Below are 55,919 nucleotides of genomic sequence, written 5' to 3' on the forward strand. Positions count from 1 at the left end.
ATCAAGGATCCGCGCGAGGTGGTGAAGCCCGGCGACATCGTCAAGGTCAAGGTGTTGGACTTCGAGGTCGCCCGCAAGCGCATCTCGCTGACCCTGCGCCTTGACGACGAGGTCGGCGCCAAGAAGGACGCCCCCGGCATGCAGCGCGACAACGGCGCGCGCAATCCGGCGCGTATGACCTCCTCGGCCCCGCGCAAGCAAGAATCCTCCGACGGTGGCGGCGCGCTCGCCGAGGCGATGCGCCGCGCCGCGGAGAAGAATAACGGCAAGCGGGCGTAACTCCTTAACCTCTCCCCGCTCTTTGCGGGGAGAGGGCATGCATCCTGACTTCGGCGTCAGAATCTGGCGCCTTTGTAAGTTGAAGGAGCCTGTCGCTTCCTTTCATCTGAGCATCCTTGTGCGGCGCGGTCACCGCCGCACTGCAAGGAGGATGCTTCGATGAACAACAGGATTCTCAAAGGCCTCACTGCGGCGGCGATCGCCGCAGCGATGGCACTGGCTTCACCGGTGCTGGCCCGAGGCGGCGGCGGAGGCGGCGGTCACGGCGGCTTCGGTGGTGGTGGTGGCCACTTCACTGGCGGCGGCATGCACGCCGGCGGCTTCGGCGGCATGCATGTCGGCGGCATGGGCGGTGCGCACTTCGCCCATGTTGGTGGACCGGGCTTCGGCGGGGCTCGCTTTGCCCATGTCGGCGGACCTGGCTTCGGTGGCGTGCGCTTTGCGCATGCGGCGATCGGGCCGCGCTTCGTCGGCGGCGGCTGGCATGGGCGGCCCTTCATCGGCCGTCACGCCTTCTTCCACCATCACCATTTCCGCCGTTTCGCCGTGTTCGGCGCGCCCTATTACTATTCAAATTATTACGACGACGGCTGTTGGCGCAGGAATTGGACGCCCTATGGGTGGCAATGGGTCAATGTGTGCGGGGACAATTGGTACTAGCATCGCCGGACCGCACCATTGTCGCGATCGCCACCGGGTGGTTCCGCTCAGCCCCGGAACGGGATAATCTGGTGGCGATCGTCGCGCGGAGTTCGTCATGACCGGAGGCCATCGCCGTATCCTCGTCGTTGAAGACGATCCGGAAACCGCAGGCCAGCTCGTCGAGGAGTTGACGACATCAGGTTATGAGGTCGATCTCGCCGCTACGGGACGTGAAGCCCTCAACCACGGCGCTGCGCGCGACTATGCCGTGATCACCATCGACCGTATGCTGCCCGACATCGACGGCATCGCCGTGATGCGGCAGATGCGCGACGACGGCGTTGCCTCGCCGTTCCTCATCATCTCCGCGCTCGGCGAGGTCGACGACCGCGTGCGCGGCTTGCGCGCCGGCGGCGACGATTACCTCGTCAAGCCGTTTTCCTTCGTCGAGCTGCTCGCGCGCCTCGAGGCGCTCGGGCGCCGCAGCGAGACCATCGCCAAGGAGACTATCCTGCGCGTCGGCGATCTCGCCGTCGACCTGATCGCGCGCAATGCCAGCCGCCGCGGCCGCAAGATCCCGCTGTTGCCGCGCGAATTTCAATTGCTCGAATATCTCGTGCGCAATGAGGGGCGCGTCGTCTCCCGCGCGATGCTGCTCCAGCACGTCTGGGACCTGCATTTCGATCCCTCCACCAACATCATCGACGTCTATGTCGGACGCGTCCGCCGCAAGGTCGACGATGCCCAGGCCTATCCATTGATCCACACCATCCGCGGCATCGGATATTGCCTCCGTGCTCCTGGTTAATACGCTCCGTTCCTCGACCTTCCGCCTGGCGCTGATCGCGATCGCGATCTTCGGCCTGATCGTCGCGGCGATCATGGCCTATGTCTATTTCGGCACGCTTGCTTATGTGCGCAGTCGCGTCGGCGATATTGGCGACCACTCTGGCTTCGTCGCGATGCTCGAGTTGGCGATGATCGCGGTCGCCGTGCTGCTGGTCGTGCTGTCGGGCGTCGCGGCAGTGCTGGTGACCCGGCGCACGGTCGGGCGGATCGAGGAGATCAATGCCACCAGCCGCGCCATCATGCTCTCGGGCCTCGACCGGCGCATTCCCCTGCGCGGCAGCCATGACGAATGGGACCGCGTCGCCGAAAACCTCAACCAGATGCTCGATCGCATCGAGACGCTGATGGGCGAGGTCAAGCAGGTCAGCGACAATGTCGCCCACGATCTGCGCACGCCGCTGACGCGGATGCGCGGCCGGCTGGAAAAGGCCTATCATGCCCCGCGCAACGATGAGGCCGATGCCGCCCTGATCGGCGACACCATCGCAGACCTTGATGCCGTGCTCGGCATGTTCGCCTCGATCACGCGGATCTCGGAGATCGAAACCCGCGCCCGCCGCAGCGCGTTTCGCCCACTCAATCTGGCCGAGATCGCCGGCGAGGTCGTCGAGCTCTACGATGCTGCCGCCGAGCAGGTCGCAACGCGCCTGAGCCTTACTGGTGATCGCGAGGTCGCCGTGACAGGCGACCGCGACCTGCTGTTCGATGCCATCGCCAATCTCGTCGACAACGCCATCAAGCACGGCCGCCCTGGCGGAAAGGTGACGGTGATCTGCCATGGCGCCGACAGCGGCGCCTCGATTACGATCGCGGACGATGGCGAGGGCATTCCGGCCGACCAGCGCGATCATGTGTTCAAGCGCTTCTACCGCCTCGAGCAGAGCCGCTACACCCCGGGCAACGGCCTGGGTCTGAGCCTGGTCGCGGCCGTGGCCCGCCTCCATGGTGCCGAGATCGTATTGCATGACAATGATCCGGGCTTGAAGGTCCGGCTCGACTTTCCTCCGCATCGGTCCGGCACCCAACTTGCATGATCGCAAATGGATCGAGTGAAAGTTTTGCCATGTCCCGCCCGCCAGATCTCGTCATTGCCAACGCCCGCCTGCGCAGCCGCGAGGTCGTCGACATCGCGATCACCGACGGCGTGATCACGGCGATCGGCGACCGGCTCGATCAGGCCGCGCAATCCGTCATCGATGCCAGAGGCGGCCTGGTGACGCCGGCATTCGTCAATCCGCATTTGCACCTCTGCAAAGTTTGGACCTTGCCGATGATGTCGGAGGCGGCGCTCGAGGCCTATCAGGGTGGCGGCATGAGCGAGGCGGCGAAGGCAATCGAGCTCGCGGCAGCGGTCAAGAGCAAGTACGACGCGTCCTGGATCATTCCGAACGCACGGCGCGCGGTGGCGCTTGCGGCCCTCCACGGCAATCTCCACATACGTGCCTTCGCCGATGTCGATGCCAAGGCAAGGCTCGAGGGCGTCAAGGCGCTGCTCGCCATCCGGGAGGAGTTTCGTGACATCGTCGAGATCCAGGTGGTCGCGTTTCCACAGGATGGCCTGTTGCGCGAGCCCGGTGCCGACAGCCTGATGCGCGAGGCGATGGCATCAGGGGCCGATGTCGTCGGCGGCATCCCCTGGATCGAAGCGAATGAAACGGACATGCGTCGCCATATCGATTTCTGCTTCGACCTTGCCGCCGAGCATGGCGCCGGCATCTCGATGCTGCTCGACGACGTCGGCGATGCCGATATGCGCACGCTCGACATGATGGCGCGTGCCATGATCGCGCGTGGCATGGAGGGCCGGGCGCTCGCCCATCATTGCCGCGCCATGGCGCTCTATCCCGAGAGCTATCTTCGCGAACTGATACCCCTGCTTGAGAAGGCGCGCGTCAGCGTCATCAGTGATCCCCACACCGCGCCGCTGCATGCGCGGGTCAAGGAGCTGCTGGGCGCCGGGATCAATGTGGGCCTCGGCCAGGATGATATTTCCGACGCCTATTATCCGCTCGGCCGCAACAACATGCTGGAGGTGGCGTTCCTGGCCTCGCACCTGCTGTGGATGACGAAGAAGAGCGAGTTCGAGACGCTCTACGACATGATCACGACGCGCGCCGCTATGGCGATTGGCCTCGAGCGTTACGGCCTCGGCCTCGGTTGCGCCGCCAATCTCGTCGTTCTCGACCAGGGCGACGTCACTGAGGCATTGCGCTTTCATGCGCCGCCGCGCGTCGTCATCAGCCACGGCCGCGTTGTCGATACCGACCGCATGCGCGCGCTGGCGGAGGCGGCCGTTGTCCCCTGAGGCGCGCTGCTCACAGCTCGATCACGCCGCGGCGCGCCGCATGCGCCACCGCATCGGTACGGCCGGTCGCATCCAGCTTGTCGAGCAGCGAGCCGACGTGGAATTTCACGGTATGCACGGAAATATTGAGTTGACGTGCGATCATCTTGTTGGAGGCGCCTTCGGCCATCAGCGCCAGCACGTCGAGCTCGCGCTGCGTCAGCGCGATGTCCTCGGGCATGACGCGCGGATCGCGGGCGACGATCGTCGCAATGGCGGTCTCGCCGGGCGCAGCAAGACGAAGCCCCGCGACACTGCCGAGCAGCGTCGCGAGGCGGTCGGCCAGGGCTGGATCGTCGATCTCGAGCGACAGCACGATGTCAGGCGTGGTGTCCGCGCTCACGCCTCGGGCCTCTCGCCGATCGTGACCCTGAAGCTCGCCGGTTCGCCGCCACGGCGGACCGCGACGTCGACCACCCGGCCGACGCTGGCAGGTCCCAGTGTCCGCAACAGCGCGCGCACGCCGGAAAGCTTCTGGTCGTTGACCGCCACGATCACGTCGCCCTGGCGGATGCCGGCCGTGGCGGCGGGACCTGTCTTGTCGACATTCATCACCATCGCACCGATGCCGTCATCGAGCCGCAGCGGCTGCAGGCCAAGCCCGAGATATCCCCGCGCGATGCGGCCACGCGTCTCGAGCTGGGCTGCGACGCGCTCGATCGTCACGGTCGGGATCACCAGCACGCGCCGCGGTCCGAGCACGGCCATGCCGAAAGGCTCGCCCGAAGCATCGACAGCAAGGCCGCCCTCCTGGCTGGGCCGCAGGCGAACATCGAGCTCGATCCGCGCATCGATCTCGCCACCGCGCAAGGAGCGCCAGGCCTGGCCTGAGACGGACACCATGCCCAGCGCCGCACTCGGCGCATCCCTGTTGGTGGCGACCACGACGGACAGCGCACCGGAAGCAGGCACGGTCGTGGCCAGCTTGACCGGAGCGACGCTGGTATCAGCGCGCAGCAGGGCGATATCGGTCGTATGGTCGCGGCCGACGATCGAGGCGGAAACAGTGCTGCCGTCGGGAAGGCCGATCTGGACGTCGCCCTCGTCCGCCAGCGCCTCGTCGGCGGTGACGATCAAACCGGGCTTCCAGACGAAGCCGGTCGATCGGGAGCGATGCGAATGGACTGACACGACGGACGGCGCGATGCGGGCCACGACATCGGCGAGCGCTGATGACAGCGAGGTGAGAGGGGTGAGGTCGGTCATGGAAGGCTCCTTAAGCTGTCCTCAATCTGGTACCTCGCGAGCAATTGCGAAACTGGCCGGGTGGCCAGTCCTTATCTCGCCACGGCCGACGAACATGTGATTGGGAGCCCCTCACGGGAACGTGTAGCAATCTCCCAATTGCGCCTGACGGCCCCAAACGATTTTCAGCGAGCTCCGACCGATGACCATCGACCTCACCCGCCGCACCCTGCTTCGACTCGCCGGCGCCAGCTCGCTCGCGATGGCTGCGGCCGGCGCGGCGCGCGCCGAGGGCAATCCGCAAGGCGGTGGGCCGACCTATGCCAGCCGCACGCCGATGCGGATCGGCATGGTGACGCTGCGGGTGAAGAATCTCGACAAGGTGGCCGATTACTACCGCGACGTGATCGGGCTCACCGTGATGGAGCGCTCCGGCAGCGCCGCGAAGCTCGGTACGGCCGGTATCACGCTGCTGATGCTGGAAGCCCGTCCCGACGCCGCGATCGAGCCGCGCAATGCCGCCGGCCTCTATCACACCGCCTTCCTGATGCCGACGCGAAAAGACCTCGCGCGCTGGTTGGTCCACGCCGCCTCGCATCGCGTGAAACTGTCGGGCTTTGCCGATCATCTCGTCAGCGAGTCCGTTTACCTCGACGACCCCGAAGGCAACGGCATTGAGGTCTATGCCGACCGCGATCCCTCGCAATGGCAGTGGAGCGAGGGCAGTGTGAAGATGGCGACCGACGAGCTCAATATTCCGGACCTGCTGTCGCTGACCAACACGCGCGTCAGTGATTATGCCAAGGCGCCGGACGGCCTGCGCGTCGGCCATATGCATTTGCGCGTCGGCGATCTCGCGCAGGCGCAGGGCTTTTACCACGGCGCTGTCGGCCTCGACCCGACCCGCAGCCGTGGCGGCGCCGCGTTCCTGTCGTCGGGCCGCTATCATCACCATCTCGGCATGAATGTCTGGCAGAGCGAGGGCGCCGGCCAACGCGACGACGCCATGACGGGGCTCGACTGGTTCTCGCTGGTGACGGAGAAGCAGGACATCCTCGCCGCGCAGGAAGAGCGCCTGCGCAAGGGTGGTGCGCGCGTCGCGCAGCTGCCCGACGGCGTCGAGGCGATCGATCCCTGGGGCACACGGGTGCGGCTGCTGAAGGTGTAAGCGGCCTGCTCAGAGCTCGCGATAGGCTCGCTCGCCGGTTTTTGGGCGCATGAACACGGCGATGAGCAGTTTCGGTTCATGGTCGCTGCGAAGAGGTGGACGGCGCGGGGGCGAACGACCCCCGCATCGTTAGTGATGCACGTTCAGCCGCGTGCCACCGGGTTGATCGAGACGTCGGCGCCGGCGTGCTTCTGTGCGGCCTGGAAACCGGCTGTGATGCCTTGCTCGACGGATTTGCGCACGTTTTCGTCGGTGATCTGTTTCGCCACGTTCGACACCGCCGCCAGGATCATCGCATCCTGGAACAGGGCCGGGTAGTTGTGGGGATCGGGGCCTGGCTTGCCCCAGTTGATCGGGATCTGATAGATCGGCAGGAAGAAGCAATGCCGGTGGCCACCGAAGTTGATGCAAATTTCCATGGCTTGACTCCTCGCTAAGGGATCGCTGCGCTCTCTGTCCGCAGCGTCCGCGACGCTAGACCCGCCTGCCGGAGTCCGATGTGAAGTCGTTCACACCGAAAGGATGCATAAGATCGCGTCAATTATTTTTGATTGTGAGCGCCGAGACGTCAGTCTGACTGACGTACGCAGTCGTCAATGATTGATCAATGCCAAAGCCGCGGTCGCGCCGCCGTGCCAATGATGTTGTCCCAGCGGTAGGAATAGCCGATGCCGACGATGTAATCCGGCGAGTTTCGGTTGAGACCGAAGGCGAGATGAAAATCGATTTGCTCGGTCCGGTCTAGGAGATAGCCACCGCCGACATTGAGCAGCGCCGTGCTTGCGCCGCGCGTCGGGCTGTCGCTGACATATTCGGCGAACAGCGCCAGCTTCTCGCTAACCTTCCGCTCGACCACGAAGGTCGCTTCGGTGGTCTGGCGGTTGGTCAGATCCGATGGCCGGAAGAAGCTGGTGAACATGCCGCTGATGCCCCAGCCGCTGCCGAGCTCGTAGGACCAGGGGACTTGCAGATAGGGCTGAAAGCCTGCGCCTGTGATCGCGGGTGTGCCGGTCGGCAGGCCGACGCCTGCTACCATCGAAAGGTTCGCCGGCAATCCGCTGACCTGCCATTTCACAGCGGGGGTGACATTGGTAAAGCCGGTGTCGACCGAGCCGGTCAGCCGTCCGACATGGCTCGGAATATCAACCAGCACTTCGAGGCAGGGCGCGATACCAAAACGGAGACGGCTGTTGCTGCCGTCAAAGCCTTTGCCGGCGCTCTGGCCTGATGTGTTGAGGCCATTCTCGATCTGGATACTGCCATCAGGCACGACCAGGCTGGAATTGGTCACATCAGGACGGTCAGTCGCGATCTCGGATTGCGGCGAGGGGCATTCACCGGCTTCGGCCATGCACGGGCCCAGCGCGACGACGAGGAGGCCGACGCAGCACAACGAAAACCGCCAACGCTGCAGGACAAATCCCAAAACCACAAATACGCTCTTCGAACGCCGATCGCTTGCTGGCAATAAGACCCCATGCTAGCACGCGATGGACCGCGCGCCTGCCAGACTGGACTGAGCTTCCCCCGGATTTATTCCCGACATGACCGATTTTCGCGGCGTCTTCCCCTATCTCGTCTCGCCCGTTAGCGCTGACGGCACGGTGAGGACTGCTGTGCTCGCAAGGCTCTGCGACGACCTGATCGGCGCCGGGGTGCACGGGCTGACGCCGCTGGGCTCGACCGGCGAGTTCGCCTATCTCAATGCCGCGCAGCGGATGGCAGTGGTGCAGACCACGATCGAGGCTGCAAAGGGCCGCGTGCCCGTAGTGGCAGGCGTCGCTTCCACTTCGACAGCCGATGCTGTGGCGCAGGCGCAGGCCTATCAAAAGCTTGGTGTCGACGGCATCCTGGCGATCCTCGAGGCGTATTTCCCGCTCAATGATGCCCAGGTCGAATCCTATTTCCGCAGCATCGCTGATGCCGTGGACATTCCCGTCGTCATCTACACCAATCCGCAATTCCAGCGCTCGGACCTGACCCTGGACGTCATCGCGCGCCTCGCCGAGCATCCGCGCATCGGCTACATCAAGGACGCCTCGACCAACACCGGACGGCTGCTCTCGATCATGAATCGCTGCGGCGATTCCCTGCGCGTGTTCTCGGCCTCCGCCCATATTCCGGCCGCGGTGATGCTGATCGGCGGGCTCGGCTGGATGGCGGGACCTGCCTGCATCATCCCGCGCCAGAGCGTTGCGCTCTACGATCTCTGCCAGGCGGGCCGCTGGGACGAGGCCATGGCACTGCAGCGCCGGCTGTGGCGCATCAACGAGGCCTTCGCCCGCTTCAATCTTGCGGCCTGCATCAAGGCTGGCCTTGCGATCCAGGGCTACGATGTCGGCGATCCCGTTCCGCCGCAGGCCTCGCTCACGGCCGATGCGCGCAAGGTGGTGGAGGCGGCGTTGCGAGAGCTGACCTGATCGTCATTCCGGGCATGACGAAATCGAAGACACCCAGGACGAAACCGCCGCTGGTCTGACCTCAATTGGTCCGCTAAAAGGCAGCCCGCATTTAAGATCTCGAGGACCCTACGGAATGAACATTCTTCCCGGCAATTTGCGTTTCGGAGCGGGCCAGCCCGTCAAGCGTTTGGAAGACCAGCGATTGCTCACCGGGAAGGGGCAATTCATCGACGACAAGCCGGAAGACGGCGCGCTGTGGTTGCACGTGCTGCGATCGCCGCATGCGCATGCGAAGATCGTCGCGATCGACACCAGCGCAGCCGCATCGATGCCCGGCGTCACCGCGATCTACACCGGCGCCGATCTGATCAAGGACGACGTCGGCACTATTCCGACGCTGAGCATCTTCAAGCGCCCGGACGGCAAGCCGATGACCGTGCCGCCGCGGCGACTGCTCGCTCATGACGTCGTGCGTTACACCGGCGAGGCGGTAGCGGCAGTGGTGGCTTCGTCGCGTGCGGAAGCCCAGAGCGCGGCCGAGGCGATCGTGGTCGAATACGATGTGCAGCCGGCCGTGGTCGATCCGGTCGAAGCCGTCAAACCCGGCGCGCCCGTGGTGTGGCCGGAGGCGCCCGACAACATCGTCGGCGCGATGAGCTATGGCGATGCCGCCAAGGTCGACGAAGCCTTCGCCAAGGCCGCTCACACGGTCGAGCTCGATCTCGTCAGCCAGCGTCTGGTGCCGTCGGCAATGGAGCCGCGCTCGACCATTGCCGAGATCGACAAGAAGTCCGGCCGCCTGCTGCTGCATGTGCAGTCGCAGACCCCGGCCTCGACCCGCGACGTGCTCGCCGAAGCCGTGCTGAAGCGTCCCAAGGACAGCGTGCGCGTGCTGGTCGGCGATATCGGCGGCGGCTTTGGCCAGAAGACAAACGTCTATCCCGAGGACGGCATCGTCGCCTATGTCGCGACCAAACTGAACAAGAAGATCCGCTGGCGCGGCGACCGCACCGACGAATTCGTCGGCGGTACCCACGGTCGCGATCTCACCTCGACCGCCTCCTTTGCACTGGACGATAAGGGTAAGGTGCTAGCGTATCGTGTCACCTCGATCGGCTGCACCGGCGCCTATTCTTCCGGCGCGGCCAATATCATTCCGCTGGTGCTCGGGCCGTTCGTGCAGACCGGCGTCTATGATTTGCCGCTGGTGCATTTCGAGGTCAAGTCGGTGATGACCCACACCGCGCCGGTCGGCGCCTATCGTGGCGCGGGTCGACCTGAAGCCGTTTTCATCGTCGAGCGCCTGTTTGACGCTGCCGCGCGAAAAATCGGCATGGATCCGCGTGCGATCCGGAAAGTGAACTACATCAAGCCGGCGCAGCTGCCCTACACCAATGCCGCCGGTCAGGTTTACGATTCCGGCGCCTTCGCACACATGCTCGATCGCGCCGTGAAGCTTGCGGACTGGGACGGATTTGCCGCGCGCAAGAAGGCCGCGAAGAAGAAGGGCCTGCTCTACGGCCGTGGCCTCACCTCGTACATCGAATGGACCGGGGGCCGCGCTCACACCGAGAAGGTCACGCTGCAAGCGACCTCGCAGGGCCGCGTCGTGCTGCATTCCGGCACCATGGCGATGGGGCAGGGCTTGCAGACCACCTACACCCAGATGATCTCCGACACGCTCGGCATCGCCATGGACAAGATCGACGTCGTGCAGGGCGACACGGATCTCGCGATGGGTTTTGGCAGCGTTGGTTCGCGCTCGCTGTTCGTCGGCGGCACGGCCGTGGCGGTCTCCTCCAACGATCTGATCCAGAAGGCGCGCGAGAAGGCGGCCAACGTGCTGGAGACCTCGGTCGAGGACATCGAATACCAGGGCGGCATGCTCACCGTGGTCGGCACCGACCGCCGCATCAGCCTGTTCGATCTCGCCGAAAAGGAAACCGGCGCGAAGCTCAGCGTCGATTCCGAGGGTGAGGTCGACGGGCCGAGCTGGCCGAACGGCACCCATATCTGCGAGGTCGAGATCGATCCTGAGACCGGCGTCTCCAAGGTCGTGCGCTACACCACCGTCGACGATGTTGGCGTTGCCGTGAATCCGATGCTGGTGACGGGGCAGATCCATGGCGGCGTCGCGCAAGGCATCGGCCAGGCCTTGTACGAAGGCGTGTCGTACGATGCCGATGGTCAGCTGCTCACCGCGAGCTATCAGGACTATTGCATTCCGCGCGCCGACGACGTTCCGCCGATCGTGGTGACGCTGGATGATTCCGCGCCCTGCCGCACCAATCCGCTCGGTGCCAAGGGCTGCGGCGAATCCGGCGCCATCGGCGGCCCGCCCTGCGTCACCAACGGCGTGATGGACGCGCTCGCTGAACTCGGCATCACTCAGCTGAATACTCCGCTGACGCCGCAGAAGATCTGGAAGGCGATCAAGGACGCGAAGACGAGTTAGTCGCGTCCGGCCGCTGCCGCATACTCAGTGTCGTCCCGGCGAAGGAGATTGCAGCGATAGTTCGGGCTAAATCCCCAGCATCATCTTCGCGATGATATCGCGCTGGATCTCCGAGGTGCCGCCGAAGATCGTATAGGCGCGGCCATTGAGATATTCGGGCACCGCCGTCAGCATGTCCTCGGGCAGCGCAGGCTCGTGGTTGAGCTTGTAGAGCGGGCGCATCGGCTCGACGGCGAGTGCGTCATGGCCGATCACGTCGACCCCTAACCGCGTTACGGCCTGCCGGATCTCGCTGTTGCGCAGCTTCAGGATGGATGACACCGCGCCGGGATTCTGCCCGGTCTGTAGCGCCGAAAGCACGCGCAGCTCCGTCATTTCAAGCGCGTCAATATCGACCTCGACCTCGGAGATGCGCGTCGCGATGTCGGGGCTGTCGATGGCGCGTCCTGTGAGATCGGACTCCGCAAGCTCGGTGATCGCACGCAGCCCTTCACGCAGTTTGGCCGAGGCAATGCCCGAGCCGCGCTCGAACTCGAGCAGATATTTGCCGTAGGTCCAGCCCTTGCCTTCCTCGCCGACGCGGTTGGCGACGGGCACGCGCACGTCGTCGAAGAACACCTGGTTGACCTCGTGGTCGCCGCCGATGGTGAGAATGGGGCGCGTCGTGATGCCAGGCGTCTTCATGTCGATCAGAACAAAACTGATGCCGTCCTGCTGCCGCGGGCCATCGCTGGTACGCACCAGCGCGAACATGCGGTTGGCATGGTGGGCGTGCGTGGTCCAGATCTTGGTGCCGTTGATGATGTAGTCGTCACCGTCGCGCACCGCCCGTGTCTTCAGCGAGGAGAGGTCGGAGCCGGAGCCCGGCTCCGAATAGCCCTGGCACCAATAATCCTCGCCGGAGAGAATCCGCGGCAGATAGAAATTCTTCTGCTCAGGGCTGCCGAATCCGATGATGACGGGGCCGACCATCTTCACTCCCATCACATTCACATTCGGCACGCCGGCCCGCGCGCATTCGCTCTCGAAGATCCAGCGCTGCGCCGGCGTCCAGTCGGGGCCGCCGTGGTCGACCGGCCAGCCCGGGGCGCCCCAGCCGCGGCTGTGCAGCGCGCGCTGCCAGGCCATGCCGATGTCGGGGTCGGAGAACACCGACGGCGTCAGCGCGGTGGCGCGCTTCATCTCCTCGGTGAGATTCTTCGCGATGAAGCTGCGCACCTCGCTCTGGAAGGCGCGCTCTTCGGCATTGAACGACAGGTCCATGATGCCCTCCTCTCAAGCTGAAACGGTGCCGCGTCCAAGCTGGGCGTGGCGGGCATAGTGGTGCGCGCTGCCGCCGAACAGCGTGTCGAATGCGACAAGCCGCTTGAAATAGGCGCCGACCTCAAGCTCGTCTGTGACGCCCATGCCCCCGTGGAGCTGGATCGACTGCTCGCCGACGAAGCGGCCGCATTTGCCGATCTTCGCCTTCGCGGCTGAAGCTGCGCGGGCCCGCTCGACTGGTGCGCTATCGGCCTTCAACGCGGCCCGCAGCGCCATCGAGCGGGCTTCGTCGACCTGGATCGCCATGTCGGCGAGGCGATGGCGGATCACCTGATTGGCGGACAGCGGCCGGCCGAATTGCTTCCTGATCCTGGTGTACTCGAGCGTGGTGTCGAGCAGCGTCTGCATGATGCCGACGGCTTCCGCACCAAGCGCAGCCATGGCGCGATCTACGGCCCATTCGATCGCGGGCAGCGCGTCCTTGCCGTCACCGAGCAACGTGTCCTCCGGCAAATGCAGGTCGGACAGCTCGATGTTGCAGGCGCGCCCGCCGCCGAGGCGCGGATAGTCGGAGATCGCAAGGCCCTGCGCCGTTGCCGGCACCAGAAACAGGCCGATGCGCCCCGACGGTCCGTGATGATCGTGCAGATGCGCGGAGACGATGATCTCGTCGGCGGCATGGCCGTCGAGCACGGCGATCTTGCTGCCGGCGAGGCGCCAGCCCTGCGCCGTCTTGGTGGCTGATGTCGCGACCTTGGCGAGATCGAACCGCGCGGCGCGCTCGGAATGCGCGAAGGCGAGCTTCATCGAGCCGTCCGCGATCTTGGGCAGGCTCGCCTGCTTCTGCGCCGTGCTGCCGCATCGCTCGATCAGCGCGGCGCCAAGCACGACCGTCGCGATATAGGGCTCGGACACCAGCCCGCGACCAAACGCTTCCATCAAGATGCCGATCTCGACCGGCCCGCCGCCGAGCCCGTCAAACTCTTCCGGGATCGGCAGCGCCAGCCAGCCCAGCTCGGCGAACTGCTTCCACACCGCAGGGCTGAAGCCGAGCGGATCGCTCGCCATCTTGCGACGATGGTCGGCATCGTAACTTTCGGTCACGAAACGATCGGCGCTCTCGCGCAGCAGCCGTTGCTCGTCACTGAGATTGAGATCCATGGCGTCTACTCCGCGGCTGCCGGCTTGCGCACGGAGGGATGCAGTCCGGATGGATCGACCACCATGCCGAACTCCTGTAGATTGTGGGCGTGACAGAGCTGATGCAGCGCAAAGGCCTGGTCGATCGCAGCCGGCTGGCCCATCACATCGACGGAGCGGTTCACGGCTTCCTTGGTCAGCTTCAGCGCAAAGGACGGCTTTGACGCGATCCGCCGCGCCAGCTCCTGCACGCGCGTAGACAGTTCTGCGCGCGGCACGACCTGATTGACCATGCCGAGCTGATGCGCCTCCTGCGCGCTCCAGCTGTCGGCTGTGAACAGGAATTCCTTGGCCTTGCGCGGGCCGAGCTCCCAGGGATGCACGAACCATTCGACGCCGCAGACGCCCATCGTCACGACGGGGTCGCAAAACTGCGCATCGTCGCTCGCAACGATGAGGTCGCAAGCCCAGGCCAGCATGAGGCCGCCGGCGATGCATTTGCCGTGCACTTCCGCGATGGTCGGCTTGGCGAGATTGCGCCAGCGCCGCGTGATCTGGAGATATATTTCCTGCTCGCGCGCAAAACGGCCGTGAGCGTTTGGTTCGGCAAAGCCGCCCCAATTTCCTATCGGCGGAAAATCGATGCCGGCGGCATTCTTGGCCCCGGAGCGCAGATCGTGGCCGGACGAGAAATGCGGCCCATTGCCGGCAAGGATGATCACCTTGACCGCATCGTCCTGTACCGCGGCGTCGAAGGCGGCGTTGAGGTCGTAGGTCATTTGCAGGTTCTGCGCATTGCGCGCGTCCGGCCGGTTCATCACGATCCGGGCGATCGCCGGCTCCGGCCGCTCCACCAGGATGGTCTCGAACGAGGACATGGCGCGCCTCCCTGTATTCTTCGTCTTGTTGGCCAAGACGTCTTGCTTGCCAAGAGTTGACTATGTCGCGTGGTGATAGGCAAGGGGCTTGCGTCAGCCGGCTGCTTGTCGCGCCGTCCGCTGGGACATCTGGCGTTGTATGCGCTCGATCTGATAGTTTGCAGGCCGATTCCACCGGGAGAAATTTGATGCGCAAGATCCTGACCGTGCTGGCGGCGCTGGCCTCGCTCAGCCTCACCAATTGCGGCTACAACGCGATCCAGAGCCAGGATGAGCAGATCAAGGCCAACTGGTCCGAGGTGGTGAACCAGTATCAGCGCCGCGCCGATCTCGTGCCCAACCTCGTCAACTCGGTGAAGGGCTTCGCGCAGCAGGAGAAGGACGTGCTGCTTGGCGTCACCAACGCCCGCGCAAAGGTCGGCAGCATCCAGGCCACGCCCGAGGTCCTGAACGATCCCGCCGCCTTGCAGAAATTCCAGGCAGCACAAGGCGAGCTCTCCAGCGCGTTGTCGCGCCTCCTCGTGGTGACGGAGAATTACCCGCAGCTGAAGTCGGATGCGCTGTTCAAGGATCTGATGTCGCAGCTCGAGGGCACCGAAAACCGTATCACGGTCGCGCGCAACCGCTACATCAAGTCGGTGCAGGACTATAATGTCACCATTCGCTCCTTCCCGAGCAATCTCACGGCGATGATGTTCGGCTATAAGGAGAAGGCCAACTTCACGGTCGAGAACGAAAAGGAGATCTCGACCGCGCCGAAGGTCGATTTCAACGCGCCCGCGCCGTCGAAGTAAGCGCGTTCGGCTCCGATGCGCGCAACTAGGGCCATCCTGCTTGCACTGCTGCTTGGCTGGGCTTTGCCCGCCCTCGCCGACGTCGCTGTCCCCCAGCTCACCGGCCGCGTGGTCGACCGAACCGGCACGCTGTCGGGCAGCGACATCGCCGCACTGTCGCAAAAGCTCGGCGATTTCGAAAAGCGCAAGGGCAGCCAGATCGCGGTGCTGATCGTGCCGACGACGGACCCGGAGACGATCGAGCAGTTCTCGATCCGTGTCGCGGAAGCGTGGAAGATCGGCCGCAAGAAGGTCGACGACGGCGCGATCCTGGTGGTCGCCAAGAACGACCGGCACTTGCGCATCGAGGTCGGTTACGGCCTGGAAGGTGCGCTCACCGACGTCACGTCGCGTCGGATCATCGACGAGGTCATCACGCCGAAATTCCGCGAGGGCGATTTCGCCGGCGGCATCTCCGCGGGTGCCGAGCGGATGATGCGCGTCGTCGATGGCGAACCGCTGCCGGCTCCCTCGCGCAGCGTGAACTTTGCCAATCTGGACGACATCGGGCCGGCGGTCCCGTTCGTCCTGTTTGCCTCGCTCGTCGTCGGCGGATTTTTGCGCACGCTGCTGGGACGATTGCTGGGCTCGGTCGCGACCGGGAGCGTGATCGGAATCCTGGCGCTGCTCATTCTCGGATCCGGGGCGTTGGCCTTGCTCGCCGGGATCATCGGCTTCGTCTTGTCCTTCATTGCCGATCTGTTTCCGGCATCCACAGGGCCCTCGCGCGGCGGGTCGTGGTCGAGCGGCTCCTCGTCCGGAGGCTGGAGCAGCGGTTCATCATCCAGTGACAGCGGCAGCTTCAGCGGAGGCGGCGGCAGCTTTGGTGGCGGCGGCGCCTCGGGGAGCTGGTAGTCATGGGCATCGGGCGTATCACCAGGCATCTCCTTCAGCACCATTGGCGCGCGAAGCAAGTGTTTCCGTACGATGTGCTCGACCGCATCGAGCATGCAATCAAGCAAAGCGAAACGACGCATTCCGGCCAGGTCCGCTTCGTCGTCGAAGGCGCGCTCGACGGCCGGCCGCTGTTCCGCAATCAGCACGCCCGCGAGCGCGCGCTCGATATGTTCTCGCATTTGCGCATCTGGGACACCGCGCATAACAACGGCATTCTGATCTACCTGCTGCTTGCCGACCGCGACGTCGAGATCATCGCCGACCGCGGCATCGACGCGAAGGTGGGCGCCGCCGGCTGGGAGGCGATCTGCCGAGCGATGGAGGCGGAGTTCAGGTCGGGCCGGTTCGAGCAGGGCGTGATCCATGGCGTTGCGGCGGTGTCACGGGAGCTGGCGAAGTATTTTCCGCCGCGAGGGCCGCATCCGAACGAGTTGCCGGATAAGCCGGTGGTGATGTAGCCCCGATGTCGTCCTGGCGTTCGCCAGGACGACACCGTGTATCAATCATCCAGCTTGTTCAGATCCCTTACCGACTGCATGATCGGCTCGAAATTCGAGCGCGCGTCCAGTGCGTCGAATAATTGCGCGGTATCTTCCAATAACCCGTGCGAGCGTGCGATGGCAATGCGCACGTCGTCCTGCGGCGTGTCCGACAGCCGTCCGTGCCCCGATAGCAGGATCTTGGTGTTCAGCCCCTTGATGCGTTCCAGCGACTGGATGTAGTCGGCGATGCTGCCCGAGCCAAACACGCCGCCCATCACGCCGCCAGGCATCAAGGTGTCGGCGGCGAACAAGAGGCCCTTGTCCTGCTCGAACAGGGTGATGCAGGCCGATGTATGGCCCGGCGTGTACATCACGTTGAGCCGGAAATTACCGAGGTCGATCAGATTGCCTTCCTCGAGCCAGATGTCGATATTAACAGGCACGTCCGGCTCGTTGAACATCTTGCGCAGCATCGAGAAGTCGTCGCGCAGCATGATCTTGTTGGCGGCGAGCCTGTGGGCGGCGACATAGGTGCGGCGCTCGTTGAAATGCCAGGCCGCGCCGATATGGTCGAGATGCTCGTGGCTCAGCACCACCATGTCGATCTTTTCGGGCGGGCATCCGGCGAAGGTCAGGCACTCCACCATCGCCGGATAGTTCGAGGACAGGCCGACATCGATCAGGATGGTGCGCGCCGAACCGCGTATGAGATAGGCGTTGGCCGCGCGGTTGGAGAAGCGGATCTGATAGACGTCATCGGCGGCCTGGATCAGCGAGCAAATGTCGTTCTTCATCAGGATCGGGAATGCGGTCGGCTTGCGTTCGCTCATGATTGCGCCGCCCGGTAGGTGACTGCGTTGGAGGCGCGCAGGCGTTTCGACAGCGCATCCATCACCATCAGTGCGAATGCCGGCTGCTGGCTGACAAGATAGACGAAGCGTGCGTGGTTGATCCGCATCACGCGCGTGTTGGGCGCCGACGCGATCGCGGTCGCCGAGCGCGCCGAACCATCGATCACGGCCATCTCGCCGAAGAACTCGCCCTTGCCGAGCTTGATGATGCTGGTCTTGCTGGCGCCGTTCATCTTGGCGATCTCGACCTCGCCGTCGAGCACCACGAACAGCTCGCGACCGGTCGAGCCCTCCTCGAAGATGACGTCATCCACATCAAACGCGTTGATGCACTTTTCGATTGTCATGGCACCCCCAAACGCCCTTCTGGCTGACGGGATGCGCCATGTTAGCCGCGGAACCGCGACGGGCAAACAACGCCTTCGGCTAAGCAGGCAGCCTGCCGCAGGGCAGCATCGGTTGACGATTTGTTGCACGCCGCCACGCCGGTTCCACTTTCCCGACCCAATTCGGCCTCGGACGAGTTCCTAAAATTTCGGTAAGCGGGTCCCGAGGTAAGGAATTCGCAAGCAATGAAAGTTACCAAAAGGTCAATCCAGACTGGAGTATTTGAGCCGTGAGCGAACCAATGTCCGACCTGGCCGGCCAAGAGACCAATGACCGAGCGAACGACCGGACTGGCGCCGTTGACGCCGCCGCCGGCATCGAGGCCCCCTCGATCGCCCCCGACCATGAGACGCCGCCCAAGCCTGATCCGGTCAAGGCGGATGCCCCAAAGGTCGAGCCGCCAAAGATCGAGTCTTCGGGGATCGTGGTCCCCAAGTTCGAGGCGAAGGCCGAACCCAAGCCCGAGGCCAAAGCCGAGGCAAAGCCCGGTAAGCTCATCGTCATGGCGCCCTCGGAGCGGTCCTGGGACCGGGAAGAGTTCGCCCCGCATGTCAAGCCAGACGAGGTGCGTGACACCGACAACAAGCGCCTCCTGTCGGCGATGGCCGCGGTCGTCGCGATTGCGGCTTGCGTCGGCGCCATCAGCGGCGCGCTTGCGACCGCCGGCATGATGCACTTCGCAGCCAGCCCGACGCCAGCTTCGGCGCAGGTCGCCGATACCAGCGCGCTGGACGCCTCCGTCGCGCGGATCGATGCCGACATGGTTGCGCTCAAGGCCAATGTCGAGCACACCTCGAAGACCGGCCTCAGCCAGTTCAACCGCGCCAACGACCGCCTCGACAAGCTCGAGAAAGCGCAGGCCGAACCGTTGGCCAAGCTGGCAAAACTGTCCGAGACCGTCGACAAGCTCCGCGCCACACCGCCTGCTGCCGCCCCCGCGCCGGCCGCCGCCGCGGCGCCTGCGAAGGAGACCACTGGCACGATCGCGCCGGCCCCGACCCAGGTCGCGACGGCTGCGCCGGCTCCCGTGCCCCCCACGCCCGCCGCGCCCAAGACCGAAGTCGGCCGCCTGCCGACGATCGACGGCTGGAGGCTTCGCGACGTCGCCAATGGCGGTGCGCTGATCGAAGGCCGGGGCGGCCTGTACGAAGTCTATGCCGGCGATCCCATCCCCGGTCTCGGCCGCGTCGATGCGATCCGGCGCCAGGACGGTCGCTGGGTGGTGGTCACACCCAAGGGCCTGATCGTCGCGCGCTAAGCGTCCGATAAACGACTTGCGAAAAGGCGCTTCACCACCGCGTGAAGCGCCTTTTTACTTGAATAGGCTGTCAGGCGCGGTGTTATTGGAGGCATGAGCCGCGCGCTGCGAATTCTCCCGGCTGCCATATTGTTATTGGGCGGCGTCCTATCGCTCTCGGCAGCGGAGAATGCGCCGCTCGCGCGCGGCACCGCGATCATCGACCCCGATCTCCTGAAGAAGCTCGACCAGAGCGATGCGCTGTCAATCTCGCGCCTGTTAGAGCCGGAGCGGAACGCGACTGTTCCCCTGACCAGCGACCAGCTGTTCGCGTCGCTGCCGCAGCTCAAGGAGATTCTCCCCGCAATCGATACGGAGTTCGATCGCTACATCGCGCAGCACAAGCAGTCGGTGCCGAGCGAGACCATCGGCGTCGGCGACGGTTTCGACGTCCAGCTGTTCGATCGTTTCAGTCTGAAATCCGCCAGCACGCGCTTCGTGCTGGCCGGCATCGTTAACCGCATGGACCGCGCCTACGTGTCTGAGGAGTCCTGCGGCGAGATTCGGCTGATCTATCGTCTGGCGCGGTTCGGTCCCGGGCCGGATGGCGGCAGCACCGCGACGCGCCTGCCGATGACGTTCAACCTGGTGATGAAGGCGCGCGATGCGCGCCAGACCGACGCGAGCGGCAAGGCCATCACCTGCGCCGAGGTGGCGCGGCGCTGGCTCGACAATGGCGACTGGCAAGGACTGATCGGCAGCCGCACTGGGCCTTACGATGCGATGATCGACCGCATCGAGACCAATATCCAGATCTCGATCGCGCCGAAATCAGCGCTGCACGATTTCCGCTCCGACTATCTGCTCAAGGTGTTCAAATACGACGCCGCCACCAAGACCTTCGTGGAATCGACGCTGGAGAACCAGATCGACCGCGAACGCATCCTCGCAGATGACGCGCTCCGGCACGACTTCAAGGCCTGGCTGCTCGAGCCCGCGAATCTGCGCGAGTTCGATCGCGGCACTGTGCTGATCCCACAGAAATATCTCGCCAAGGCGGCCGTGGCGCTGACACCTGCGGGGCTCGATGCCTCGACGTTGCAGCCTGAGTTCGGCTTGGTTGAAGGCGAGGGCAACAGCGACCCTGTCTTCACCGACAACGACGTCGTCGGCGCGCTGAAGCAGGCGGCCGCGCGCGGCATCGCCATGGAGAACATCCGCTCGGTCGCGGGCTTCCAGCGCCGCCTCAACGATGTCACCTGCTCCGGCTGCCACCAGACCCGCGGCATCGGCGGCTTCCATTTTCCCGGCGTGGATTGGCTGACGGAGGGGGCATCGAACGCCACCATCGTGCCGGCCTCGCCGCATTTCTTTGGTGACCAGCTCCGCCGCCGTGACATCCTGACCGCCTTTGCTAGCGGCAAACGTCCTGATTTTTCACGCGGATTTGCCAGCCGGCCGCAGACACGCGGCAGCGCGGAGCTTGCCGGCACCGAATATCAGGACGGCTGGGGCGCGCATTGTTCCCTGCAAAACGAGGGATCGGGAACGGCCGACAAGAGTTTTACGTCATGGACCTGTGCTAAAGGTCTCACCTGTCAGGCTGCGGCGGCTTCGAGCCGCATTGGCATGTGCTTCATCAAGACGCGTTAGCGCATGATCCCAAGGTCATGCGTCAGCCAACAAGCGATTTGGATGATTCATGACGGATACCAGCGACGCCAACAAGGAGCGCAATCGCGAGATCGCGCAGAATGAGGAAGCCAAGCAAGTCGCCGGCAGCATCCGCGTCAGCACCACGGCGGTCGCGGTGGTCGTCATCATCGGCGGCATCCTGTTCACGCTCGGCTGGCTGGCGCTGAGGTAAGCGGCGCCCTCACTTCGCGTAATTCGTCATCCGTTTGCCGGGCAAGAGCTCATACGCCGGCTTCCAGCCGGGCAGCGTGGCCATTCGCCCGAGCCAGGCGTGGATGGCGGGATGGCTCGCGGCGAAATCGAAGCCGTGCTCGTCGCTGGGATAGTGCAGATAGGCCATCATCGAGATGTCGGCGACGGTTGGCTTGGTGCCGATCGCAAACGCGTTGTGTTGCAGATGACCGTCGAGAATGCCGAGGAAGTCGTCGAGCCGCCGGCGAAAATGCTTCAGCACGTGCGGATCGTTCTTTTCGGTGAAGGCCCGCATGAAGCGGTAGGTTGCCATGTAGCCGGTGAGCTTGTGGTTGTCCCAGAACAGCCAACGCAGCAGCTCGAATTTTTCGGCTTCGGTCTCGGCACCGAAACGCCCATACTGTTCGGCAAGCTTGAGCAGGAGAGGGGCGGTCTGCGTCATCTTCACGCCGTCGACCTCGAGCACGGGAATTTCGCCCATCTCGTTGACGGTCTTGCGCCAATCCGCCGTGCGCGTGACGCCGCCGCCGAAATCGGTCCAGACCGGCTCGAACGTCTCGCCGCAAAGCGTCAGCATCAGCGCCAGCTTGTAGCTATTGCCGGATTCAGGGAAGTAGTGCAGGCGATAAATGGGCATGGGACCTCGCGCGCGAATGTGGTCGTGAGATTATATCGAGATCGTCGGATCGTTACCCCACAGCCCCCTTCGCGCGCAGCTCTTTGATCGCGGCCTCGTCGTATCCCGCGCCACGCAAAATCTCGTCACTGTGCTCGCCGACGCCGGGCGGCTTGCGCGGCTGCACCTTCTTGGTACCGTCGATCCAGATCGGAGAGTTGATGGTGAGCATGGTGTCGTTCTCGAACGGCACCAGCACCTCGTTGTCGAGCATCTGCTTGTCGTTCGGGATGTCGTCCAGAATGCCGACGATGCCGAACACCAGTCCGTTGCCATCGAGGATCTTGCGCCATTCGGCGAGGTCCCTGGTGGCGAAGGTTTCGTCAAAAATCTTGATGAGCTCGACCGAGCGGGCGTGACGGTCGGGCTTGGTGGCGAAGCGCGGATCGTTGATCAGGTCCTCGCGTCCGAGGCATTTGGCCAGCGTCGGCCACTGCTTCTCCTCGCTGAGCAGCGACAGGATCAGCCAGCGGCCGTCCTTGCACTGATAATGGTTGGCGACCGCATTGAGCGCACGCTCGCGCGGGCGCCGCTCGCCGAACTTGGCGCCGCAGAGTTTTGCCTGCGCCAGCACGCTGGCCGCCCACACGCCATTAGCCATCAAATTGGAGGCGACATGCGAGCCCTTGCCGGTCTTCTCGCGCTGATAGAGCGCGGTGACGATCGCGCTGTACAGCGCCATGGCGCAGGGATGGTCGCCCATGCCGGCGACCGAACGGGCCGGCGTCGTGTCGGTGTCGGCGCGGACAAGATCCATCAGGCCGGAGCGCGCCCAATAGGCGTTGCTGTCGAAACCGGGCTTGTTGGCCTCCTCGCCCTTCTCGCCATAGCCGGTGAAGGAGGCATAGATCAGCCGGTCGTTGAGATGGGCGAGATGGTCATAGGTGATGCCGAGCTTGGTCCGTACCGGCGGCGGCATGTTGGTGATGAAGACGTCGGCCTCTTCAACCAGCTTGTAAAGCACGGCCTGCGCCTCGGGCTTGGAGAGGTCGAGCGCCAGGCTCTTCTTGTTGCGGGCCTCGAGAAGCCAGGCGAAATTGTGCTCGCCGGTGGGATAGCCGGGCAGGTTGGGCAGATTGCGGTAGGGATCGCCGGCGCCGGGCGGCTCTATCTTGATGACATCGGCGCCGAAATCGGACAGCACGGTGGCCGCCGCGGGCGCTGCGATGAAGCTCGCGCAGTCCAGAACCTTGAGCCCTGCAAAAATGCCTTTTTCCATCGCGGCGTTGCTCCCTCGCTCTTGTTGTTTCCCGCCGGCTGGAATTGGCGCGGGCAAGTCTGGGAGCCATTAGACCGATGTCTTGCCCGGATGCAACGGCGCCCGGTGCAAGGCCTTACTCCTCTCCCGCAAGCAACGCGGCGTTGCCGCCGGCCGCGGCCGTGTTGATCGTCACGGTCTGCTCGGTGGCGAAGCGCGTCAGATAATGCGGACCCCCGGCCTTGGGGCCGGTTCCGGACAGGCCGTTGCCGCCAAAGGGCTGCACGCCGACCACGGCGCCGATCATGTTGCGGTTGACGTAGATGTTGCCGACCTGAACGCGGTCGATGATGGCCTCGACCGTGTCGTCGATGCGGGAGTGGATGCCGAGCGTCAACCCGTAGCCGGTGCGCGCGATCGCCTGCAGGACGCGTTCGAGGGTTTCGGCCCGATAGCGCACCACATGCAGGATCGGGCCGAACACCTCCTCAGTGAGCTGGCTGGCATCCCGGAGCTCAAAGATGTGCGGCGCGACGAAGCAGCCCTCTGGCGCTGTGCCTGCAAAATGCAGCCGCGCCTCCGTCTTCATCCGTGCGATGTGGGTGTCGAGGCGTTGCTTGGCTTCGGCATCGATGACAGGACCGACTTGGGTCGCGATATCTGTGGGATCGCCGATCCTAAGTTCGCGCGCCGCGCCCGCGATCATCTCGATCATGCGGTCGGCGACGTCCTCCTGTACGAACATCAGCCGCAGCGCCGAGCAACGCTGGCCGGCGGAGCGGAACGCCGAGGTGACGACATCGTCGGCGACCTGCTCGGGCAGCGCAGTCGCATCCGCAATCATGGCATTGATGCCGCCGGTCTCCGCGATCAGCGGCACGATCGGCCCGTCCTTGGCGGCGAGCGTCCGGTTGATGTGACGTGCGACTTCGGTCGAACCGGTGAAGACGACGCCGGCAATATCAGCGTGCGCGGTCAGCGCCGCGCCGATGCGGCCGTCGCCGGTGACGAGATGCAGTGCGTTTGCGGGGATGCCAGCCTCGTGCAGCAAGGCGACGGCCTCGCGCGCGATACGTGGCGTCTGCTCGGCGGGCTTTGCCACGACGCTGTTGCCGGCCATCAAGGCCGCGGTGACCTGGCCAAGGAAGATCGCCAGCGGAAAATTCCACGGCGAGATCGCGACGAACACGCCACGGCCGCGCATGGCCAGCGCGTTGCTCTCGCCGGTCGGTCCTGGCATCGCCGTCTCGCAGCCGAACAGTTTTCGGCCCTGCGCGGCGTAGTAGCGGCAGAAATCGGCGGCCTCGCGCAGCTCGGAGAGCGCGTCATCGAGCGTCTTGCCGCCTTCCGCTTGCAGCAGCGCGATAAAATGCGCACCGCGGCTCTCCAGCAGATGGGCAGCCTGCTCCAGCGCCGCCGCGCGTGTCGCCGCCGGCGTCCGGCTCCATCCGGCAAAGCCCGTGCTGGCAGTGGCAATTGCGGCGCCCGCCTGCTCGGGCGTTGCGTCAGCGACAGGCTTGAGATCAGGCGTCACGTCCGTGACGTCCGCGACCAGCCGATCGAGCGCCGCGCGCTCGCCGAATTCGATGCCCCTTGAATTACGCCGCTCCGGCGCAAACAGGTCGCCCGGCAGCGGGATCTTGGCATGGTGGGCGTGATCGGGCCGCATGATGAGATCGACCGGGCGCTTCAACAGCGCCGGGACCGGCACGCGATAGTCGGCGGCCTGCGCCACGAAGGACGAGTTGGCGCCGTTCTCCAAAAGACGCCGCACCAGATAGGCGAGCAAATCGCGATGGCTGCCGACCGGCGCATAGGTGCGGTAGGCGATCTCGGGGTGATCCTTGGCGAGCTGCTCGTAGAGCGCTTCGCCCATGCCGTGCAGGCGCTGGAATTCGAAGCCGGAGCTAGCGCCGGCGAGCTCCAGCACGGTCGCGACGGTGAGGGCGTTATGGGTCGCAAATTGCGGGAAGATGCGTGGCCGCAAGGCAAGAAGCTTTGCTGCACAGGCGACGTAGTTCAGATCCGTCATCGCCTTGCGTGTGAATACCGGGTAGCCGTCGAGCCCGCGCTCCTGCGCGCGCTTGATCTCGGTGTCCCAATAGGCGCCCTTGACCAGCCGCACCATCAGCATGCGGTCATGGGCGCGCGCGAGCTCGTGGATGTAGTCGATCACCGCGCTGGCGCGCTTCTGGTAGGCCTGGATCGCGAGCCCGAAGCCGTCCCAGCCAGCCAGCGACGGATCGGCGAGCGTGGCCGCGGTTACGTCGAGCGACAGCTCCAGCCGGTCGGCCTCCTCGGCATCGACGGTGAAGTTGAGGTCATACGCCTTGGCGCGCCGGGCGAGATCCAGCAGTTGCGGCACCAGTTCGCGCATCACACGGTCGCGGCTGATCGCCTCGAAGCGCGGATGCAGCGCCGAGAGCTTGACGGAGATGCCGGGCCGGTCGGGCAGAGGATGGTTGCCTGCCGCCTTGCCGATGGTCTCGATGGCGCTCGCATAGGCGTCGAAATAGCGCTTGGCGTCTTCAGCCGTGCGTGCCCCTTCGCCGAGCATGTCGAATGAATAGCGGGGCTTCTGGCCGGAGCGCGGCTTGCCGCGTTCGAGCGCCTGCTCGATGGTCTCGCCCAGTACAAAGTGATTGCCCATCAGTCGCATCGCCTGGCGCGTCGCGGTACGCACCGCCGGCGCACCGAGCCGCTTCACGAGGCGGCCGATGGTGCCGTCGGGCGTCTCGCCGGGCTGGATCACGCGCGCCGACAGGCCGAGCGCCCAGGCGGAGGCGTTGACCAGGAACGCCGTGGACTTGGTCTCGTGGTGGATGAAGTCGCCCTCGCCGAGCTTGTCCTCGATGAACTGGTCGGCGGTGCGGGCATCCGGCACGCGCAGCAACGCCTCGGCCAGCACCATCAGCGCGAGACCTTCCTTGGTCGAGAGCGCGAACTCCCGCAGCATGTCCTCGACGCCGCCGATCCGGTCGTCGCGCTTGCGGATCGCCTCGATCAGCCTTGTCGCCGTGCGGTCGACCCGCACTTCCTGCGGCGGGGCGAGATGCGCCGATGGAAACAGCCGCGCGGCGATGTCGGCATCATCAGGGGCGTAGGGCGCGGAAAAGGGCGGCGGGATATTCGGCATGGCGTGTCCTGTGGCTGGAGCTCAGGATAAGGCCCACATGACCGTAGTTCGATAGACAAGATAGCCATTTTGCCTTAGGAAATGAAGACTATGGACATGTTGGCCGTATAAAATATGGAACTTGATCGGATTGACCGGAAAATCCTCTCAATTTTGCAGGAGGATGGACGAATCGCCAATGTCGAGCTCGCCGAGCGCATCGGCCTGTCGCCGACCTCGGTCGGCGAACGGCTGAAGCGTCTGCAGCGCGAGGGGTTTGTCGAGGGCTATGGGGCGCGGCTCAATCCGCACCGGCTTGGGCTGGGCTTGCTCGTGTTCGTCGAGGTGCTGCTCGACAAGACCACGCCCGACAATTTCGAGCGCTTTGCGCGCGCGGTCAAACTCGCGCCCGAAGTGCTGGAGTGTCACATGGTTGCAGGCGGCTTCGACTATCTGGTGAAAGCGCGGCTCGCGGACATGACCGCATATCGGCGTTTCCTCGGCGAGACCTTGCTGTCGATGCCGGGCGTGCGCGAGACGCGCACCTATGCGGTGATGGAAGAGATCAAGCGCGACGCACCGTTGCCGGTGGGCTGACCACATGCGGTCGCGATTGTCATTGCTGCGGCGTCGATCAGCGATCTCTCAAGGCAAATAGCCTATCGTGTGCAGTCGCAACGCCTGTCGTCGAATGCACTGATCGTCTTCTGAAATTTTCTTGGCCTCACTCCCGGACAAATCCGGGAGGCAGCAAAAGCTGGCGGCTTATACTTTGAGGTTCTCTGCGGAGGTCTTGCCCCGGTTTGCGATCTCTTCGTATTCCACCGTCTGTCCTTCGTTGAGCGAGGACAGGCCGGCTTTCTGCACTGCCGAGATATGCACGAACACATCCTTGCCGCCCGACGCAGGCTGGATAAATCCATAACCCTTGGTCGGGTTGAACCACTTGACCGTACCTTTAGCCATCACGACTTCTCCGCGGGTCTTCCTCCGAGATCACGAACCGCCAGTCCCCGCCAACCGGCCGGTTCGGTCCTACAGGATACGCGGAATGTGGCGGGCTTGGTAGATCAAACCACATCCGCATTTCGCCGAAATTCGCTCAACTTCGCAGCGTTTTTGCCGGTTTTGCCCGTTTCGCGGTCAATTGCGCCTGAGGCCGTCAATAAGTCGCGGCCAGATAGTCGACGATCTTGCCCACGTCGGCATCGTCAATCGGTGCGCCATAGACCTTGATCATCTTGGTCACCTCGGCCTGCCAGAAGCCTTTCTTGTCCTTCATCGGCGGCTGCGTGGCGATGTAGTCGGACGAGTGGCAGGCGGCGCAATTGCCCTGAACCACCTCGAGATTGGGCCCCGGCTTGAAGGCCGCCACCTCGTCCGGCGTCTTGTAACTGACCGGCGCGGCAAGCGCCGAACCCGCCACAGTGATAACGGCAAGCGTGGCGGCGAGGAGAACGGTGCGCTGCATGATCATGCTCCTCAGGCCACGGTGACGCGGGTGGTTTCGACGACGTTGCGCAAATAACCCGCCGGGTTCCAGCGCGGCGTGTCCGGCTGCGTCTCGCCGGAATTGCTGGTGGCGCGCACCTTGAGCTCGACTTGCCCGGCCGCGAGCTTCACGGGCAGCTTCCATTCGCGGAACGAGTAATTGCCCAAATCCTTGCCGAGCTTGGCGGAGGTCCAGGTCTTGCCGCCATCGGTGGAGACTTGGACGTCCTTGATGCCCTTGCCGCTGTCGAAGGCGATGCCGCGCAGCGTCGTGCGTCCCGCCTTCAGCTTGGCGCCATCGGTCACGCTGGTGATGAAGGAGCGGATGGTGAAGCGGTTGATCGGGATCGTCGCCTTCGGCGTCGTGCCAGGCTCGATCGAATTGTCAGGCGTATCGGGAATGCGATAGGCGCCCTTCATCCAGAAACCGTCGAAGACGTTGTCGATGACGGTGATCTCGTTGAGGTGCTTGACCCAGTAGGTGCCGTAATAGCCGGGCACCACCAGGCGCAGCGGGAAGCCGTTGAGGAACGGCAGATCGTCGCCGTTCATGCCGTAGGCCAGCATCACCTCGCCATTGGTGGCATGATCGAGGTCGAGCGCCTTGGCGAAGTCGGGCGTCTTGTCGCTGACCGGTCCGTCCATGCCGGCGAACACGACCTGCTTGGCGCCGGCCTGCACGCCCGCCATCTCGAGCACGGTCTTCAGCGGCACGCCGCGCCAGCGCGCATTGCCCATCGCGCCATTGGCGAGCTGGCCGCCGGCGACGCGCGGCTCCGAGAAGCCGCGGCTGTTGCCGGAGCACTGGTTGACGGCGACGATCTCCGTCGCCTTCATTTTGCGGATGTCCTTCAGCGACAGCTTGAGCGGCTTGTCGACCTTGCCCTTGACCTCGAGCGTGAACTTGTCAGGGTCGAGATCGTAGGGCAGGCCGGCGAGGTGGTAGCGTACGAAGAACGCGTTATTCGGCGTGATCGGGCCGTCGTTGAATATGGCGAACGGCGTCTCGAGCTGCGGCGGCCGGCTGGTCAAGCCGATCATTGGCCGCTTCTGCGGATACTTCACCAGCGGCCGCTCGCCATTGGCGAAGGGCAGGGTAACGGTGTCGAGGGCCAGCGCCTTGGTGGAATTCAGTGTGGCCGCCATGGCGGCAAGGCCCGCTCCTTTGAGCAGGTCGCGTCGGTCGAACATTCAGGTCTCCTCCCGGAGCTTTTCGTTGGTTCGCGGTCATCACCGCAACACCTGCGCTCATCTGTCTCAACCGCCAGGTTGAAGTCAATTCGTGCTTTCGCAGCAAGCCCATGCCGTTGCGCTGCAACAGGGCGGTGTTACACGTTGATGAGAAGCCGCGCTGTGGCGGCGTCGGACGGTGTGCTCCCTCGCCCTGCATGCGGGAGAGGTGAAGAATCAGGCGGCGGCGCGCTCGCCGCCGGCAATGATCGCGGACAATGTCCTGGTGTCGGCAACCACCCGCACCACCATCGGCTCGTCGCGACCGCGGATCGCGACCTCCTGCTTCGGCAGCGTATCCTCGTGAAGACCAGCGGTGCGGCGGACCTCGTCCGAGACGATGGCCTCGCACTGAAGCGTCTTCGTCATGTCCTGGAGCCGGGCGGCGACGTTCACGGCATCGCCGAGCGCGGTGAACACGATGTGGTCGCGATAGCCGATGTCGCCGATGATGACCTCGCCGCCATGGACGCCGATGCCGAAGCGAATCGGCTGGCGCAGATCGTGGCTCAGGAGCTCGTTCAGCTCGTCCACATGGGTCGCAATGCCGGCAACGGCCTTGAGCGCCTGGCGGGAGGCGGTTTGCGGATCGCTGGTCAGGCCGAACAGCGCCAGCATGCCGTCGCCGACGAACTGGTTCGGCTGGCCGCCATTCTCGATCACGGCCTGCGATACCGCACCTAAGAAGCGGTTGACGATGAACACGGTGTCGAACGGCAGCCGCTTCTCGGCAAGCTGCGTCGAGCCGCGCATGTCGACGAAGAGGCTGACGAGATAGCGCTCCTGGCCGATTCGCGCGGGCGAGGACGCCTGGGCGTTGGCCGCCAGCATTTGCGGCATGAACAGCTGGAAGAAGGAGAGATCGCAGTTCGGCCGCAGCTGGCAGGCAAGCCGGATCGAGGGATCGGCGGTCCCGACGCGGGCCAGCACGAAGGCCTCGCGCTGCGAGGGCTCGGGCAGGGCGCCGTGGTCGCCGATGATGCGGATGCGGCAGGTCGAGCAGCGGGCGCGGCCGCCGCAGACGCTGGCATGCGGCACATTGTGGCGCAGGCTCGCTTCCAGGACGGAGAGACCCTTGGGCACGCGCACCGTCTTGCCGTTGCCGTAGGACAGCGCGATCGTGCCGCCGCGCCGCTCGCGCCAGCCGCGCACCCCGCGTGACAGCATCACCAGCCCGAGCAGGCCGAAGTAACCGATCGTCAGTCCGCCGGTGATGCGGTCGAGCGTATCGGCCTGTGCGAACGTGCCGACCTCGCGCTGCGTGTAATTTTGCCGGCGCCAATCGCTGTCCTCGCTGTCCGCGGCGACACTGCGGCCACCCTGGTAGATGCCGAGCAGCGCCAGCGTCGGGATCAGCACGGCGGCTGCGAGCAAATAGGGTGCCGCGCGCGTGAAGAATGGCTTCAGCCGCAGCCAGAAATAGATGCCGATGCAACCGTGGACCCAGGCAACGATCAGCAGGATCGTCATCGTCCAGAGCCGGCCGGGGGCCACGACAAAGAACAGATAGAGCTCCTGCGGATAGAGCTTCTCGTGATCGTACAGCACCTGGCCCAGCCGGATGCCGATCACATGCGCCATCACCAGCGCGGGGATGCTCAGGCCCAGCACCAGCTGGAGCGGCTCGATCGTCCGCCAGCGGAACTGGCGGCGCTGGTACAGCGCATAGACGCCAAGACCCATATGGGTGAACGCCGCGCCATAGAACACGATCGTAACAGGGAGGAACTGCCAGAACGCGGTGTGGTAATAGACCCCGACCTGCATGGCATCGACCGAGATGTTGCCGAGCGCATGGTTGAGGAAATGGCTGACCACGTAAGCGAACAGGATGACGCCGCAGACCAGCCGCACCTGCCGCGCGCTGGTCGAGCGGACGAGTTCGGGCAATCGTGAAAGCGCGGTCGTGGCCATGATTCGGTTGTACCAGTTCACTGAGGAGAACAGCCAGCGGAGAGTTAAATTCCGCGGGCAGACGGCTTACAGGATCACATAACCGACAAGGTTACGTAACGGTAAGTCTCGTAGGCTTGGCAAAGTCCCGTAGGATGCGCAAAGGCGCTCTTGCGCCGTGCCCACGTCTTTCCATCAAATAGGCAAGACGTGGGCACGCTTCGCTTTGCCCACCCTACGAGACCGTCCGCACATTGACTCCCCCTCCCAAGTCAGGGAAAAGCGCGGCCGTGACGCTGGCTCTCGACATCACCGCAAAGCCCAATGGCGCATCGCGCCGGCCGCTCGTCGCGGCCGCGCTGGTGATCGCCGCGATGACCGTGCTCCGCCTTGTCTATGCCTCTGTTATCGAGCTGCGCACCGACGAGGCCTATTATTGGACCTGGTCGAAGGAGGGGGCGCTCAGCTTCCTCGATCATCCGCCCGGCATCGCCTGGCTCATCCGCTTCGGCACCCTCATTTTCGGTGACAGCGCACTGGGCGTCCGCTTCGGTGGCATCGTCGCGATGCTGGTGACGCAGTGTCTGCTCGCCGACATCGTTCGCCGCCTCACCCACGACGCGCGCGCCATCGCGATTGCAGTGCTGATGCCGGAAGCCGCGCTCTATTATGGTCTGTTGATGGCCAAGGTCGCCCCCGACGTCGCCATGATTCCGTTCGCGGTGGCGATGATGTGGTCGCTGGTGCTGATAGCACAAAGTGGCGACGGCCGCTGGTGGCTCGCGGCCGGCTTGTTCGCCGGCCTGTCGCTGCTGTCGAAATTCACCGTCATCATGTTCGCGCCTGCGGTCGCCGCCTTTCTTCTGGTGCCGGACTGGCGCTGGCGCTGGCTGCGCAGCCCGTATCCTTACCTTGCGCTGCTGATCGCAATCGTCGTGTTCTCGCCGGTCCTGATCTGGAACGCGCAGCACGACTGGGCCTCGTTCCGTTTCCAGGGCGTGCGCGCCACCGCCAATTACGGGATCTCGCTGCGCACCCTCGGCGACTACATCGGCTTGCAATTCGGCCTCGTCGGTTTCGTGATGCTGCCGGTGGTGTTGTCCGGTCTGGTGATGACGGCGTGGCGTGGCTATCGCTCCCGCGAGTCGGTTGCGATCCTGCTGTCGACGGCAGTGCTGGTGCCGTTCGTCTATTTCTTCTTCAAGTCGCTGACACTCAGGGTCGGCGATACCTGGCCGATGTTCATGTGGCCTGTTGGCTTCGCGGCTGCTGCAGTGAATCTTGTGCTGATACGGAGAGAAGGCTGGTCGGCGCGGGCGCTCCGCTCGGGCCTCTTCTGGGTCAACACGGCGCTGGTGTCGGGGATCGCCTTCGTCGTGATCGTGTTCCTCTATTATGTCGCCGCGCCCTGGAATTTCCTCGGCAGGATGGATCCGATCGGCGCCGAGGCCGGCTTTGAGCAGGTCGCCGCGCGCGCGCAGGCCGTGCTGGATGAGACCGGCGCGACCTGGATCGCGACCACGGATTACCGCACCTACGCGATGATGCGCTGGCTGTTCCGCGGCCGGGTGCCCGTGGTCGAAATCAACGAACGTGGCCGCTTCCAGGATTTTCGCGATCCCGGCATGGACAGGATCAAGGGCCATGCGGGACTCTATATTGGTCGTCAGCCCGATGATCGTTTACCGCTGTGGCAGACGATCCCCGCCAAGCGTGAGCAACTTGGCCAGGTTGAGCGCCGCTGGCGTGGCGTCCTGATCGACACTTACACGCTCGACAAGCTCACCGGATGGACCCCGGAGCTCACCCCGCCAAAGGACTCGCCGCTGTTCCAGTGGCGGGTGCTGGCTCTAAGAGCTACTCCTCCTCTTTCCGCCGCAGCAGATCCGTCGCGAGATCCGACAGTTTCGGCGGCGGCAGCGCGGCGAACGGCAGCGGCCTCGTGACGTCGATCGCCGCCAAGCCAAGCCGCGCCGTCAGCAGGCCGTTGAGCATGCCTTCACCAAGCCGCTGCGACAGCTTTGCCGCAATCCCGTGCCCGAGCACCTGCTGCATCAGGCTGTCGCTGGCCGCGAGGCCGCCGGTGATGGCCAGATGGGCGATGACGTGGCGGAGCAAACGGATCATGCCGAGCGTGCCGGGCCGGCCGCCATAAAGGCGGGCAAGCTGGCGGATCAGGCGCAACGAGGCCACGAACACGAACAGCACGTCGAACAGCGCGCGCGGCGACACCGCCGTGACGATCGACACCCGCTGCGCCGCCGACGACACCAGCCGCCGCGCCTCCGCATCCAGCGGCGACATCAATTCGCGCTCGGCGAGCCGGATCATGTCTGCGCCGTCGATGATCTCGCCTGTGTGGCTTTCGAGTGCGGCACGGGCGCGTGCGAGCTGCGGGTTCTGGTGCGCGATCGCGATCAGGTCCTGCACGATGGCGCGGCTCTCCCCGCGATCGTCGCTGGCCAGCACCTCGGCGGCGCGCCGATGCAGTTTTTCGATCGTTGCAAGCCGGGCGAGGCCAAATGCCTCGCGTCCGATCACCACAGCGAGCGCCAGCGTGGTGACGAAGGCCAGCGCAACCCCGACGAAGCCGAGGCTTTCGCTGCGTGCAAACAGATCCTCGATCAGACGGACCACGCCAAGCCCGGTGCCGAGCAGCGTGAGGCCGGCGACGCCGGACCAGAACAGCACGCCCCAGCGAAAGCCACGCCGCGCCGGAAGCGCTGTCTCGATCGGCACCGGCAAGGTCGACGGATCGTGCTCCGGCGTGATCTGGACGGTGGTGCGGCCGAGCCGGCTGGTTTCGTCGGCTTCGGTGACGACGACATCGGGATCGTCGAGCCGGAACGTCGCCGGCCGCCGTGGCTTCGATCGGTCGTTCATACGAGCTTGTCTCCGATCAGGAACTGCAAGGCACGGTCGAGGCGGATGTGAGGCAGCGTCGGCTCTTCCGTCCCCTCGCGTTCGAGCTTGGGCGGGCGGAAGCGCAGGAAGCGGAAATCGCTCTTCTCGGCGGCTTCGGTGGAGAGGCCGCGGAACGCATCGGTGCCGTTGAACATTGGTTCGGGATCCAGCGGTAGGTCGCCCGGAAAGGTCGCGACCTCGGTGTTGCCGTCGAAGAACTCGCCATTCGCGCTCTCGCCCGCGGCCGGCGTGCCCAGGATCGAGGGCAATTTGTCGCGGCCATGCGCAACCTGCGCCTCGCGCGTGGCGCGGACGGCGGAGAGTGCCACGACATCGATCGCAGCGCCGGTGTCTTCGGCGCGTGCCGCAGCGCGAGTGACCGCGCGGCGCAGCACGGCCTCGAGGCGGTCGTGGCTGGAATGATGCAGATGGTCCGCCTTCGTTGCCGCGAACAGGATGCGATCGATGCGCGGCCTGAACATGCTGGAGAGGAAGGTGCTGCGGCCGATGTTGAAGCAATCGAGAATGCCAGATAGCGCCGCTTCGAGATCGTGCAGCGCCTCCGGTCCTGCATTGAATGCGGCGAGCGCATCGGCCAGCACGATCTGGCGGTCGAGCCGGGCGAAATGATCGCGAAAGAACGGCCGCACCACGATGTCCTTGTAGGCTTCAAAGCGGCGCACCATCATCGCCCACAGCGATCCCTCCGGTGCTTGTCCGCCTGAGGGCACTTCGAGCGGGGCGAAGGTCAGCGCCGGCGTATCGGCGAGACTGCCGGGCATCAAAAAGCGGCCGGGCGGCAGCAGGCTCATGGCAAAGCGCTCGTCGCGGCAGGCGCGCAGATATTGGGTGAAGAGCTTTGCAGCGGTGAGCGTCGCCTGCTCGTCCTCGCGCGCCTCGGGTTTCAGCGTCGCCAGATGCGCGTGCCAATCGGCGGCAAGATGCGCGCGCGGCGTCTCGCGCGACAGCGCCAGGCTCTCGGCGGACCATTGCTCGTAGCTTTTCTGAAGCAGCGGCAGATCGAGCAGCCATTCGCCTGGATAATCGACGATGTCGAGCGTCAGCGTGCGGTCGGCGCCGTTCTGGCGCTGGTAGTCGATCACGAGACGGAGCTCGCTGATGTCGACGGTCGAGCTCGGCCAGCGCCGCTCCTCGATCAGCGCGCGCAGATGGCTCTCGTAGGAAAAGCGCGGCACGGCATCATCAGGCTGCGGCGCCAGATGCGCCCGCGCGATCCGGCCCGATGAATAGGCCTCGAATACCGGAAACCGGCCGCCGCGCGTCAGCCCGTGGATCAGCGCGGTGATGAATACGGTCTTACCGGCGCGCGACAGGCCGGTGACACCAAGCCGCACCGTCGGGTTGAAGAAGTGCTCGCCATAGTCGATCAGCGCCCGGGCCGACAGGCGCGCCTCTTCGACCATATCCTGGAAACTGAATGCCATATGAACGTGATTAATCTCGGGCGGGCGGAACAGTGAAGCCGTTCACAAAAGTGGCAATTGCGTGAGGAAAATCAAGCTTCATACTTCCACCGCCTTTGTCGGCAAATCAGCCGATTGAACGACGCGCCGATCCCGAAAGACCCATACAAAAACGGCATTATCTCAGCCTTTGCGGATTGCCATGACCGTCTTCCAATTGAAACAACTTGCATCCACCTCCGTCCACGCCGCAGCCGACGCGATCCGCTGGAATTACGATCGCGCCGAGCTGATCGCCGACGGCATCATCCATGGGATCGGCGTGCTTGCCGGCATCATCGCTGCGACCGTGCTGATGGTGCTGGCAGCGGTCTATGCCGATGGCACCGACATTGTCGGCGTCTCGATCTATGTCGCGGGGCTGCTCTCGATGCTGGTGCTGTCCGCGACCTATAATCTCTGGCCAGTCTCGCCCGCCAAATGGCTGCTGCGCCGCTTCGACCATTCCGCGATTTATCTTTTGATCGCCGCGACCTACACGCCTTTCATTCTGGAGGTGAGGGACAGCGCGTTCGCGCTGGTGCTGCTCGCGGGCGTCTGGTGTGCCGCGATATCAGGCATCGTGCTGAAACTTTTTTATCCCGGCCGGTTTGATCGTGTCTCGGTCGGCATCTATCTCGTCATGGGCTGGAGTGGTGTGATGCTCTACGGACCCGTGGTCCAGGCGCTGCCCGCGCTCGCGCTCGGCTTCATCCTTGCGGGCGGCCTGCTCTACAGTTTTGGCGTGATCTTCCACGCCTGGCGGCGGTTGCGTTTCCAGAACGCGATCTGGCATGGCTTTGTCTTGGCCGGCGCGGCATGCCATTATACCGCGGTGCTCGACCTCGTGCTGAACTGAGCACGTCCCGCGACGCGGGATGAGACCACACAAGGCGAGATCGTACAAGAAAAGAGGAGACGTCGCATGCAGGTGACCGGCAAAGTCGTGGTCGTCACGGGCGGCGCCAATGGCATCGGCAAGGCGCTGTGCGAAGCCTTTCACAAGGCGGGGGCCGCCAAGGTTGTCGTTGCGGACATGGATGCCGCCAACGCGCGGGCCGTCGCCGCCACGGTGGACGGCGCGGCGTTCAGATGCGACGTCGCGCAGGAAAAGGAGGTCGCGCACGTCATCGAGGAGACCGAGCGGCAGTTTGGCCCTATTGGTCTCTTTTGCTCGAACGCCGGCATCGGTGGCGGCTTCGATCCGATGTCGCTGAATGCCGGCGGCGCCTCCGACGAGCCGTGGCAACGCAGCTGGGCGATCCACGTCATGGCGCATGTCTATGCGGCGCGGCATCTGATCCCCCGCATGAAGGCACGCGGCGGCGGCTATTTCCTCAACACCATCTCGGCCGCGGGCCTGCTGTCGCAGGTCGGCAGCCCAGCCTATTCTACCACCAAGCATGCCGCAGTGGGCTTTGCCGAGAACCTCGCGATCTCGCACAAGGCGCACAATATCAAGGTCTCGATCCTCTGCCCGCAGGGTGTCGACACCAACATGCTGCGCTCGATCCCGAAGGGCCCGCAATCCGGCGACGGCGACCTCACGCCCGAGCAGGTGGCGAAGGATGTGCTCGCCGGTCTCGAGCAGGAGACCTTCCTGATCCTGCCGCACCCCCAGGTGCTCGGCTACATGCGCAAGAAGACCGAGAACTACGACCGCTGGATCGGCGGCATGGCCAAGATCCAGGCCAAGATGCGGGAAGAGTTCGGGAAGTAATCTTCTGTAGCCCGGATTGCGCTTCGCTCCATCCGGGCTACGCGCTCCCCTAATGCTTCTGCCCGTACAGCACCGGCACCGCCGAATCCACGACCACCTCCACCAGGCTCGTGCCCTCAAACGCCATGCCGCGCTTCAGCGCCTCGCCGAGCTCCGCCGCCTTGCTCACGCGCACCGCATGGCAGCCCATGCCTTCGGCGAGACGGACGAAGTCGATCCCTGGCAGCTCCAGCCCCGGCACGTTGCGCACCTGCATCACCTGGCTGAACGAGCGCATCGCGCCGTAACCGGAATTATTGATGACGACGATGGTCAGCGGCAGCTTGCGCTGAGCGGCGGTCCACAGCGCCTGGATCGAGTACATCGCCGAGCCGTCGCCGATCAGGCACACGGTGCGCTGCTTCGGCTTGCCCAGTGCCATGCCGACTGCAGCGGGGAGAGAGTAGCCGAGGCCGCCGCTCGACATCGTGTAAAAACTATCCTGGCCGCGCATCGGCAGGAATTTCTGCATCGCGGGCCGATGTGAGGGCACTTCCTCGACCAGTGACGCGCCATCCGGCATCGCCTGCGACAGCGAGTGCAGCAGGAACTCGACCGGCAGCGGATCGGCGGCCTGCGGCGCCGGCGGCAGTGTGCGGCCTCTTGGCGCGGCGCGTTTGCTCTCGGGCAGCAGGTCGAGCAGCGCGCTCAGCGCTGGCTTCATCGTCGCGATGATGCTGGTGCCTGAAGGCGTCACCGCGGCTGCATCCGCATCATCCGTGATCTGGAAGATGGTGGCGCCGCCATCGAAGATCGCGGCATGGCCCTCGACATGGAAGGTGAAGACAGGCGCGCCGATCACGACGACCAGGTCGTGCTCGCGCAGCGCGTCGGACAGCTGCGCGGGCGAAGCGTGCAGGAAGCCGGCAAATTGCGGATGGCGCTCGGGGAACGAGCAGCGCGCCGAGAACGGGCTGACCCAGACGCTCGCCTTCGCCTTCTCGGCGACGCGCACCATCAAATCGACCGCGCCGGCGCGGTCGACGCCGGGGCCGACGACGAGGGCAGGGTGCTTTGCCGAACCGAGTGCGGCGACCAGCGCCTTCATCGCCTCGGGCTCAGGGCCGATCTCGCGGCTGACCTTGCGCGCATCGACCGGCGCGGTCGCGTGCGTCCAGTCGTCGATCGGGATCGACACGAAGGTCGGCCCGCAGGGCGGCTGCATCGCGGTGTAATAGGCCCGCGCGATTGCGGCGGGCACGTCTTCGGGCCGCGCCGGCTCGACGCTGTATTTCACATAGGGCCGCGGAAACTCCGAGGCGCGCTCGGCATAGAGGAACGCCTGCAGCGGCAGGATCGAGCGCGCCTGCTGGCCCGCGGTGATGACCAGCGGCGTCTGGTTGCGATGCGCGGTGTAGATGTTGCCGAGCGCGTTGCCGACGCCGGCGGCCGAATGCAGATTGACGAAGCCCGCATTGCGCGTCGCCTGCGCATAACCGTCGGCCATGCCGACGGCGGAGGCTTCCTGCAGTGCCAGAACATAGTCGATGTCGTCAGGCCAGTCGGAAAGGAACGGCAGCTCGGTCGAGCCAGGGTTGCCGAACACGCGTCTGATGCCGAAGGCGCGCAGCAGGTCGAGCGTCGCCTGCTTGACGGTGACGGACTTGCTGCCGGTCTTGCCGTTCTTGGACATTGGTTTCCGTCCCTATCAACTCTTCGGGGTGAACATCTAACAGATCACCACACCGCCGTCCCCTTCATCGTCGGCTGCCCCTCCGCATTCGCGGTCCACAGCTCCATGCCGTCGGCCGTCTCGTTGGCGTTGACGGAGAACTCCGTGCCCTCGAACAACGGCTGCACCCCGCGATAGGTGAACTTCTTCGGCGCCTTGCCGCTGCGAAGTTTCGCCGCCATCTCGATGATGAGCGCCGCCTGCAACGGGCCGTGGAAGATCAGGCCCGGATAGCCCTCCACTTTGGTGACATAGTCACGGTCGTAATGAATGCGGTGGCCGTTGAAGGTCAGCGCCGAGTAGCGAAACAGCAGCACGGGATCGGACACATGTGTCTCGCGGTGCTGCGCCTTCGGCGGCGGAGGCGGAGATTTCGCGGCTGCGGGCGCGCTGCTCGTCACCTCGCGATAGACGATGTCCTGCCGCTCGCGGATGGCGATGCCGCGCGGCGAGGAGACGCTATGTTCGACCGAGACGAAGCACAGTGTGCCGGTCGAACCCGTCTTCACCTGCACGTCGGCAATGCGCGAGGTCCGGGTCGATTCGTCGCCGACGCGCAGCGGCTGCAGGAATTCGATCTCGCCGCCGGCCCACATCCGGCGCGGCAGCGGCACCGGCGGCAGGAAGCCGCCGCGGGTCGGATGGCCGTCGGGCCCGAGCATCGACATCGGAAATACCGGCTGAGCCAGGCACCAATGCACCGTGAACGGCGCGGCATCGCCCGCCTTGGGTGCACCGACGTCCTGGAACAGCGTCGCGCGCAGGCCCATGACGAGCTGCGCAGTGACGATGTCGCTGGCCTCGGTGCTGCGGCCGATCCATTGCCTGAGGTGATCGATGTCGAGCTTCTCGGTCATGATGCCTCGCTCTTGTTACGTCTTGGGCTTTTCGCCGATGGCGGGCACGGCGCCGTAGGTGCGCGTCTCGCCGACGATGATCGGCGCCGGCGCGGGATAGCTGACGCGGCCGTTCGGCGTATCCACCTCGATGCGGCGTAGATGCGGATGGTTGGTGAGGTCGGCCATCGTGTTGACCTCGGCGAAGGCGATGTCGGCATCGGACAGCCGCTTCAAGAGCTCATCGCGCGTCATCCTGCCGAAGATATCTGCCACCGTCTGGTCGGTGAAGTCGCGGTTGCGCACGCGCTCCACCATGTTGGCGACGCGGGGGTCCTTGGGCAGATCCGGCCGGTCCAGCACCTCGGCGCAGAGCGTCTTCCATTCGCGCTCGCTCTGGATCGAGATCAGGATATCCTTGCCGTCTTTCGACGTGAACACGCCGTAGGGCGCGATCGAGGGATGGCGCAGCCCCATGCGCTTCGGCGGATTGCCGGCCTCGGCGTTGAGCAGCGGCACGGTGCACCAGTCGGCCATCACGTCGAACATGGAGATGCGGATGTCACAGCCCTTGCCGGTGCGCCCGCGCGCGATCAGCGCTTCCAAAATCGCCGCATGCGCAGTCGCGCCGGTCGCGACGTCGACGATCGACATGCCGACGCGCGAAGCGCCGTCAGGATTGCCGGTGATCGAGGCCAGCCCGCTCTCGGCCTGGATCAGCAAATCATAGGCCTTGCGGTGCGCGTAGGGGCCCTCGTCGCCATAACCGGTAATCGTGCAGGAGATCAGCCTGGGATAATCCTTCAGCAGGCGCTCGCGCGAAAAACCGAGCTTGTCCATCGAGCCGGGCTTGAGGTTCTGCACCAGCACGTCAGCGCTCGCGATCAGCTTTTCCAACTCGGCGCGCCCCTCCTTGGTGGCGAGGTCGACCACGGCCGATTGCTTGCCGCGATTGAGCCAGACGAAATAGCTGCTCTGGCCCTTCGCCGCCGCGTCATAGCCGCGGGCGAAATCGCCTTCCGGCCGCTCGATCTTGATGACCTCCGCCCCGGCATCCGCCAGCCGCGACGAGCAGAACGGCGCCGCCACGGCCTGCTCAACCGCAATCACCCTTATCCCGTCAAGAGCTCCCATGGTGCGACCTCAGTACGAGCGGGGCATGCCGAGCACATGCTCGGCGATGAAGGACAGCACGAGATTGGTCGAGATCGGCGCGACCTGATAGAGCCGCGTCTCGCGGAATTTGCGCTCGACGTCGTATTCCTCGGCAAAGCCAAAACCGCCATGGGTCTGGATGCAGGCATTCGCCGCTTCCCATGACGCATCGGCTGCCAGCATCTTGGCCATGTTGGCCTCCGCGCCGCAATCGAGCCCGGCCTCGTACTTGCGCGTCGCTTCCTTCACCATCAGCTCGGCCGCACGCATCGAGGCATAGGCCTTGGCGATGGGAAACTGGATGCCCTGGTTCTGGCCTATGGGACGGCCGAACACCGCGCGCTCCTTGGCGTAATTCGTCGCCTTGGCGATGAACCACTTCGCATCGCCGATGCATTCGGCCGCGATCAAGATGCGCTCGGCGTTCATGCCGGAGAGGATGTAGCGGAAGCCCTTGCCTTCCTCGCCGATCAGATTCTCCGCCGGCACCTTCATGTCGGTAAAGAACACTTCGGTCGTGGCGTGGTTCATCATGGTGCGGATCGGGCGGATCTCGAGCCCATTGTTCTTGGCCTCGCGCATGTCGACGATGAACACGGAGAGCCCGTCGGTGCGCTTCTTGACCTGCTCCTTCGGCGTGGTGCGGGCCAGCAGCACCATCAAATCGGAATGCTCGGCGCGGCTGGTCCAGATCTTCTGGCCGTTGACGATATAGCTGTCGTTGCCTTCCTTGCGCGCGAAAGTCTTCAGCGAGGACGTATCAGTGCCGCTGGTCGGCTCGGTGACGCCGAACGCCTGCAGGCGCAACTCGCCGCTGGCGATCTTCGGCAGGTATTTGGCCTTCTGTTCGGCATTGCCGTGCCGCAGCACCGTGCCCATCGTGTACATCTGCGCATGGCAGCCGCCGCCGTTGCAGCCTGCGCGCTGGATCTCCTCCAGGATCGCCGCCGCCGCGGACAGCTTCAGACCCGCGCCGCCATATTCCTCCGGGATCAGCACCGAGAGATAGCCGGCCTCAGTCAGCGCATCGACGAAAGCCTTGGGGTAAGCCATCTCGCGATCCAGCTTGCGCCAGTATTCGCCGGGAAACTGCGCGCACAACTTTGCGACGGCATCGCGGATATCGGCGTAATCTTCGCTGTGGTGTTGTTCGCTCATGGCGTTTCCTGTTTGGTGCGGCAGTCAAGATAACGCCGGCCGATCCTCTGGCGTTGTGAAAACATCGCCAGCCCCCTATGCTCATTTGCTATAGCGTATGGAGTAGCCTTCCAGGATTGGCAAGTATGGATTTCCGGCAGCTCAGGACCTTCAGTTGCGTGGCGGAGCTCGGCAGCCTGAGCAAGGCCTCCGACACGCTGCGTGTGGCGCAGCCTGCGCTCTCCCGGCAGATCAAGCTGCTGGAGCACGAGCTGCGCACGGAACTGTTCACCCGCAACGGTCGCGGCATGGTGCTGACGGAAGCGGGTCGGCTGCTGCTGGCGCGCACCTCCGGCATCGTCCGGCAGATCGACCAGATCCGCGATGACATCCAGTCGGCCAAGGGGCCGCCGTCCGGACAGGTCGTGCTCGGCCTGGTTCCGACCGTGAGCTGCGTGCTGTCGGCGCGCTTTGCGCGGCGCTGCGTCGAAAAATTTCCCGGCATCTCGCTGCGCATCGTCGAGAGCTACAGCGGCCATATCGTCGAATGGCTGCATCGCGGCGAGATGGATCTCGCCATCCTCTACGGCCGTTCCGCCGATCTGCATCTCAATGTGCAGAGCCTGGGGCGCGACAACATCGTCGCGGTCGGCCCGCGCGGCTGCGGCCTCGCGCGCAAGAAGAGCGTCGATATCGGCTGGCTGCTGCGGCAGCGGCTGGTGCTCCCAAGTCATTCCCACGGCCTCCGCGCGCTGATCGAGCACGCCGCCGCCCAGCGCAAAATCAAGCTCAACGTCCAGCTCGAGGCGGATTCGTTCCGCGTGCTGACGAGCCTCGTCGAGGAAGGGCTCGGCTTTGCGCTGCTGCCGCCATCGTCGGTCCACGCCGAGGTCGCCGACGGCAGGCTGGAAACGGCAATGGTGTCCAAGCCGATGACGCGCGAGCTCATTTTCGCTTCTCCGATCGACCGCCCGGCCTCGACGGCCTCGCTCGCCGTGACTGCACTGCTGCGCGAGGAAGTCGCCGCCTGCCGCAAGGAAGGCGTGTGGGATATCAAGCTGAGTTAGATGTGCTGGTGTCGTAGACCAGCCGGGCGCTGCGTTGTCTTCGCATCTGGCGCGACCTGTCATGCCGAAATTTTATAGCTGGGGCTCCGCACTCCGCTGTCATTGCCCGCGAAAGCGGGCAATCCTGTATTCCAGAGACGGCGCGGCGAGAGCCGAGAAGCCGCGGCCTACTGGATGCCCCGCTTTCGCGGAGCATGACGGCGGAGATTGAGGATGCGGATTGCCTTAACGGCGAAGCTCCGGAGGATCGAGCTCAGCCCGGAATCCTCACCGGCAGCGTCTCGTACCCCTTGATGAAGCTGGAATAGATCCGCTTCGGCTCGCCGACCACCTCGATCCGGTCGAACCGCTTCAGCATCTCCTCCCAGACGATGCGCAGCTGCAGCTCGGCGAGCCGCATGCCGACGCAGCGGTGAATGCCGAAGCCGAAGGAGAGGTGCGTGCGCGGCCGGGCGCGGTCGATGATGAAGTCGTTCGGCCGCTCGATCATCTCCTCGTCGCGGTTGCCCGAGACGTACCACATCACGACGCGGTCGCCCTTCTTGATGTGCTTGCCGTTGATCTCGGTATCCTGGAGCGCGGTGCGGCGCATATGCGCCAGCGGCGTCTGCCAGCGGATCACCTCGGGCACCATGGTGTCGATCAGGCCAGGGTTGGCGCGCAGCTTGTCGTATTGTTCAGGATTCTCATTCAGCGCCAGGACCGAGCCGGTCATGGTGTTGCGCGTGGTGTCGTTGCCGCCGACGATGAGCAGGATGATGTTGCCCATCAGATTGTCGGGGTCCATGAAGCGCGTGGCGTCGTTGTGGGCCATCAGCGACAAGAGGTCGTTGCGCGGCGCGGAGTTGACGCGCTCGTTCCACAGCTTCGACATGTAGGCGTAGCATTCGTCCATCTCGCGGCGGCGCTCTTCGGCCGAAGCGACGATGCCGCTCTTGGGCAGCGCGGTCGAGACGTCGGACCAGCGCGTCAGTTTGCGCCGCTCCTCCCAGGGGAAGTCGAACAGCGTTGCCAGCATCTGCGTCGTCAGCTCGATCGAGACGCGCTCGACGAAATTGAAGGTCTCGTTGCGCGGCAGATTGTCCAGCACGGTCTGCGAGCGCTGGCGGATCAGTTTTGCGAGCTCGTCAAGATGCGTCGGCGTGAACATCGGCGACACGGTCTTGCGCTGCGACGAGTGTTTGGGCTGGTCCATCGCAATGAAGCTCGGCCAGTCGTAGCCCTCAGGCACGTCGCGGATCGAGATGCCGCCGAGCGTCGAGTCCGACGAGAAGATGCCGTGGTTGGTGTCGACATGCATGATGTCGTTGTATTTCACCACCGACCAATACGGCTCGATCGGCGCATTGGTGCAGTAATGCACCGGCTCCTCCTTGCGCAACCGCTCGAACCACGGCCACAGCGTGTCGTCCTGGAACAGCCTGGGCGCGCCCGGATGAAAATTCTTCAGCGGCGTTGCATAGGCTTCCTCGCGCGCGCGCCGCATGCGTTCGGCCTTGTCGGCCTTGACCGGGGTCTGAATGTTCATGGGCAGTCGCTCCAGTAGGTTCGTTCACGCCGTCGCAGTGGCGCGTCGTCGCAAGTGCCAATGTTATACACTATAATTCGGAGGTCACGCCGCAATCTTGACCGGCAACGTTTCCAAACCCTTCACAAAGCTCGAATACACCCGCTTCGGCTCGCCGACCACGTCGATGTGGTCGAAACGCTTCAGGATCTCCTCCCAGATAATCTTCAGCTGGAGTTCGGCAAGCCGCAGTCCGACGCAACGGTGGATGCCGAAGCCGAAGGAGAGATGCGTGCGCGGGCGGGCGCGGTCGATGATGAAATCGTAGGGCTTCTCGATGGCCTCTTCGTCGCGGTTGCCCGAGACGTACCACATCACGACCTTGTCACCTTTCTTGATCTGCTTGCCGCGGAACTCGAAATCGGAGAGCGCGGTGCGGCGCATATGCGCCAGCGGCGTCTGCCAGCGGATCACCTCGGGCACGAAGCTGTCGAGCAGATCAGGGTTTTCGCGCAGCTTGCGATATTGGTCCGGATACTGGCTCAGCGCGTAAATCGAGCCCGACATGGTGTTCCGCGTGGTGTCGTTGCCGCCGACGATCAAAAGGATGAGATTGCCGAGAAAGTTCTTGGCATCCATGTCGCGCGTCGCCGCGCCGTGGACCATCATCGAGAGCAGGTCGCTCTTTGGCGGCTGCTCGGCGCGTTCCTTCCAGAGGCGCGAGAAATAGGCGGCGCATTCGCCAAGCTCGGCCATCCGTTCCTCGTCGGTGGCGACGAGTCCATCGGGGCCGGGAATGGTGGTGGCGATGTCAGACCAGCGCGTCAGCTTGCGGCGGTCCTCCCAGGGGAAGTCGAACAGCACCGCGAGCATCTGGGTGGTCAGCTCGATCGAGACCTGGTCGACCCAGTCGAACACCTCGCCCACCGGCAGATTGTCCAGGCACTCGGCCGAGCGCTTGCGGATGTTGAGCGCGAGATTGTCCAGATGCGTCGGCGTGAACATCGGCGCCACGGTCTTGCGCTGCGCGGCATGACGCGGCGGGTCCATGGAGATGAAGCTCTCGCGGCGCAGATCGGGATCGACGTCGCGGATGGTGATGCCGCCGAGCGAGGATGCCGAAGAGAACACCGAATGATTGGTCTCGATCTCCATGATGTCGTTGTAGCGCGTCACCGACCAATACGGACCGAACATCGAGTCCTTGCAATAGTGCACGGGATCTTCGCGCCGCAGCCGGTCGAAATACGGCCAGAACGTATCGGTCCGGAACAGCTCGGGGTCACCGGGGTCGAACTGCGCCAGCGGAAGCGATGACGCGCGCTCGCGCAATGCGTCGAGATTTGCCGCGCTTTCCATGGTCCCATGCATGACCGTTCTCCCTGACATGACCGCTCGATTTTTGTGAATTCTGCGTCGCGGTATTTGAACTACAATTACAACGCGTTACGTGCTTCGGAGCAAGCGGCAGTTTTGCCGCAACAGAGGTGTCATCACGAACGTGACCTGCCGCACGCCGTTCGTCATGAAATTCTGTCAGAAATCGCTCCAAACCGAGGCAAATCGAACCCGCTCATGTTGGGGATCGACTAACCTCTGATCTATAGTTTGAGAGAAAACGATCCGCATCCCGAGGTTGTTGCCGTGAACGATATGCAATGGACCCCCATGGGCCCCTCTGAACCGGTCCCGCCGCCGTTGCCGCCCACGCGGGTCGATTTCACCGGCAATCGGACCGAGTTCCGCAAGATGGTCACCAAGGGTGCCATGCTGGAGCTCGTCACCTTCGGCTTCTATCGGTTCTGGCTCGTCACTGACATCCGCCGCCATCTGTGGTCGAACACGTCCATCGACGGCGACGCCGCCGAATACACCGGCCGCGGCAAAGAACTCTTGATCGGCTTCCTGTTCGCGCTCGCGATTCTGGTGCCGATCTATCTCGCCTATTTCCTCGTCGGCATCGAATTCGAGCGCTGGCAGGGCTTTGCCTCGACGCCGCTGTTCATCTCCTTTTATGCCTTCGGCCAGTTCGCGATCTTTCGCGCCCGTCGGTATCGTTTGACGCGCACGGTCTGGCGCGGCGTACGCTTCTGGATGGACGGCTCCGGCTGGGCCTATTCCTTCCGCGCGATGCTGTGGGGTCTCCTGGTGTTCCTGACGCTCGGCCTGGCGCTGCCATGGCGCGAGGCCTCGCTCGAGCGCTACAAGATGCAGCACACGCATTTCGGCGATCTGCAGGGCGACTTCGAAGGCAACGGATGGGAGTTCTTCAAGCGCGGCTGGTGGCTGTGGTTGCTCAGCCCGATCGCGGTATTGATCTTCCCGCTTGCGCCGTTCCTCTATGCCGAGTTCAAGGCGCGCGAATGGCGCTGGTGGCTGAACGGCATCCGCGTCGGCGGCGTCGGCCTGTCCTCGGACCTGCCGCATAATGCTTTTTACGGCCTCTACTGGAAGATGGTCGGCTGGTGGCTGCTGCTCTCGACCCTGTTCGGCTTCTATCTTGGCGGTGCCACCATGCTCGCCGTCAAGCTGAGCGGTGTGCCGGCCGAGCAGCTGTTCGGGCCGGGCCATGCGGCCAAGAGCATTCCGATGCTGGTGATGATGGTGATCGGTTACTTCGCGCTGGCCCTCGCCATGAACATCATCATGCGCGTCTATCTCCAGCGCGATCTCTGGGCCATGGTGCTGGAGACCGTCGCGGTGCATGATATCGGAGCTGCAGCCGACGTCCGCGCCAGCGGCGAGCTCGCCAGCGCGCTCGGCGAAGGGTTTGCCGATGGTCTCGATGTCGCAGGATTTTGAACCGTGAGTGATGTGACTGCCGAGCCCGGCGCCGAACCGAAGCCCGGACAGACGGCGATTTTCTTCGACGGCCTGTCGAGCCGCCGACGGCAAGTCACGCTGACTCTGGGAAATGCGCTTGAGATCGCTGAGCTCAGCGACGTCCAGGCGAGCTCGGCCGTTACGCATTGGGCGTATGACGACATCCGCCGCGCCGACAGTCCGGCCGGCATCCTGCGCCTGACCTCGGCGTCTGCGCCGCCGCTGGCGCGGCTCGAGATTCGCGATGCCGCTTTCGGCGCTGGTCTCATCGCACGCTGTCCTCGCATCGACGAGCACCAGACCACCGGCCGCGGTGTCGCAAAGATCGTGGGCTGGTCGGTTGCGGCCGCCGTCTCCATCGTCTGCGTCGTGCTGTTCGGCGTGCCGCTGGCCGCGGATCGCCTCGCGCCGCTGGTGCCGAAGCCGATCGAGCGGCGCATCGGCGATGCGTCCGAGGTGCAGGTGAAAACGATCTTCCGCGGTCAGGCTTGCGATGACACGGCCGGTCAGGCGGCGTTCCGCAAGCTCGTCAACAGCCTGCGCGACGCCGCCGGCCTCGACGACGATTCCATGACGGCAGGCGTGCTGCGAACCTCAGTGCCGAATGCGTTTGCGCTGCCGGGCGGCAAGGTCTATGTGCTCAGTGCCTTGCTCGACAAGGCCGAAAATCCCGACGAGCTTGCCGGCATCCTTGCCCACGAGCTTGGGCATCTGAAGCATCACGACAACATGCGCGGCCTGATCTACAACGGCGGCACCTCGTTCCTGATCGGTCTGTTGTTCGGCGACGTCACCGGTTCCTCGGCCGTGATCTTCGCCTCGCGCAGCGTGGTCGAAGCCTCCTATTCGCGCGAGGCCGAGACGGGCGCCGATACGTTCGCGATCGAGATCATGCACAAGCTCGGCCGCTCGCCGAAGCCCGCGGCCGAGTTGATGTTCCGCATCACCGGCAAGGAGGGCGGCTCGGGCTTGTCGACAATCCTGGCGAGCCATCCGCTCACCGAGGACCGCCTCGCCCGCATGACCAGGGAGGACCGCCCCGCCAGCGGCCCGCCGCTGCTGACGGACAAGGAATGGCAAGCGCTGAAGGGCATCTGCGGCAGCGGGAGGATCTAGTTCGCGACTACCGCGTCCCGTAGGCGCGGTCGCCGGCATCGCCGAGGCCCGGCAGGATAAAGCCGTTCTCGTCGAGGCCTTCATCCACGGCCGCCGTCCAGATATGCACATCCGGGTGCAATCCGCGCAGGCGCTCGAGGCCTTCGGGTGCTGCGATCAGGCAGGCGAGGCGAATGTCCTTGGCGCCGCGCTCCTTCAGCCGGTCGACTGCGGCCACGGCCGTGTTGGCGGTGGCGACGACAGGCGTCACCACGATGGCGAGGCGCTCGCTGAGATCCGACGGCGATTTGAAGAAATACTCGACTGCGGCAAAGCTCTCGGGTTCGCGATAGAGCCCGATATGGGCGACGCGCGCGGTCGGCACCAGGTCCATCATGCCGTCGACGAAGGTGGTGCCGGCGCGCAGCATCGGCACGAACACCAGCTTCTTGCCGGCGATCTTGGCCGAGTGCATCGTCGCCAGCGGCGTCTCGATCATGGTGTCGGTGAGCGGCAAGTCGCGCGTCACCTCGTAGCAGAGCAGCATGCCGATCTCCTTGATCAGCTCGCGGAACGACTTTGTCGAGATCGATTTGTCCCGCACCAGGGTCAGCTTGTGCTGCACCAGCGGATGATCGACGATCGTGACGCCTTCCATGATCGGATGCTCCTGAAATTCATCAAGTCAGTGCGGCAGGGCAACAATGGTGGTTTAAAACACAGTGCCGTCGCTGATCACCTTGAGCGGCGGGGAGCCATCGGGACGGCGCGCAAAGGCGATGGCCCGGCCGGCGGCCCAGGTGCCGCCTTCCAGGATGCTGGCGAGCGGCAGCGACTGCGGCGTGCGGCCGAGCTTGGCGCGAACGAGATCTGCAGCGCGGTCGAGCAGCGCGACGGTGAGCGCGCGCCACTCGACGACGAGCAGCGAATCCACCGCATGTGGACGCTCGGCGTCCGCGGTATCGCGCAGGCGCAGCACCCCGTGATCGACGAACAGGCCGCCATTGCGATATTCGGCAAGGCCGGTGAGGCCATCGATATCGGTGACATCGAAGCCTGCGCGCTGTAGCGGCTCGATCAGCGAATAGCTCAGCCATTGCGACAGCTTGTGCAGCGGCACGAGGCCGGCGGTCGCATCGTCGGCCCTGATCGCCGGATGTCGCCAGCAATCGCCGAGCGGGACGCCGGCGAGTTCGAGCCGCGACGGCCAGATCGGTCCAAGCTGGTTCAGCACCGCGGACAGGATCGCAGGCGCGGGGATGGTGCCATCCACAGCCCGCGCGGCGATGTGGTCGAACAACCCGCCCGGCCGCGGCGTGTCGTGCATGCCAAAAATCTCGGCGCGTGCGGCCACCAGCCGGCCCAGACGTTGCAGCAGGTCGGTGCGTCCCTCCAGGCCGAGCAGCGGATTGGCATCGCTTGCCTGGAAGGCCGACGTCAGTGCCGGGAGCGGCAGCTTTGCCAGGACATCGGCATCGACCCTGAACGGCGCGCGCGCATCGCGCGAAAACAGCCCGCCCGCAAACATGTCGAGGCTTGCGAGTGCCAGCCCCTCGGAGCGACCGATGCCTTGTCCCGTCACCGCATCACGGTATCGCCACATTGCGCCAGCGCCGGCATCGAGCAGCACGCTGACGATGGCAAGGTCGAACTCCGCGCGCGCCCGCGCGGCTCGATCAGACCACACGGCTGCGTCGGCCAATTGCGCCCAGCGGTCGACACCGCCGAACACAAAATGCCGCCAGCGCGCGTGGAAGGGAATGTCGAGCGTCGGGTAGGCCTTTCGCGTCACCGCCAGCACGGCCTCCGCAACGCCATCCATCCGATCGAGATCGACGGTGAAATGCCTGAGCCCGCCCTGCAGGCCAATGTCGAGCATTTGGACGGCACGCGCGCGAACCGCCTTTGCGGACAGCAACGCGCGTGCTTCTTGTTCTGAGGCCTCCGCCATCACGAGATCAGTATTTTTCCAGCGAACGTCCGACCACGCCATCGACGTCCTTCTCCGGCGCGATGTCGGTCGAGTAATAGCCGGCGGCCTTCTTGGCGGCGATCTCGACATAGGCGTCGGCCGGGATCAGCTCCGGCGGGATCGGCACGCGCTCGACGATGTCGATGCCTTGCGAGGTCAGCGCGTCGTATTTCATGTCGCTCATCGACAGGAAGCGGTCGATGCGCTTGAGGCCGAGCCAGTGGATCGTATCCGGCATCAATTGCTGGAAGCGCGCGTCCTGGACACCGGCGACGCATTCGGTGCGTTCGAAATAGGCGGCGGCTGCGTCGCCATCCTCCTGGCGCTTGCGCGCATTGTAGACCAGGAATTTGGTGACTTCGCCGAGCGCGCGGCCTTCCTTGCGGTTGTAGACGACGAGCCCGAGCCCGCCCTCCTGCGCGCCGCGCGCGGATTCCTCGATGCCGTGGATGAGATAAGGCCGGCAGGTGCAGATGTCGGAGCCGAACACGTCGGAGCCGTTGCACTCGTCATGCACGCGGCAGGTGATCTTGGTGCGATGATCCGGCAGCTTGGTCACATCGCCGAACATGTACACCGTGGTGCCGCCGATCGGCGGCAGGAACACTTTCAGGTCCGGGCGCGTCACCAGCTCGGGGAACATGCCGGCGGTCTGCTCGAACAGCGTGCGGCGCAGCTCGGTCTCGTTGGTCTTGAAACGCTCGGCAAGGCCGGGCAGGTACCAGACCGGATCGATCGCGATCTTCACCACCGAGACGCTGCCATTGGCATGCACGACCTCGCCATCGGCGCGCAGGCGCTTGGCGGCCAACGCCTCGCGAATTTCGGGCAGGTCGAGCCGTGCGCGCGTCACTGCGATGCTGGGGCGGATGTCGACACCCTCGGCAATGTCCTTGCCGAAGTTCTCGGCGACCAGATGGCCCCAGGGATCGAGCGCGACGATCTTTGCGGGATCGCGCCATTGCTCGAACGGTCCGATGGTCGCGGCGGGGAACGTGTTGGTGAGATCGGGGCGCCTGATCGGATCGAGCGCGCCGGCGGAGACCGCGAGCGCACGGTACATGGCATAGGAGCCACCGTGGCTGCCGATCACGTTGCGATCCCCGGCGCGCGACACCGTGCCGATGATCGGCCCGCGGGCGCGCGCATCGCCTGCGCCCCAGTGAATCGGGTACGCGGCTTTCTTGCCCGGCTCCGGATGAGAGGTGAGGCGGATATGCTCAGTACGATTCGCGCGGCTCATGGCCAAACTCCCAAAAAGCCAACGGCCCGCCGCTCGGACGGGCCTGGCTTATCAGCGCTGCCGGAGCAGAGCCCGGCGACGCAATCCATCATATTGTAGCGGCCCTTGGCGACAGACAAGTTAATCGTGCGGAGCGGCTGGTCGCGCCGCCGGTCCGTACCGGCGGAGGGCGCCAGAACACGCCCTATATCTATGTAATTGTTCAAATTTTTGAAGGGGCGCGTCCGGCGACTGGATAAAACCTGCATATTCGGACATATCGACCGGATCGGCTCTGCCCCCCGGAGAACACCATGTCCGCCGCCAGCTACATCGATCCCCGCAATGGAAAGCTCTATCCGCTTCTCGAGCCGCGCTGGTGCTCCGACGAGCAAACGCCGCTGCTGGTGACACCGGGGGCAGGGATCTCGCGCGCCGACATCGACAGCGGCACGCGCTCGCTGTGGCGCTACCGGGCGGCGTTGCCGGTGGAGATCAAGGATCCGATTTCGCTCGGCACCGGCTGCACGCCGCTGGTGCAGCAGGGCTGGGGCGATTTGCGGCCTCTCTTCAAGCTCGAATGGTTCAACCCGACCGGCAGCTTCAAGGACCGCGGCTCGGCGGTGATGCTGTCCTTCCTCCGGCAGATCGGCATCAACGCCATTCTGGAGGATTCCTCCGGCAATGGCGGTTCGTCGATGGCGGGGCTTGGCGCCGCCGGCGGCATGCGCGTGAAGATCCTGGCGCCGGCTTCGACCTCGCCGGCCAAGATCGCGCAGGTGCGCGCTTATGGCGCCGAGGTGCAGCTGGTCGAGGGTCCGCGCGAGGAGTCGGAGGCCGAAGCCATCAGGCAATCGCGCCAGACCTTTTACGCCAGCCACAATTGGCAGCCGTTATTTCTCGAAGGCACGAAATCGCTCGCCTATGAGATCTGGGAAGATCTCGGCTTTCGTGCGCCCGACAATGTCATCGTTCCCGTCGGTGCGGGCAGCAGCCTGCTTGGCTGCGCTTTCGGCTTCCGCGAGCTCTTGAAGGCGGGGCAGATCGCAAAGCTGCCGCGCCTGTTCGCGGCCCAGCCGCTCAACTGCTCGCCGATCGATGCCAGCTTCAAGGCCGGCGTCGATACATCAGTTGCGCGCGAGGTGAGCAAGACCATCGCCGAGGGCACGGCGATCAAGCATCCGTTGCGGTTGCGCGAAATCATCGCCGCCTTGCGCGAGAGCGGCGGCGGCACGGTGGCGCTCACCGAGGACGAAATCGTCGCCGCCCTGCGCCGCCTGGCGCGGCAGGGCCTGTTCGCCGAGCCCACCAGCGCCAGCGCCGCCGCGGCACTGGAGAAACTCGCCGCCACCGGCGCCATCAAGGCGAATGAGACAACGGTTGCGGTCCTCACCGGCACCGGGCTGAAGGCCGCGACCACGGTGGCCGATCTGGTGCAGTAGGACGCTGCAACTTGCTCCGTCATTGCGAGCGGGCTCACCTCACTCCTTCAGATCATTCACCTGCTTCACCCAGGCCCGCACGTCCGAGAGCACCTCGGGCAGCGCCGCTCTCACCTCCGGCACGGTCATGCCGGCCTTGATGCGGGGATCGTAGAGCACATTGAGGATGTACTGGTCGTAGACGTCGAAATAGCCCATCGACACATTGTCGTTGAACATGGTCCACGGCACGCTCGCAGTGTCGTTGATGGGACCGAGCGATTGCAGCACCTCCTCATAGGCGCAGTCGAGGAAGGTGAAGTCGCTGACGTCGACGGTGAGGATGACGTCGGAATGCTCGATCTCGAATTGCTCGTTCTTGCGGAAGCCGGACAGGCATTGCGGATCGAGCGAGGTGCGGATCTCGCGCGCCTTCTCCGCGCCGTAGAAGCTCGTAATGGTGCGGTAGAGGTCGCGGTCGCGCACCAGCTTCACCCGCACATTGGCCGCCTCGATGGTATCGGTCATGGCGATGTCGAGATGCTGCACGCGCTTGCCGATGTCGGCCACGACCTTTGCGAGCTGCGCCTTGCGGTCGGCGCGATCGGTCTCGGCGAATACGCGCACTGGCCCGTCGAACTTGCGGATACGATCGACGCGGCCGGCGAGGTGATATTCGGCGCCGAACGCGGTCTTGAAAAAGCCGTCGACGATTTCGGCGTCGGTAAAGCTCTTCTTCTCGCTGCGCTGGCGTGAGGCGATCGCCGGCAATTCGCCGGCGGCCGCCTTGGGGACGATGTCGGGCACACATGCGAGCGCTGCGAGCGTCAGCAGGGCGAAGCGTAGGGCAGGCGCGGGCGGGACCAATGCGCTCATCGTCGCGCAACGCTGCCGTATTCGCGTCGTGCGCACAAGTCCGCAAATTCACGCGGCCGGGCAGGTTCCGGTCGCTTCAGCCACGGTGCCGTAGGGTGGGCAAAGCGAAGCGTGCCCCACGCATTTTCGCGATCGAGGGTGATGGTGGGCACGGCGCAAGTGCGCCTTTGCCCGCCCTACGAGAGCTACGGGAGCCCGCCTGGGCGCTAGTTGTTCAGCACAACCACGGTGGTGCCGACGCCAACGCGGCCGTAGAGGTCGGTGACGTCGTCATTGGTCATGCGGAAGCAGCCCGAGGACACCGCCTGACCGATCGTCTCCGGCTCGTTGGAGCCGTGGATGCGGTAGAGGGTCGATCCCAGATACATCGCGCGCGCGCCGAGCGGGTTCTCGATGCCACCCTTCATGTGGCGCGGCAGGTCCGGCCGGCGGGCGATCATCTGCGACGGGGGCGTCCACTCCGGCCATTCCTTCTTGGCGGTGATCTTGTGCACCCCGCCCCAGCGGAAGCCGTCGCGGCCGACGCCGATGCCATAGCGCAGGGCCTGGCCGTTCTCGAGGACGAGATACAGCCGGCGCTCGGCGGTGTTCACCACGATCGTGCCGGGGGCATAATTGCCGTTATACATGACGGTGGCGCGGGGGATCGGGCTCGCGCCGCCACCGAGATAGCCGGTGGAGCTGGTGCCCGTGAAGTCCACCATCCCCGCGGCGGATGCGCTGCTCGCTCCGATCGTCACGGCCACCATGGTGGCGACAGTTGCGGCAAGAAACCGGATCATTCATTCCCCCAGCAAAAAAATCGATTCAATGACGAACACAGGCCATATTTGCCGGCATTTCGCAAGCCACGGCCGCGTGAGGCCCGGTGGTTGCCGTTAGCAAATCGGAAACCGCCTCAAAACACTATTAGCCAAACCCGCACATCGCGGCGCGGGACAGGGCCGCAATGGCCGCTATTGCTTTGACGGGCCGAGCGAACAATGATGATCCGACGGAACGTCGGAAATGGCCTGCGGGAGTGTTGGGATGAACGGTGCGGAAAGCCTGGTGCGGACGATGGTCAAGGGCGGGGTGGACGTCTGCTTCACCAACCCGGGCACCTCCGAGATGCATTTTGTCGCGGCGCTCGACCGCGTGCCCGGCATGCGTTGCGTGCTCGGCCTGTTCGAAGGCGTGGTGACGGGTGCCGCCGACGGTTATTTCCGCATGAAGGGCACGCCGGCCTCGACCCTGCTGCATCTCGGCCCCGGCCTCGCCAACGGCCTTGCCAATCTGCACAACGCCAAGAAGGCGAATTCCGGCATCGTCAACATCGTCGGCCAGCATGCCGTCTACCACATCGACTACAACGCGCCGCTGACCTCCGACATCGAGGGCCTGGCCCGGCCGATGTCGTCCTGGGTCCGGACCTCGCCGAATTCCAAAGCGGTCGCCGCCGACGGCGCCGCCGCGATTGCCGCCGCCAAAAGCGCCCCGCCGCAGATCGCGACTTTGATCCTGCCGGCCGACACCGCCTGGAACGAGGCCGACGGCATCGCCGACGTGCCGGCGGAGCAGCAGCGCGCCAGCTATTCGCCGCAGGCGGTCGATCGGGCCGCAAAAATCCTGCACGGCGACGGCGAGGGCACATTGCTGCTGATGACCGGCAGCGCGCTCAGCGAGCACGGCCTGGCGCTGGCCGAGCGCATCGCCGGCAAGACCGGCTGCACCGTGATGGGCCCGACCTTCCGCCCCAAGATGGCGCGTGGCCGCGGCCGCTATTCGATCGACCGCATCCATTATGTGATCGAGAACGCGCTGCCGATGCTGGCAAAGTTCCGTCACATCGTGCTGGTCGAGTCCGACGATCCCGTGGCGTTCTTCGCCTATCCGAACAAGCCGAGCATGCTCAAGCCCGAGGGCTGCGAGGTCCACCGCATGACCTCCTGGGGCGAGAATTCGGTGGCGGCGCTGGAGGCGCTCGCTGGCGCCGTGAAGGCCAGCGCCAGGGACGTCAAGCCGCAGGCGCTGCAGGAGCTGGTCAAGCCGACCGGCGCGCTCACCTTCGCCTCGATCGCGCAGGCGATTGCCTGTGCGATCCCCGAGAACGCCATCATGGTCGACGAGTCCCTCACCACCGGCCGCGGCTTCTTCCCGCCGACGGCCGCCGCCGCCCCGCACGACTGGCTGCAGAACATGGGCGGCTCGATCGGCTTCTCGACCCCGCTGTCGATCGGCGCCGCGAT

General features: G+C 64.7%; 52 protein-coding genes (2 of these 52 only partly in view). 23 read left to right on the forward strand and 29 right to left on the reverse strand.

The window, feature by feature from the left end:
* The 5 genes from L6639_RS34065 to L6639_RS34085 all read left to right on the forward strand — a co-directional run.
* A protein-coding gene (locus L6639_RS34065) for a Tex family protein (protein WP_271607377.1) crosses the window boundary here: on the forward strand, positions 1–279 show its 3' portion. Its footprint begins 2,058 nt before the window's first position; the window shows 279 of its 2,337 coding nt (coding positions 2,059–2,337); its start codon lies beyond the left edge, outside the window; it ends in the stop codon at positions 277–279.
* Positions 280–438: 159 nt separating this feature from the next.
* Complete coding sequence (locus L6639_RS34070; RefSeq protein ID WP_237865990.1) at positions 439–939, forward strand: hypothetical protein; 501 nt, start codon at positions 439–441, stop codon at positions 937–939.
* 97 nt (positions 940–1,036) lie between these two features.
* Positions 1,037–1,729, forward strand: a complete 693-nt coding sequence (locus L6639_RS34075) for a response regulator transcription factor (RefSeq protein WP_237865991.1) — start codon at positions 1,037–1,039, stop codon at positions 1,727–1,729.
* A complete protein-coding gene (locus tag L6639_RS34080) occupies positions 1,716–2,804 on the forward strand; it encodes a sensor histidine kinase (RefSeq protein WP_237865992.1) in 1,089 nt (362 codons plus the stop codon). The genes L6639_RS34075 and L6639_RS34080 overlap by 14 nt, the downstream gene beginning before the upstream one ends.
* 29 nt (positions 2,805–2,833) lie before the next feature.
* A complete protein-coding gene (locus L6639_RS34085; protein ID WP_237865993.1) occupies positions 2,834–4,075 on the forward strand; it encodes an amidohydrolase family protein in 1,242 nt (413 codons plus the stop codon).
* A gap of 10 nt (positions 4,076–4,085) precedes the next feature.
* On the opposite strand, the gene L6639_RS34090 is transcribed toward L6639_RS34085, so the two are convergent.
* Positions 4,086–4,457 carry a response regulator transcription factor gene (locus L6639_RS34090; protein WP_237865994.1) on the reverse strand — a complete coding sequence of 124 codons (372 nt, stop codon included), beginning with the start codon at positions 4,455–4,457 and terminating at the stop codon, positions 4,086–4,088.
* Positions 4,454–5,320 (reverse strand): S1C family serine protease, encoded by an 867-nt coding sequence (locus L6639_RS34095; protein WP_237865995.1) that lies wholly within the window; start codon positions 5,318–5,320, stop codon positions 4,454–4,456. The genes L6639_RS34090 and L6639_RS34095 overlap by 4 nt, the downstream gene beginning before the upstream one ends.
* Positions 5,321–5,501: 181 nt before the next feature.
* Between L6639_RS34095 and L6639_RS34100 the strand changes: the two genes are divergently transcribed.
* Positions 5,502–6,467, forward strand: a complete 966-nt coding sequence (locus tag L6639_RS34100; RefSeq protein ID WP_237865996.1) for a VOC family protein — start codon at positions 5,502–5,504, stop codon at positions 6,465–6,467.
* A gap of 143 nt (positions 6,468–6,610) precedes the next feature.
* Here the strand turns inward: L6639_RS34100 and L6639_RS34105 are convergent, their stop codons facing one another.
* The gene (locus tag L6639_RS34105; protein ID WP_237865997.1) at positions 6,611–6,886 is read right to left on the reverse strand and encodes a hypothetical protein; all 276 of its coding nucleotides are present in this window, start codon (positions 6,884–6,886) and stop codon (positions 6,611–6,613) included.
* A 185-nt stretch (positions 6,887–7,071) separates the two neighbouring features.
* Positions 7,072–7,818 carry a transporter gene (locus L6639_RS34110; protein WP_237865998.1) on the reverse strand — a complete coding sequence of 249 codons (747 nt, stop codon included), beginning with the start codon at positions 7,816–7,818 and terminating at the stop codon, positions 7,072–7,074.
* A 193-nt stretch (positions 7,819–8,011) separates the two neighbouring features.
* Here L6639_RS34110 and L6639_RS34115 point away from each other — a divergent pair, with 193 nt between their 5' ends.
* Positions 8,012–8,887, forward strand: coding sequence for a dihydrodipicolinate synthase family protein (locus tag L6639_RS34115; RefSeq protein WP_237865999.1), 876 nt, complete (start codon positions 8,012–8,014; stop codon positions 8,885–8,887).
* A gap of 115 nt (positions 8,888–9,002) precedes the next feature.
* Positions 9,003–11,324 (forward strand): xanthine dehydrogenase family protein molybdopterin-binding subunit, encoded by a 2,322-nt coding sequence (locus L6639_RS34120; RefSeq protein ID WP_237866000.1) that lies wholly within the window; start codon positions 9,003–9,005, stop codon positions 11,322–11,324.
* A gap of 66 nt (positions 11,325–11,390) precedes the next feature.
* Here L6639_RS34120 and L6639_RS34125 read toward each other — a convergent pair whose 3' ends face one another.
* The 3 genes from L6639_RS34125 to L6639_RS34135 are packed head-to-tail and all read right to left on the reverse strand — an operon-like array spanning position 11,391 to position 14,605.
* The gene (locus L6639_RS34125; protein ID WP_237866001.1) at positions 11,391–12,587 is read right to left on the reverse strand and encodes an acyl-CoA dehydrogenase family protein; all 1,197 of its coding nucleotides are present in this window, start codon (positions 12,585–12,587) and stop codon (positions 11,391–11,393) included.
* Between the two features lie 12 nt (positions 12,588–12,599).
* Complete coding sequence (locus L6639_RS34130; protein WP_237866002.1) at positions 12,600–13,748, reverse strand: acyl-CoA dehydrogenase family protein; 1,149 nt, start codon at positions 13,746–13,748, stop codon at positions 12,600–12,602.
* A gap of 5 nt (positions 13,749–13,753) precedes the next feature.
* A complete protein-coding gene (locus tag L6639_RS34135; protein WP_237866003.1) occupies positions 13,754–14,605 on the reverse strand; it encodes an enoyl-CoA hydratase in 852 nt (283 codons plus the stop codon).
* 188 nt (positions 14,606–14,793) lie between these two features.
* Here L6639_RS34135 and L6639_RS34140 point away from each other — a divergent pair, with 188 nt between their 5' ends.
* The 3 genes from L6639_RS34140 to L6639_RS34150 are packed head-to-tail and all read left to right on the forward strand — an operon-like array spanning position 14,794 to position 16,793.
* Positions 14,794–15,399, forward strand: coding sequence for a LemA family protein (locus L6639_RS34140; RefSeq protein WP_237866004.1), 606 nt, complete (start codon positions 14,794–14,796; stop codon positions 15,397–15,399).
* Positions 15,400–15,414: 15 nt separating this feature from the next.
* Positions 15,415–16,293, forward strand: coding sequence for a TPM domain-containing protein (locus tag L6639_RS34145; RefSeq protein ID WP_237866005.1), 879 nt, complete (start codon positions 15,415–15,417; stop codon positions 16,291–16,293).
* A gap of 2 nt (positions 16,294–16,295) precedes the next feature.
* Positions 16,296–16,793 carry a TPM domain-containing protein gene (locus L6639_RS34150; RefSeq protein ID WP_237866006.1) on the forward strand — a complete coding sequence of 166 codons (498 nt, stop codon included), beginning with the start codon at positions 16,296–16,298 and terminating at the stop codon, positions 16,791–16,793.
* A gap of 41 nt (positions 16,794–16,834) precedes the next feature.
* Here L6639_RS34150 and L6639_RS34155 read toward each other — a convergent pair whose 3' ends face one another.
* A complete protein-coding gene (locus L6639_RS34155; protein WP_237866007.1) occupies positions 16,835–17,647 on the reverse strand; it encodes an MBL fold metallo-hydrolase in 813 nt (270 codons plus the stop codon).
* The gene (locus tag L6639_RS34160) at positions 17,644–18,015 is read right to left on the reverse strand and encodes a Crp/Fnr family transcriptional regulator (protein WP_237866008.1); all 372 of its coding nucleotides are present in this window, start codon (positions 18,013–18,015) and stop codon (positions 17,644–17,646) included. Before L6639_RS34160 ends, L6639_RS34155 begins: the two co-directional genes overlap by 4 nt.
* Positions 18,016–18,296: 281 nt before the next feature.
* On the opposite strand from L6639_RS34160, the gene L6639_RS34165 reads away from it, so the two are divergent.
* The 3 genes from L6639_RS34165 to L6639_RS34175 all read left to right on the forward strand — a co-directional run bounded on the left by L6639_RS34165 (position 18,297) and on the right by L6639_RS34175 (position 21,159).
* Positions 18,297–19,313 (forward strand): hypothetical protein, encoded by a 1,017-nt coding sequence (locus L6639_RS34165; protein ID WP_237866009.1) that lies wholly within the window; start codon positions 18,297–18,299, stop codon positions 19,311–19,313.
* 93 nt (positions 19,314–19,406) lie between these two features.
* The gene (locus L6639_RS34170; RefSeq protein ID WP_237866010.1) at positions 19,407–20,945 is read left to right on the forward strand and encodes a hypothetical protein; all 1,539 of its coding nucleotides are present in this window, start codon (positions 19,407–19,409) and stop codon (positions 20,943–20,945) included.
* A 49-nt stretch (positions 20,946–20,994) separates the two neighbouring features.
* The gene (locus L6639_RS34175; protein WP_237866011.1) at positions 20,995–21,159 is read left to right on the forward strand and encodes a hypothetical protein; all 165 of its coding nucleotides are present in this window, start codon (positions 20,995–20,997) and stop codon (positions 21,157–21,159) included.
* 9 nt (positions 21,160–21,168) lie between these two features.
* Here the strand turns inward: L6639_RS34175 and L6639_RS34180 are convergent, their stop codons facing one another.
* The 3 genes from L6639_RS34180 to putA form a co-directional block, all read right to left on the reverse strand.
* Positions 21,169–21,816: a glutathione S-transferase family protein gene (locus tag L6639_RS34180; RefSeq protein WP_237866012.1), complete on the reverse strand. Its 648-nt coding sequence runs from the start codon at positions 21,814–21,816 to the stop codon at positions 21,169–21,171.
* Positions 21,817–21,868: 52 nt separating this feature from the next.
* The gene (locus L6639_RS34185) at positions 21,869–23,074 is read right to left on the reverse strand and encodes a CaiB/BaiF CoA transferase family protein (protein ID WP_237866013.1); all 1,206 of its coding nucleotides are present in this window, start codon (positions 23,072–23,074) and stop codon (positions 21,869–21,871) included.
* A gap of 115 nt (positions 23,075–23,189) precedes the next feature.
* On the reverse strand, positions 23,190–26,189 hold the full coding sequence (gene putA / locus L6639_RS34190) for a bifunctional proline dehydrogenase/L-glutamate gamma-semialdehyde dehydrogenase PutA (protein WP_237866014.1): 3,000 nt from the start codon (positions 26,187–26,189) through the stop codon (positions 23,190–23,192).
* Between the two features lie 114 nt (positions 26,190–26,303).
* Here putA and L6639_RS34195 point away from each other — a divergent pair, with 114 nt between their 5' ends.
* Entirely contained in the window at positions 26,304–26,765 is a 462-nt protein-coding gene (locus L6639_RS34195) for an Lrp/AsnC ligand binding domain-containing protein (RefSeq protein ID WP_194464197.1), read from the forward strand.
* Positions 26,766–26,933: 168 nt separating this feature from the next.
* Here the strand turns inward: L6639_RS34195 and L6639_RS34200 are convergent, their stop codons facing one another.
* The 4 genes from L6639_RS34200 to L6639_RS34215 form a co-directional block, all read right to left on the reverse strand.
* Positions 26,934–27,134: a cold-shock protein gene (locus tag L6639_RS34200; RefSeq protein WP_008134691.1), complete on the reverse strand. Its 201-nt coding sequence runs from the start codon at positions 27,132–27,134 to the stop codon at positions 26,934–26,936.
* A gap of 196 nt (positions 27,135–27,330) precedes the next feature.
* Complete coding sequence (sorB, locus tag L6639_RS34205; RefSeq protein WP_237866015.1) at positions 27,331–27,639, reverse strand: SorB family sulfite dehydrogenase c-type cytochrome subunit; 309 nt, start codon at positions 27,637–27,639, stop codon at positions 27,331–27,333.
* 11 nt (positions 27,640–27,650) lie between these two features.
* Complete coding sequence (gene sorA, locus L6639_RS34210; RefSeq protein ID WP_237866016.1) at positions 27,651–28,850, reverse strand: SorA family sulfite dehydrogenase catalytic subunit; 1,200 nt, start codon at positions 28,848–28,850, stop codon at positions 27,651–27,653.
* A gap of 216 nt (positions 28,851–29,066) precedes the next feature.
* On the reverse strand, positions 29,067–30,803 hold the full coding sequence (locus L6639_RS34215) for an adenylate/guanylate cyclase domain-containing protein (protein ID WP_237866017.1): 1,737 nt from the start codon (positions 30,801–30,803) through the stop codon (positions 29,067–29,069).
* Positions 30,804–31,156: 353 nt separating this feature from the next.
* Between L6639_RS34215 and L6639_RS34220 the strand changes: the two genes are divergently transcribed.
* Entirely contained in the window at positions 31,157–32,728 is a 1,572-nt protein-coding gene (locus L6639_RS34220; protein WP_237866060.1) for a glycosyltransferase family 39 protein, read from the forward strand.
* Here the strand turns inward: L6639_RS34220 and L6639_RS34225 are convergent.
* Positions 32,640–33,665 carry a YcjF family protein gene (locus tag L6639_RS34225; RefSeq protein WP_237866018.1) on the reverse strand — a complete coding sequence of 342 codons (1,026 nt, stop codon included), beginning with the start codon at positions 33,663–33,665 and terminating at the stop codon, positions 32,640–32,642. The genes L6639_RS34220 and L6639_RS34225 overlap by 89 nt on opposite strands.
* Positions 33,662–35,131 carry a YcjX family GTP-binding protein gene (locus tag L6639_RS34230; RefSeq protein ID WP_237866019.1) on the reverse strand — a complete coding sequence of 490 codons (1,470 nt, stop codon included), beginning with the start codon at positions 35,129–35,131 and terminating at the stop codon, positions 33,662–33,664. The genes L6639_RS34225 and L6639_RS34230 overlap by 4 nt, the downstream gene beginning before the upstream one ends.
* A 181-nt stretch (positions 35,132–35,312) precedes the next feature.
* On the opposite strand from L6639_RS34230, the gene trhA reads away from it, so the two are divergent.
* Complete coding sequence (gene trhA / locus L6639_RS34235) at positions 35,313–36,008, forward strand: PAQR family membrane homeostasis protein TrhA (RefSeq protein ID WP_237866020.1); 696 nt, start codon at positions 35,313–35,315, stop codon at positions 36,006–36,008.
* A 66-nt stretch (positions 36,009–36,074) separates the two neighbouring features.
* The gene (locus tag L6639_RS34240; RefSeq protein WP_237866021.1) at positions 36,075–36,869 is read left to right on the forward strand and encodes an SDR family oxidoreductase; all 795 of its coding nucleotides are present in this window, start codon (positions 36,075–36,077) and stop codon (positions 36,867–36,869) included.
* A gap of 49 nt (positions 36,870–36,918) precedes the next feature.
* On the opposite strand, the gene mdlC is transcribed toward L6639_RS34240, so the two are convergent.
* Genes mdlC through L6639_RS34260 form a run of 4 tightly spaced genes read right to left on the reverse strand, consistent with a single transcriptional unit; the run spans position 36,919 to position 41,729 of the window.
* Positions 36,919–38,541, reverse strand: coding sequence for a benzoylformate decarboxylase (gene mdlC, locus L6639_RS34245; RefSeq protein WP_237866022.1), 1,623 nt, complete (start codon positions 38,539–38,541; stop codon positions 36,919–36,921).
* 44 nt (positions 38,542–38,585) lie between these two features.
* Positions 38,586–39,437, reverse strand: a complete 852-nt coding sequence (locus tag L6639_RS34250; protein ID WP_237866023.1) for an HTD2 family dehydratase — start codon at positions 39,435–39,437, stop codon at positions 38,586–38,588.
* Between the two features lie 15 nt (positions 39,438–39,452).
* Positions 39,453–40,550, reverse strand: coding sequence for a CaiB/BaiF CoA transferase family protein (locus L6639_RS34255; protein WP_237866024.1), 1,098 nt, complete (start codon positions 40,548–40,550; stop codon positions 39,453–39,455).
* A 9-nt stretch (positions 40,551–40,559) separates the two neighbouring features.
* Positions 40,560–41,729 carry an acyl-CoA dehydrogenase family protein gene (locus L6639_RS34260; protein ID WP_237866025.1) on the reverse strand — a complete coding sequence of 390 codons (1,170 nt, stop codon included), beginning with the start codon at positions 41,727–41,729 and terminating at the stop codon, positions 40,560–40,562.
* 125 nt (positions 41,730–41,854) lie between these two features.
* On the opposite strand from L6639_RS34260, the gene L6639_RS34265 reads away from it, so the two are divergent.
* Complete coding sequence (locus tag L6639_RS34265) at positions 41,855–42,775, forward strand: LysR substrate-binding domain-containing protein (RefSeq protein WP_237866026.1); 921 nt, start codon at positions 41,855–41,857, stop codon at positions 42,773–42,775.
* Positions 42,776–43,028: 253 nt separating this feature from the next.
* Here L6639_RS34265 and L6639_RS34270 read toward each other — a convergent pair whose 3' ends face one another.
* The gene (locus L6639_RS34270; protein ID WP_237866027.1) at positions 43,029–44,303 is read right to left on the reverse strand and encodes a cytochrome P450; all 1,275 of its coding nucleotides are present in this window, start codon (positions 44,301–44,303) and stop codon (positions 43,029–43,031) included.
* Between the two features lie 84 nt (positions 44,304–44,387).
* Positions 44,388–45,653, reverse strand: coding sequence for a cytochrome P450 (locus L6639_RS34275; protein WP_237866028.1), 1,266 nt, complete (start codon positions 45,651–45,653; stop codon positions 44,388–44,390).
* 282 nt (positions 45,654–45,935) lie between these two features.
* Here L6639_RS34275 and L6639_RS34280 point away from each other — a divergent pair, with 282 nt between their 5' ends.
* Both L6639_RS34280 and L6639_RS34285 read left to right on the forward strand, forming a co-directional pair.
* A complete protein-coding gene (locus tag L6639_RS34280) occupies positions 45,936–47,084 on the forward strand; it encodes a YjgN family protein (protein ID WP_249798472.1) in 1,149 nt (382 codons plus the stop codon).
* 3 nt (positions 47,085–47,087) lie between these two features.
* Positions 47,088–48,221 carry a M48 family metallopeptidase gene (locus L6639_RS34285; protein ID WP_377819056.1) on the forward strand — a complete coding sequence of 378 codons (1,134 nt, stop codon included), beginning with the start codon at positions 47,088–47,090 and terminating at the stop codon, positions 48,219–48,221.
* A 7-nt stretch (positions 48,222–48,228) separates the two neighbouring features.
* On the opposite strand, the gene upp is transcribed toward L6639_RS34285, so the two are convergent.
* From upp to L6639_RS34300, 3 genes are read right to left on the reverse strand one after another with little or no spacing between them, the layout of a single operon-like run.
* Positions 48,229–48,858 (reverse strand): uracil phosphoribosyltransferase, encoded by a 630-nt coding sequence (gene upp, locus L6639_RS34290; protein WP_237866030.1) that lies wholly within the window; start codon positions 48,856–48,858, stop codon positions 48,229–48,231.
* A 54-nt stretch (positions 48,859–48,912) separates the two neighbouring features.
* Positions 48,913–50,151 (reverse strand): URC4/urg3 family protein, encoded by a 1,239-nt coding sequence (locus L6639_RS34295; protein ID WP_237866062.1) that lies wholly within the window; start codon positions 50,149–50,151, stop codon positions 48,913–48,915.
* Between the two features lie 7 nt (positions 50,152–50,158).
* The gene (locus L6639_RS34300) at positions 50,159–51,415 is read right to left on the reverse strand and encodes a GTP cyclohydrolase II (RefSeq protein WP_237866031.1); all 1,257 of its coding nucleotides are present in this window, start codon (positions 51,413–51,415) and stop codon (positions 50,159–50,161) included.
* A gap of 293 nt (positions 51,416–51,708) precedes the next feature.
* Here L6639_RS34300 and L6639_RS34305 point away from each other — a divergent pair, with 293 nt between their 5' ends.
* A complete protein-coding gene (locus L6639_RS34305; RefSeq protein WP_237866032.1) occupies positions 51,709–52,836 on the forward strand; it encodes a threonine synthase in 1,128 nt (375 codons plus the stop codon).
* Positions 52,837–52,875: 39 nt separating this feature from the next.
* On the opposite strand, the gene L6639_RS34310 is transcribed toward L6639_RS34305, so the two are convergent.
* Positions 52,876–53,691 carry a DUF2927 domain-containing protein gene (locus L6639_RS34310; RefSeq protein WP_237866033.1) on the reverse strand — a complete coding sequence of 272 codons (816 nt, stop codon included), beginning with the start codon at positions 53,689–53,691 and terminating at the stop codon, positions 52,876–52,878.
* Positions 53,692–53,897: 206 nt separating this feature from the next.
* On the reverse strand, positions 53,898–54,395 hold the full coding sequence (locus tag L6639_RS34315) for a L,D-transpeptidase (protein ID WP_377803112.1): 498 nt from the start codon (positions 54,393–54,395) through the stop codon (positions 53,898–53,900).
* A 325-nt stretch (positions 54,396–54,720) separates the two neighbouring features.
* Here L6639_RS34315 and L6639_RS34320 point away from each other — a divergent pair, with 325 nt between their 5' ends.
* A protein-coding gene (locus L6639_RS34320) for an acetolactate synthase large subunit (protein ID WP_237866035.1) crosses the window boundary here: on the forward strand, positions 54,721–55,919 show its 5' portion. 349 nt of this gene lie beyond the right edge of the window; only the first 1,199 of its 1,548 coding nucleotides appear in the window; it begins with the start codon at positions 54,721–54,723; its stop codon lies off the right edge, out of view.

The sequence above is a fragment of the Bradyrhizobium zhengyangense genome (assembly GCF_022012555.1).
In the GTDB taxonomy this organism is placed as follows: Bacteria; Pseudomonadota; Alphaproteobacteria; order Rhizobiales; family Xanthobacteraceae; genus Bradyrhizobium; species Bradyrhizobium zhengyangense.

Bases quoted from the DNA above. Each gene is read 5' to 3' on its own strand.
- L6639_RS34095 (WP_237865995.1), bottom strand. From the start codon at position 5,320: ATGACCGACCTCACCCCTCTCACCTCGCTGTCATCAGCGCTCGCCGAT.
- upp (WP_237866030.1), bottom strand. From the start codon at position 48,858: ATGGAAGGCGTCACGATCGTCGATCATCCGCTGGTGCAGCACAAGCTG.
- L6639_RS34120 (WP_237866000.1), top strand. From the start codon at position 9,003: ATGAACATTCTTCCCGGCAATTTGCGTTTCGGAGCGGGCCAGCCCGTC.
- L6639_RS34100 (WP_237865996.1), top strand. From the start codon at position 5,502: ATGACCATCGACCTCACCCGCCGCACCCTGCTTCGACTCGCCGGCGCC.
- L6639_RS34135 (WP_237866003.1), bottom strand. From the start codon at position 14,605: ATGTCCTCGTTCGAGACCATCCTGGTGGAGCGGCCGGAGCCGGCGATC.
- L6639_RS34075 (WP_237865991.1), top strand. From the start codon at position 1,037: ATGACCGGAGGCCATCGCCGTATCCTCGTCGTTGAAGACGATCCGGAA.
- L6639_RS34085 (WP_237865993.1), top strand. From the start codon at position 2,834: ATGTCCCGCCCGCCAGATCTCGTCATTGCCAACGCCCGCCTGCGCAGC.
- L6639_RS34115 (WP_237865999.1), top strand. From the start codon at position 8,012: ATGACCGATTTTCGCGGCGTCTTCCCCTATCTCGTCTCGCCCGTTAGC.
- L6639_RS34250 (WP_237866023.1), bottom strand. From the start codon at position 39,437: ATGACCGAGAAGCTCGACATCGATCACCTCAGGCAATGGATCGGCCGC.
- mdlC (WP_237866022.1), bottom strand. From the start codon at position 38,541: ATGTCCAAGAACGGCAAGACCGGCAGCAAGTCCGTCACCGTCAAGCAG.
- L6639_RS34215 (WP_237866017.1), bottom strand. From the start codon at position 30,803: ATGGCCACGACCGCGCTTTCACGATTGCCCGAACTCGTCCGCTCGACC.
- L6639_RS34260 (WP_237866025.1), bottom strand. From the start codon at position 41,729: ATGAGCGAACAACACCACAGCGAAGATTACGCCGATATCCGCGATGCC.
- L6639_RS34240 (WP_237866021.1), top strand. From the start codon at position 36,075: ATGCAGGTGACCGGCAAAGTCGTGGTCGTCACGGGCGGCGCCAATGGC.
- L6639_RS34275 (WP_237866028.1), bottom strand. From the start codon at position 45,653: ATGCATGGGACCATGGAAAGCGCGGCAAATCTCGACGCATTGCGCGAG.
- sorA (WP_237866016.1), bottom strand. From the start codon at position 28,850: ATGTTCGACCGACGCGACCTGCTCAAAGGAGCGGGCCTTGCCGCCATG.
- L6639_RS34225 (WP_237866018.1), bottom strand. From the start codon at position 33,665: ATGAACGACCGATCGAAGCCACGGCGGCCGGCGACGTTCCGGCTCGAC.
- L6639_RS34150 (WP_237866006.1), top strand. From the start codon at position 16,296: ATGGGCATCGGGCGTATCACCAGGCATCTCCTTCAGCACCATTGGCGC.
- L6639_RS34280 (WP_249798472.1), top strand. From the start codon at position 45,936: ATGCAATGGACCCCCATGGGCCCCTCTGAACCGGTCCCGCCGCCGTTG.
- L6639_RS34130 (WP_237866002.1), bottom strand. From the start codon at position 13,748: ATGGATCTCAATCTCAGTGACGAGCAACGGCTGCTGCGCGAGAGCGCC.
- L6639_RS34145 (WP_237866005.1), top strand. From the start codon at position 15,415: ATGCGCGCAACTAGGGCCATCCTGCTTGCACTGCTGCTTGGCTGGGCT.
- L6639_RS34265 (WP_237866026.1), top strand. From the start codon at position 41,855: ATGGATTTCCGGCAGCTCAGGACCTTCAGTTGCGTGGCGGAGCTCGGC.
- L6639_RS34140 (WP_237866004.1), top strand. From the start codon at position 14,794: ATGCGCAAGATCCTGACCGTGCTGGCGGCGCTGGCCTCGCTCAGCCTC.
- trhA (WP_237866020.1), top strand. From the start codon at position 35,313: ATGACCGTCTTCCAATTGAAACAACTTGCATCCACCTCCGTCCACGCC.
- L6639_RS34310 (WP_237866033.1), bottom strand. From the start codon at position 53,691: ATGAGCGCATTGGTCCCGCCCGCGCCTGCCCTACGCTTCGCCCTGCTG.
- L6639_RS34125 (WP_237866001.1), bottom strand. From the start codon at position 12,587: ATGGACCTGTCGTTCAATGCCGAAGAGCGCGCCTTCCAGAGCGAGGTG.
- L6639_RS34070 (WP_237865990.1), top strand. From the start codon at position 439: ATGAACAACAGGATTCTCAAAGGCCTCACTGCGGCGGCGATCGCCGCA.
- L6639_RS34220 (WP_237866060.1), top strand. From the start codon at position 31,157: ATGACCGTGCTCCGCCTTGTCTATGCCTCTGTTATCGAGCTGCGCACC.
- L6639_RS34110 (WP_237865998.1), bottom strand. From the start codon at position 7,818: ATGGCCGAAGCCGGTGAATGCCCCTCGCCGCAATCCGAGATCGCGACT.
- L6639_RS34255 (WP_237866024.1), bottom strand. From the start codon at position 40,550: ATGGGAGCTCTTGACGGGATAAGGGTGATTGCGGTTGAGCAGGCCGTG.
- L6639_RS34295 (WP_237866062.1), bottom strand. From the start codon at position 50,151: ATGGCGGAGGCCTCAGAACAAGAAGCACGCGCGTTGCTGTCCGCAAAG.
- L6639_RS34170 (WP_237866010.1), top strand. From the start codon at position 19,407: ATGAGCCGCGCGCTGCGAATTCTCCCGGCTGCCATATTGTTATTGGGC.
- L6639_RS34175 (WP_237866011.1), top strand. From the start codon at position 20,995: ATGACGGATACCAGCGACGCCAACAAGGAGCGCAATCGCGAGATCGCG.
- L6639_RS34270 (WP_237866027.1), bottom strand. From the start codon at position 44,303: ATGAACATTCAGACCCCGGTCAAGGCCGACAAGGCCGAACGCATGCGG.
- L6639_RS34200 (WP_008134691.1), bottom strand. From the start codon at position 27,134: ATGGCTAAAGGTACGGTCAAGTGGTTCAACCCGACCAAGGGTTATGGA.
- L6639_RS34300 (WP_237866031.1), bottom strand. From the start codon at position 51,415: ATGAGCCGCGCGAATCGTACTGAGCATATCCGCCTCACCTCTCATCCG.
- L6639_RS34195 (WP_194464197.1), top strand. From the start codon at position 26,304: ATGGAACTTGATCGGATTGACCGGAAAATCCTCTCAATTTTGCAGGAG.
- L6639_RS34185 (WP_237866013.1), bottom strand. From the start codon at position 23,074: ATGGAAAAAGGCATTTTTGCAGGGCTCAAGGTTCTGGACTGCGCGAGC.
- sorB (WP_237866015.1), bottom strand. From the start codon at position 27,639: ATGCAGCGCACCGTTCTCCTCGCCGCCACGCTTGCCGTTATCACTGTG.
- L6639_RS34315 (WP_377803112.1), bottom strand. From the start codon at position 54,395: ATGGTGGACTTCACGGGCACCAGCTCCACCGGCTATCTCGGTGGCGGC.
- L6639_RS34165 (WP_237866009.1), top strand. From the start codon at position 18,297: ATGTCCGACCTGGCCGGCCAAGAGACCAATGACCGAGCGAACGACCGG.
- L6639_RS34305 (WP_237866032.1), top strand. From the start codon at position 51,709: ATGTCCGCCGCCAGCTACATCGATCCCCGCAATGGAAAGCTCTATCCG.
- putA (WP_237866014.1), bottom strand. From the start codon at position 26,189: ATGCCGAATATCCCGCCGCCCTTTTCCGCGCCCTACGCCCCTGATGAT.
- L6639_RS34160 (WP_237866008.1), bottom strand. From the start codon at position 18,015: ATGACAATCGAAAAGTGCATCAACGCGTTTGATGTGGATGACGTCATC.
- L6639_RS34180 (WP_237866012.1), bottom strand. From the start codon at position 21,816: ATGCCCATTTATCGCCTGCACTACTTCCCTGAATCCGGCAATAGCTAC.
- L6639_RS34230 (WP_237866019.1), bottom strand. From the start codon at position 35,131: ATGGCATTCAGTTTCCAGGATATGGTCGAAGAGGCGCGCCTGTCGGCC.
- L6639_RS34105 (WP_237865997.1), bottom strand. From the start codon at position 6,886: ATGGAAATTTGCATCAACTTCGGTGGCCACCGGCATTGCTTCTTCCTG.
- L6639_RS34155 (WP_237866007.1), bottom strand. From the start codon at position 17,647: ATGAGCGAACGCAAGCCGACCGCATTCCCGATCCTGATGAAGAACGAC.